We start from the raw sequence: 56,851 nt of genomic DNA on the forward strand, positions 1-56,851 counted from the left end.
AATCCGTAGTGGTAGCTGATCTCCACGACGGGGTCGGTCGAAAACAGAGCGCCGAGGGCAAAGCGGCCCCGCGCCACGTCGACGAGGACCGTGGCGTCGGCTGGTTGCCTGAAGGTCGACAGATCAGCGCAGCGGATCGAGGCAGCCGGCACCTCGATGCCATCGACCACCATGAATATGCTCTGATTTGGAGCGCCGGCTTGCTCTGGCGTCTTGTCGAACGGTCCGTAAAATTCGCTATGGCTGGGTGGCGAGGCTAATGCGGCACTATCGGCAAGATCCTTGTGAAAACGCGCCGGACGGATCGCCTGCGGCACGTCGAGTTCGGTCGCGAGTTCGGTTTCGACGGCCTCGCGGCGCCGTGCGGAAAACAATGGCGCCTGGTTGCCAAGCGGACTGAAGTGGTAGCGAAAATCTCCTGCACGCCGCGGCGTCACCTTGTTCAGCGGATAGGCGCCAAGGCGCCAGAGGAAAAAGCCGATATTGCGGATGTTGTACCAGCCTTCGCTGCGGGATGGCGGGCGTACATCGACGGTGTGACTCATGCCGTCGAACGCCGAATTCAGGCGTCGGCAGCTTTCAACCTTGCGCAAGTCAGGTGTGAGCGTTTCCATACGAAGCCGGTTGCGAACCGCCTGCGTCCAGAGAAGTCTCCCGAAGAACTCGACGGCGTGGGTCGGCCAGCCGGTGATGTCGCGGGCAAGCTCCTCGAGCATCGGCAACGTGCCCTTGCGCCGGCGATAGTAGATCGTTCTGGCGACATCTGCTCTTGTGCGAAGCGCAGGAAGGGGTTCGAGCCGCGGTCCGCGCAGGTCCGGAAAAATCTCACGAGCCGCGCTCGTGACAGGCTCGGGTTCGCTCGAGGAAAGCCTGATATTGCCGACAAGCTCGCCGATATAGGGGACGACCCAGGGTTCGCACGTCTCGATGAAGGCGTTGGCGTGGAGCTGGCGGATGTCGTCCTCGATGTCGTCGGCGGCCTTTTCGACGACGCCAAGAAGCGCCTTCAGCGCACCGCCGTTTCGAGCATCCTCGTCGCGCAGATAGGCCGGAAGCAGGTTGAAGAGCTTGGCGGTGGCGGCGTTGGAATATGCCATCACAGGGCCTCCACAGCACTGAGCGTCACGTCGCGCGGGTCCTCGATGAAGGCCAGTTCTGCTGGAAGCACCGGCGGCACGACGCCATTGTCGAAGCCCCGCCTGGCGAACCGGTCGATCAGCAGCGGATCCTTCGGCAGCGGACGGGCGAGAAACAGACGGATGTGTTTCTGCAATCTCTCGGAATTGACGGCGCGGATCTTCTGTTCTGCGGGCGTCATTGTCTCGTATCCCTTGAGATGAAAGAGGTCCACATCACAGGCAACGACGCCTTTTGTCTGTTGCAAAGCCGCGTAGACGTGGCTGAGATGAACAGGCATGCCGGGGATCATCCTGTCGTAGCGGAAGGCTGACATCAACGCGGCATGGGCATTCGCCATCACGCCGTCGCGCTCGAAGCGGGGATCGCAAACAATTCGGGCCGAGACGGTAAGCGGCACCTGGGTAAGGCTGGCAAGATAAAGCGGCCAGTTGAGATCGCGGGCTCTCGCAAGAGAAGAGGCGAGTTGCGCGAGTTGATCGGCCGGTACCCGTCCCCCTCCTTCACCGAGAACGCTGATGTGGACGGCCTTTCCAAGCCCGAGCCAGACCCATGAAACGGTTGCGCGGACAACGAGACGGGTCGATAGCGCCAACCATTCGAAATCCTGAAGGGAAACGGCTCTTCCGAACGTTCTGACCCCGTTCGGGGCGTTCTTGCGCGCATCGTCGCGATCTTCAGGATCCGCGCCGCCAATCGAGGCCATCGGGTTGGCAACGGCGCGAAGGCCGACTGGCCTTTCCAACGGCAAGGCGAGTTGCCCGGGACGCATGCGACCCACAAGGCCAAGACCCTTTCGGTACCGTGCAGTAACAGCAAGGACACCCGTCGGCAGCCTGCGACCCGTGCGCCCGTCACCGAAGCCGACGGTTGAAGCGCCGTCGTCACTTGTTTTCAAGGTATAAACCTCGTCAGATGGCTTGCGGCCAAAGAGGTTGGGCGTTGCCGACCAGAGCACCCCGTTGACCCTGACCTCAAGGCTCGCGCGACCGAAGAGATTGCCGGGCTCCGGAAGATAGGTCAGCGGTATCCGCTGCAGCCTGAACTCCGCGAAGCTCTTGGATGCATCTCCATGACCGAGCTGTTCCTCGGGCTGAGTCTCACCGTGGCTGGCATTGGCGATATTGGCCCTGACGATAACCGCCATCAGCGGTCGTGGCAGGGACGGTGCAAACGACAAGAGAACATGGTCAGGCGCCTCTCCGCCGATCGCCGAAACCAGCGATGCAGACGTAACGGTCGCGAAATGTTGAACCTCGCCGGCCTCGATCAGGATGCGTCTGCCTTTGCCGAGCTCGACGGTCCCGGGCTTTGCGCGAAGAACGAGCTGATTGCCCGCGAGTTCTTTCGGGTAGTCGAAGCCCCGCGGCTCGATTGCCCGCGCGCCGACCTGGAGAATCCGGCTTTGTCTTCGATCAAGCGCTATGGCCACCGGAGCCTCGCGTTTCGTCCAGCCCGCCCAACCGCTCACTTGGCGTGCGTTCTCGACAATGACGTCATCGCCGTTTCGCGCGGCGATCCGCAGCGTTCCCGAGGCGACCGTGAGCACCGGGTCCGAGGCAAGTTGGGCGTCGACCAGCTGCCATTCGGACCATGCGTTTCCACGTCGTGCGATGACCCCGAGTGTTTTGTCGACACGTCGGACCGCAATGGCGACCTCGTCTCCGGGAAGTGCAGCGATTGCGGGCTGCCCGGCGAGATTGCCGCCGAAATTGAGCCAGTCCGTCCACGCCGTTCCTGTCCACCGTCGATGGAGAAGTCCCCCATCGTCTCCACGGGCAACCACATCGATCCGGCCGGGGAGAGTGGAGACGGCAGCCGGCGCCGATGCAAGGGCGCCGGAAAGGGAAATCCAGGAAGACCACGTTGCCTCCCTTGTTCGCGTCCACAGCGCCCTGTCCGCGCCACGGACGAAGACATCGACCCGGCCACCGCCCCAGCTTGTTGCCGATGGCATCGACGTCAGGATGCCGCCGAGTGATGTCCACCCGGATGAAGGGGTCCCGGCACCGATGACCCAGAGGCGAGCGTCCGTTCCGCGGCCAAAGACGAGGAGTTCTCCGGTGGCAAGCACGATCGCCGCCGGATCGGTTGTCAGGATGCCGCCGTAGTCCACCAGGGCTTCAAAGCCCCCGGCCGCGCGCGTCAGTCCGATCAGCGCCCGCTCGGCATTCCTGACGAAAAGCCTGCTGGAGGATGAGGTCGCCACCAGGACCGGGTTGCCGGTCACTCTCACGGAATCTATCGACTGTGTTGCTGCGCTGAAGCCCGACATTGGGAGGAAAGCGACGAGCCTGTTTGCCCCGTCGCGACTGACGATCTCGGTCTGCGATCCAGCAGCAAGAGCAGGCCGGCCCGAAAATGTTCGCGCAAAGCGGGCATGGGTTACTGTCTGGGAAAGCTGCGCAACATCGAGACCATCGGTGGTGGAAACGGTAGCGATTCCCTCACGCGTCGCGTCGACAGTTGCGGTGAGCTGGCGGGGGGTGGCGCCGCCCGTGTTGATCAAGACACGCGTGCCCGGCGACAGACCGTGTATGCTGGTTTCCAGCGCATAGAACCCGTCCCCCGACGGCGTCAGTACGTCGCTGATGGCATGCGTTGACCAGCGCTTGTCCGGCTCGATCGAAGGACTGGTGGAATAAAGCTGTACTGTCGTCGGAGCATTGCATCCAAACAACGCCAGGCGCCGCTCGAATTTGCGTAGCTCTGTGCGGTCTGCCGCGAAACCACTGGCCTGTATCGGTGGAGTGAAACGCAGTGCAAGACCGCCCCATTCGCCTTCAATCGCCTCGACGCGTTTTTCCTCGAACAGTTCGCCATCGAAGAGGGCGAGCACATCACCGATCCTCAGATCGGCCGGTCGTTCAGCAAGCGCAAATCCCGCGCGGCCGGCAGCAAACGCTGAAAACGCCATAGGCACAGCGAAAGCGCGCGCCGCATTGAGATCGCCATGCGCAACCAGTTCCTCGATCGTCTCGTATGTCTGCGGAACCTCATCCTGTCCCGGGATCGACATGACAGGCAGACCCTTGCGGATGCGCACCCGCGCGCCTTCCTCAAGTTCGAAAGCAAGCATTGCGGTGGCGGCAAGCCCTGGAGAAAGCTCATGCCCGATCAGCCGGACGAGTTGTTCGACCGAGGCTCGCTCCCGCGCCGTGCCGAGGAAGTATTCGTTGGCGATCCGTTCGCTGTAGAAGGTCATGACGTCGGCCATCGCCGAAAACATCTCGATCAGCGAAACCGCATAGTCATCCGGTTCGCGTGATGTCAGCTGCGACAGGGCCGGGTTCTTCGCAATCTCCTCGAGCATCTTCAGGCGAAAGCTCGAAAAGGTTCCGATGCGATATGAGAGGGCATTGAGGCCCGGACGGTTGAAGACCGCGAGTGGGACAAGCGGAGCATCGCTCCCGCAGCCGCAGAAAGGATCAATACAGGCGCTGCCCATCATCGTGCTCCCGCCGTTTCGAGGACGAGCACGCCAAATTCGGGAGCGCTCAGGTTGTTGTCGAGCCGCGCTATCTCAAAGGCGCCGATATCGATGACGCCCCGGTCTAGCCAATCGCGCTGCGGCTCCCAGTAGCGCTTGAAACGCGTCACGTTCGCCGACTCCAGGCCCTCGATCGGTTCGATCGCCGCGTAGATTTCAGACAGGTACACCGGCTTGCCGAAGCGCGCGCCAAGCTGGCCGAAGAAGTCTTCCATGGTTTTCTGGACGGCGGCCGCGACGTCACCTGGAAAATAGCCACGGGCGATGCAAAGTGTCATGGCAATTTCGATCGGAACGTAGACCGCGCTCGTCACCGCGAGGTCATAACCTGCGAGCTTGAACCTCCGAAGATGGCCGTAAATCCGTCCGGCGAAGCGACTTTCCAGAGCAAAGCCGCCCCCAGCCATCGGCAGGAGATCGCGTTCGTCGCGAGGATGAATGGCGACGAAGATGGTGTGCCAGCTGCCTGTCCAGCCGAAGACGGCGCGCGCATCCAGAACGTCCATGTGCCTGAGTGCGGCGTCGCGCCAGTCATTCTCAGTGACGGCACGAAACTGTTCGGCCCGGAACGCGGCCGGAGCAAGCCGTTTCACCTCGGCCGTCGATTGTGGGTCTGTTCCGCCGGTTGCCGAAAGAGGCTGGTATACGCCATCGACCACGCCTGCAGCGGCGGCGATATGGAAAATCGAGCCGCTACCGATGTTGCCGGCACTGCCGTTTCCAATGCGCATGGTCAGCTGCGCGCGCTCCGTTGCGCGCGGCATGCGTCCATAAATGTCGTCGCCGAAGCGCAGTGTCGGTGCGCCATCATTGCTGACCTCGGCAACGAAGTCGCGGGCGTACGGCGTGCTGTCGAAAAGGTCAGGGACCGCTGACCAGGTCTGGTCTTCCTGTCCGGCAGCTGAGAGAAGCAGTTCGATGGCAGGCCCATGGGTGGTCTGCGTCAACGGCGATGCGGGCACGTCCAACGTTGCAAGCGGATAGCGGCTGCCCGCTTCCGCCGGCAGATCGAGTTCGCCGCGCGCCGAATCCAGAAAGATCGTGAGCCCGTGGTCGGCGACGACGATATTGCCCCGCGCGACCGTGACCGGATCAATCGGAAGAAGATCAGCCCCAATAGCGGAAATCTGCACGGCTTCGGGAAGGGCTTGTGAAGTGCTCCATCTCACTCGTAGCAGTGGCAGGGCTGCGTCCGCGGCACTGAGGCGTGGTGCGAGCAGGTCCGTCAGTGCCTCGTCCGTCGTCTCCGATACCTCGACGAGCTCAACGACCCACCGATGTGAAGCGTTTCTATCGACGGCCTCTCCGGTCCTGGCGCTCCTGACCTCTTCCAGAAGGAGAAGATCGCCAGCAACGAGCGACGGGCGTGTCGCGTGGCCATCGCCCGACAGGTGATAGAGATGCACGTCGGTGCAGCCAGCGCCAAGGCAGCACTCGCCATTGCCGAATGTGTGGATGCGCAGCTCGTTCAGCTCCGGCCGAACCGGAAGCTCCGCCTCCGTCTCAAAGATGACGACGTCTGACAAGGCCGGATCTTCAGCAAAACCCGCATCCTTCGGAATGACTGTTCCGGGCAGGTCGGTCGCGCCGGTAAGAGGACGGGCGATCCGGGTGCACAGCCTCGTGCCGGCATCGACGATGCCCGCCGAGACCGAATTCAAATGGACGTAGGTTCGCGCATTGGCGCCGTCGTGCATGGGGTAGTCGACCAGCCGGGTGTGTCGCTTGACCGAGACACGGTGCAAGGCGGTATCGAGGTAAGCCTCCGTTGCGGCCGCATCCTGGAAATAGCTGAGATAGTCACCGACATAGGCGAAGAGTTCGACCAGGGAGACGCCAAGATCGGAGGGCAGGCGCTCCGTCCAGGCGGTATTGCGTGCGCTGACAAAGTCGAGAAGCATCCGCCTGAAGCTCTGGTAATCGCGCGCAAGATAGTCGAGGGCAGGTTCTTCCACGGCGGCCTCAGTACAGTCGCAGTCGCTTCGGCAATCGAAGGGCGACGGGCAGGCTGCCTTGAAACCGAAGCTTACCTCGCTGAGTTCCATATCCACTGCCGGATGCTGCACGCCCACGGCGTAGGTCGAAAAATCGCCCTCGGCACTCAGCATCAGGATCACCGACTTTGGTGCCGCCGCCGGCAGGACGATCGACTCCACAGTTATCCCGGTGATGCGGATGCCACCCGTAATGCTGAAATGGCTCTTGTCGAGAACCGGCGAAGCTGGCCTCGCTTTTACAAAAGTGACAGTGAGCTGGCGCGTGCCCGGCGTGCGCGTGTATTCGACGAAATCAATGCCGTTCAGCGGATGGGCAGTGCTCGCAAGCATCCCGCGACGCTTGTCCTCCCCGCAGTCGATCAACCCCTGCCGCAAGCGTGTCATTGCCCCCTCCTCAGCCGGACTGTCGCACGAACAGGTCGAGACGGCGTTCGCCAGTGTCGATCCGCACATAGGAAATTTCGATCTCGAGGGTGGAGTCGTCTGCGCGAACCCCGACGGATTCGATCGTGATGACTGTATCGAGCCACCGGATCAGCGAGCCGTGAACGAGAGCCTCAACGGCTGCGACCAGCGCATCCGAAGAGGGCGCAAAAACGAGTTGCTTCAACCCGCAGCCAAAATCCGGTCTGTTGACCCGCTCGCCAGGTTCGGTGAAAAGGACGAGCTTGATCATGTCCTTGATGTGATCGTCGTCGTCGGTCGTTCGCGTCCGCCCTTGCGCGTCGATGCCGAATGGAACGTCGAGATGGCGGGAAAAAGCGTTCATTGGTCATATCACCTCGATGGTGTTGACGCGGATCGTTGTGCCGCCGATCGCAGGCATCAGCTTGAAGGATTCCGGATGGGCGGCGAGATGCAGCACAACGCCACGAGCGATCGCGACGAACATACGGCGCCGCGCGCGTACGTCCCGGTCCGTGTTCGACGTCGAAAGAGGCTCCAGATCGTCGAGCACCAGGAGCTTGTTCAGTTCCTTCTCCATTGCTTCGGCCATCGAGTTGACGAAGCTGGTGGCATCGGTTGGATCGGACGTGAAATTCCCTGGTTTGATCGCCATCGTGAACCCCTAATCCAGTGTGACCTTGGTTGAGAGAAGAGACGGCGGTGGGGGCATCATCTGGACCACAGACGGTGCCGGCGTCACGGGAAGGATCCCTGCCGCCATCTGCCCCACGTGCAAGTGCGTGTTGAAGATTGTCACCAGCGTGTTCAGATAGGTCATCAGCTGGTCGCCATGGACCGCCGGATGAAATGCCACCGGGCTGCCCTCGAAAATCTTGCTGCTTTCGAAGACAACCTTGGCGACACCGCGCACGGTCACGGTCGATTGTTTGACATCGAGCACGATCTGGTTGGCCCCGGCCGGATCCGAGAGAGTGATCGTCTGTTGCTTGTCATCAAGCGCGATGGTCAGCCCGAGATCGCTGCGCCAGACCTTGGTCATGGGATCGGGTGGAGAGGCGGGTGGTGCCATGGGGGCCTCGGCCACACCCCAATAGCAGCCGGCAAAAATTGGTCGCGAAATGTCCCCGCCTTCGAACTCGATCCATACACCGGCACCGACCGGCGGCAGCGAGAAGAAGCCTGATGTCGTTCCCGCGTAGGGCGCACAGGGGGTTGCCCAGCCCGTCTCGAAATCCTCGAGCAGCGACGGAATGCGCGCCTTGATGCGGCCAAGCCTGCTTGGATCATTCACATCAGTCGCAATCCCGCGATACTTGCCATAGAAGCGCTCGTAGTGGGCTTGGCTTTGATCGGCGGCGGCCTGGAAATCGTGCACGTCCTGCTCCTCTCATGCAATCGCGGCAAAGGGGTCGATGAAGATCTCGGCGCCTGTCAGACCGACAGCGTTGCGCCAACCGGTGAAGCTCTGGGCGTAATCGTCGCGCGATATCCTGTGGGTGACGGAATCGACGTAATAGAGGCCGCTGTTTTCCCGCCCCGCGCCGCGCACCAGCACGGTTTGCCCGCATCGCAAGGCTCTTGCGAATTTGATCCCGTCCACCTCGCCTTGGCAGCTGACGGAGCGGCTCGAGGCGGTTGCCCTGGCAAGCGCCGATGACTGCGCCTCCTGCGGGCTAGCCGCGTCTGTCGCAGATATCCGGTCGACCGGCGGAGGCAGGATGCGCAGGAGATTGGGTTCCATGCCCATTGGCATTTCGGTCGCAGCCGGAGCGATATAGGGCAGAGGCAGGCGTGTCTTCGGCTCTGAGGTAAAGCCCTGCATCGCGACCGGTCGCTGCATGTCGTTGAAGGCATTGAAGGAGCGAAGGTTGGTCTGGCGTCCGAAGTCGATCGAAAGCACGCCCTGTGGCACCGGCTGGCTCAGCGGCAGTCGAAAGTGTCCCATGTCAAGGCCACTGAACGGTTCGGGGGCGACGAACAGATCGAAGCCGTTTCGATGGGCGAGCTGGCTGAGGTAGACGGAATCCGAACTGCGCTGGGTGGTCGTCGTGTCGAGCGTCGTGCGTTGCGGTGGGGTCGGCAACACATCGGGAATTATGCCGTAGCTGGCCAAGATCGCGGTGGCGACGACGCTGTCCGGGCAGTTCGGCCATGTCTTGGGTGCGCGGCGCTGCCCCATGAGGGTCCCGAGCGCGTCGGCGGCAACAACTTCCAGAATAGACCTGCCGGGATCGTTGCCGGCAAGGAGCCGCGTCTCCGTGACATAGGCGTTGACGAGCGCGAAGGGAACAGGAAGGCCAAGGGCCAGCCGGATGGTGAGGGGCGTGTTTGGCCGGAAGATCGGAAGTGCCGCCGCATCGTAATCGCCCATCACATTGCGGCTGAGGTCGAAACTCAGCCTCACCATGGACGCGCGGCCGATCGCCGTTTCCACCTCGATCAGGCTCAGTGCTTCGATCAGCAGGCGCGGCAGCGGCGCCTTGGCAATCTGGACCAGGAAGAAGGACGGCAGGATCGTCATGCGAGATCTCCGGGCGAGGGAACGGCGATGATCGCACCGGGTTGATCCGTCAGGTCGACCGGGCGCATTACCCGGTTGATGTCGCAGAGTTGCCAGAACCGTTCGGGATCGCCGAGCGTCGAAGCGCTTGCCAGATCCGGCCTGTCCCCGCTGCCGACCACATAGCTTCGGCTCCCCGTCGTTGCGGGAATGAAGCGCATGCGCTTGTAGCGGATCACCCTTCCATCGGCGTCTGTATACTCCGCCTCGGGAATGGATTCATAACGGCTGCCTCTGAAGAACATCGTAACCCTCCTATGGAACCAAAGCCTGAAGGCCGGAGCGGGCGCCGAATGTCTCTTGTGCGGCCATCGCCTGCTTCTGCGTGAGTGCTGCGAGGTACACGAAATAACCGGGGTCCAGGACGCTGAGGTCGCGATAGGTGAGCACCTTCAGTGTCACGTCTGCCCGGGCCCTGATAGGATTGAGCGACTGGTCGAAGGCTTCCTCACGAACCGACAGGCTTTCAAGGCGAACAGGCAGGACGCGGTGCGCTCCCCAGACGAGGAAAGCCATGGGAGCGTTTTCCGCCAGGATGAAAGCACCGCCCGCAAGGGCGATCACCTCGTTGGCCAACACCATGGAATAGGCGGGGTAGACCAGCTTTTCGAGCGCTGCGAGCGCCGGATGGAGACCAGTGGCGACGGTGACGCCGTTCTGCGCCGGCTTTTCGAGCTGGTCGGCTGCATCGATGTCGACCGAAAAAGTCAACGTTTCGTCGGGCGGGCCGTTGAGGCGGCGGGCGTCGCCACGCCCTCCACCCGAGGCCGAACGCGCGGCAATCGAGCGTGTGACCTCGTCAGGATTGTACTGGAAGGCAACGACAATAGGCAGCGGATCGGGCGGCTGGAACGCGACGATTCCGCCTTTCTGCACCTTTGGCCATCGCGGCGATGCGGTCATTGTCCTGCTCCTATGGTGCGGCGGGTTGCTTCTTCAGGCCGAGCGATTTGATCAGCATCTTTGCAAGCCCGGGTACATTCTTTGGCCAGTAGACATTCTCGAAGTGGGCGATCGCTTCGAGTGCTGTCGACAGAGACGAGGTCGGTGCCTGCTCGGACGGTTTAACCGGCAATGACTTGTCCCAATGCATCGCTGCATAGGCGAGATAAATCCCGTCCGCGGCAAGCCGTCCGGCCTGGGCCTTGAAGACGGGGCTCGTCGTGTCGAGCGCAAATCCCTGTCGTCCAATTTCCGCAGCAAGTTCCGCCACTGCCCCCGCAAGGACTGGCTCGATTGCCAGGAACGATGCAACGAAGCCTCGTCCTGGCGACCCCTTACCGGCGGAACCGGTGAAGAAACGGAGCGACCAGTTTTCTGTCGGGTGCCCGGCACCGGTATGGCCCCATACGCTGACATTGCCGACCCCGGCGTCGACCAGTGTGTCGCGGACAACGGCGGCAAGGGAATCCGTTCCACCACGCTCGAACGAGCCCCTGCGGTAAACGTCTTCCTTGGTCGACCCCAGATTTTCCGTGACACCCTTCGCGGAGCTGCAGGTGTAAAGAATGATCCTCGCCGTCTTCGAAAGGAACGGCGCAATCGTCCTGAAGATGCCTGGCGCGTTGGACGACGTCACGTTGAGGCTGCACCAGCTGGGCGTGCCGTGCGCGAAGATAGCGAGCGACTTGATCCTGTCTGGCGTTGCAGTGGCGGCTGTTGCGCCTGTCGGAGGTACCTTCGCAAGCGCTCTCCCGATCACGCCCGCAAGGCGTGGAACGACGTCCTGGATGCGGCTCGTGCCGTCTGTCTTCGTGCCGCGAATGGACTTGCCGAACACTAGCGACGTGGCATCAAACCGGTCGTCCTTGATCCCTATCCCCTGTTCGCGCGCCGCAAATGCATCGGCAAGTGCCTGCGACATTGGCTGAGGCTTCTTGATGAGGTCGAAATCAGGATCGAAGAAGGCGAGGCTATAGCCGTCATTGAATTCCTCTGAGCGCAGTTTCTTACCGAGGTCGATGTCCGGGTCGCCTGCGACGGTGTCGCGGCGGACGATGCCGTCGGCCTGCTGCACAGTGTGGGCCAGTTCATGCGCGATCAGCTGGCGGCCCTCGAGGCTCGCAGGACGGTATTGGCCGGGAGCAAAGCCGATGTGCCGGCCGACGGTATAGGCCCGGGCTCCTATATGATCGGCGGCGCGCGCAGCAGGCCCGTCAGCATGGAGGCGCACCGCTGACAGGTCGCTGCCGAACCGCGGCTCGAAATAGGATCGCTCTGATGGGCTGAGCGGCATGCCCGGCCAGGAGGTAACCGCACTCTCGGCTGCCTCGGCTCCGGCGGTCGCAGCGTCGGGCGGGGCTGATCGATGGACTGTCGGAAGGGTCGCCGACGCTGTGACGCCTGCACTTCGACCCGAAATCACCCGCTTCGCGGCTGCCTCGGCCTCGTGTTCCAGGGCATCATTGGTCGCCCCGAGTTTCGCCTTGCGCTGAACGATCGGACGCTTGGCCGGGGTAGACCGGCAACGGCTGGCGCAAAGGGGGGCGTGCGTTGCCGTCATGGTTCCCTCCCTTCGCCTGTCCTGGACGTCATCCCCATGATCGCTACCTGCTGTAAACAAAGTTGAGCCCGATCCGGGCGAAGTGCAGCTTGTCAGCGTCGTCGCTGAAAGCCTTGCCGAGTGCCGCGTCGAGTTCGAGCCCGACCCGGCGGCCCTTTCGCATGTCGTCGAAAATCCCGATCCTCGCGCCAACCTCGCCGTAGGCTTCCTTGTCGGGCCAGACGATGCCACCGACGCCCGCAAAGACACCCACCTTGGCGCCCCAGCTGGACGGATGGGTCTGTGCGGAAAGGCCGAGCCGCGCTCCGAAGAGTAGCGCGTCACGATTTTTTTCGGGGGCCCTGAGATAGAGGGCGTGCAATCCCGCCTCGAGGTTGAACCGCCGGTTCGTATCGAACGGTAACGCGGCGTCCACGCCCGCCTCCAGGGTATAGCCCTGGCCAAGATTGCCTGAAAATCCGCCGACGCCCAGCGTGAAGCGCGCCTCGACCGGAAGCCCCCGGGCCCTGGCGAGGTCGACCTTGCAGCTCGCGCCAAGCGCTGCCTGGACAAAGACCTGCGCAAACTGGAAATGGCGTTCATGGAAGGCTGCAAGCCTGCCATAGGTGTATTGCGACCCCATGCGGGTAAAGTCAGTCCTGACCCGCTCATCGCGCGCCCATGCCGGAGTGCGGGCTCGGTAGGCAGCATTGGTCTCGCGATATTCGTCGCCGACGCCGAGACGCTGGTGGCCGCCTTCGTGCACCGTCGTCCCCGGGTTGAAGTCCGGGGCACAGATCGTTCCCGCATCGGCTCGTCCGCCGCGATTGACGACATTGATGGTAACGTCGGGATTGGTGGGGGTCTGGCTGACCTCTACCCGGATCGGGATGTCGCGGCCCGCACACGGGTTCTTGCAGCCGGAGACCCTCAGCTTGAACCAGCCGTTCAGGCCGTCCTGCGCTGTTTCAACCACCTCATTGGCGATCTCCGCAAGCCGGGCTGGACTGACGAGAGGGGCAGGTCCGGCACCTCCGCTCGAACATATGCCGGCGGTTCCCGACGACGGGGCTGCGACAAAATTAATGCGAAACGGCAGACGCACGACGCAGTTCTTGGGATCGTAGATAACATTGACGGTTTCATCGCTGATGGTCATCTGGGCCTGGGTGGCCGTGGCCGGAGCAATCTCCTGCCGCCTCACGCTTCCGGTGAAGGTCCCGTCAGGCTGCAAGGTCGGTGCGCCGGAAACGGTGTTCAAAAAGGCCGTGCTGCCGCCGCCGCTCGTATCGACAGGCACGAGGCCAGCTGGTTGCCGTCTGATCGTCCGGCCGGATTGCTGCACGACATGGGCAAGTTCATGGGCAAGCAGGGCATTGCCGCTCTCGCCCCTTCCAAACGCAATCGAGGAGCCAAGCGTGTAGGCTTTGGCGCCGATCCCGTCGGCGGCGCGCTCGGCTGCTTCTCCGCGGTGAAGTCGCACCTCAGAGAAATCATGGCCGAAACGGGGTTCGAAATAGGACCGCTGCTGAGGTGTGAGCGGCGTGCCGCCGCTTCTGACCGCAGTAGCTGCGTTATCAACGGATGACTGTCTGGCCGCGGAGCCGCCCTTGCGGCGGAGCATCGCGTCCTCGGCCTCGCAATGGGCGCATTTCCGGCGAATGGCGTGCCGTTCCTCATCCTCGCAGGCGCTGCATTTGCGTTGGGCGAGTGAAACCGAGCGTGAGAGTTTCGAAACGCTTGCACCCGAGACGACCTCGGCCGCGGCGCGATCGGCTTCGTGCTCGAGCGGATCGTTCGCAGAGCCGAGCTTGACTTTTCGCTGCAGCATCGGTTTTGCGCCGGGCTGGGGCGTTTTGTAAGCAGTCTGCGGGATGGCATGGGCCTGCATCATCACGTCATCCTCCGCAGTGCGCGGGCAATTTCGCGTCTGATTACATCGGTCAAATGCGGCATGCCCGTATCGCTCCCGATGCGCACGGTGAGCGCATCGATACGGATCCGGCGCCCGGGAGCGGTCCCCGGTCCAACACTGTCGCCTGCCTGAGAAATACCGTCGATCACGGCGCCGGTGATTCCTCGTGCGTAGGCACCGCCCCCCTTGATCGCTCCGACATGACGCTGCGGTTCTTTTGTCACGCCCACCCCCCAAAATCGCGGTCGAGCTTGTGGAATTCTGCCCGCGCCGCCCGTTCGATGTGTCTCATGCCGACCGCGCAATTTTCTGCGGCGGAGAGATAGGCAGCATTGATTGCCACAACGCTGATGTTGCCGCCGGAAAAGTCGAGCCTGGACAGTTTTGGATAGTCGAGGTCGTCCGTGAGCGTGCCTGCAGGAAAGGCGCGCCGCCACAGGGTTTCGCGCTCAGCGGCATCGGGAAAGGGAATGTCGACAACGTAGCGAAGCCGGCGAAGAAAGGCGGGATCGAGATTGTTCTTCAGGTTCGTGGCGAGGATCGCGAGGCCGGAGAACGCTTCCATTCGTTGCAGGAGGTAGCTGATCTCCAGATTGGCATAGCGGTCGTGGCTGTCCTTCACCTCGGTCCGCTTGCCGAACAGCGCGTCAGCCTCGTCGAAGAAAAGGACACAGCCACCGGCCTCGGCGGCGTCGAAGAGCTGCCGCAGATTGCGTTCGGTCTCGCCGATATATTTCGAGACGACGGAGGACAGGTCGATCCGAAAAAGGTCAAGCTTCAGGGAATGGGCCAGGACCTCGGCGGCCATTGTCTTGCCGACACCGCTTGGACCCGCAAAGAGCGCTGTCGTGCCGCGCCCGCGCACCAGTTGCTCTGCGAACCCGCCGGGGCCAAGGACGCGGCTCTTGAAGCGAACCTGCGCCTCGATGGCGTGCAACAAGGCGAGGACCTTCGGCGGCAGGACGATATCCTCCAGGCCGAACCGGGGTACGAGCCGCTCGCTGAGGCCAAGCAGATCCCGGCTGGCGACGGAGCGGCACGCGTCCCAAAGGGTTTCCTCATCGAGAAGGTCGCGGGCAATCCGGGCTATTTCCCTCGGTCCGAGCGCAAAGTGTTCGGCGATTTCAAGGAGATCGCCTTTAAGAGCGGTTGACCGCTCGCCGAGAACAGCCCTCCAGATAGCAAGCCGGTCAGCGGTCGCAAGCGGACGGCAGTGACCGGTCGGCACGTGACGCGCGGTTTCGAGAGGGCATTTGCCAACGACAATGGTGAAGCCGGAAAAGCCGCGCAGCAGGTCCTCGCCCGCGAGCCTCCCGTCGGCCTCGTCGATATCGACAAGAACAGCAAACCGGCCGATCGCGGCCTCTCGCTCAACGAGGGCAAAGAAGTCGCGCCGCTCGCCGGGATCCGAAGGAAGGAAGCGCAAAAGCAAGGTCCGAATGCCGAGCCCGAAGCGCCGGGCAAGGGCACTTCCGGTGGCCCGGCGCCCACTTCTTGCCGCGCCGACCAGTGCTGCTGCAGGGCGCTCCATGTCCATGCTCGCGCAAAGCCTGTCGACGATGTCGAGATTATGCTCGGGAAGAGGTCCGCAGTCCTCCGCCTCCAGGGCTTGGTCGATTGCGGCCACGCGTTGGTCGTCGCCTAGCAACAGGCGCATGATGCGCTCATCGATTGTAAACCGCGATTGAAGCTGGACGGCACTGTCGGACATCTCGATCAGCCGGAAGCGGCGCAGTGGCGCGTCCGGACTGAACCGGCCGAGCGCAAGGAAACGGGCTTCTGGAGGCTCGATGGCATCGCATACCGTGAAAGCCATCTCGAGGTCGGCACTGCCTATCCCATGCACCAGATGTGCCGCGCAACCAAGCAACAGAACGTCGAGATCGAAGGGCGCCAGCGAAAAGAGATCGCCAAGCCGGTCGATGCTGGCGGGGTCGTTGGCGTTGAGCTGCCGCGTCCGCGCTGAATCATAGGCCTTGCGGATTTCCTCGGCATCGTCGGCCAATGCAAGGCGCGCCGAGATCCAGGAAAGACCGAGCGCAACAGTTGCTGCGTTGGCGCTAAACCAGTCCGCTGGCCGATCGTCCGGTATGCTCTCTTGCGCATTGATGACCGTATTCAGCATGGTCGTCCTCATAGATGGTGATAGACAAGCTCCGGGCCGATGCTGTGCACGCCGTCGACAAGCACAGCCACCGCGTAGTCGCCTGCCGATGGCAGCTCGAAAGCGGCAACCGGAACCTCAATGCGTGTCGGCGTCGGCGGATCACCTGGCGCTGCATCCGCTGCCTTGACAATCCGGCGAGAACGATCGCCGAGCACCACCTCCACGATCCTCGCCTCACGATGCCAGAGCCGCGTACCCTCGAGCCTCAGGATCCGGTCGCCTGCGGGCGAAAGCACGGTCAGTCCCTCAAGGGACGGCACAAGCTGAAGAAGAACCGTATTGGAGCGAAGCCGCCGTGTGGTGCTGCCTGAAGTGCCACGGTCGAGCGCCCCGGTTACCGTGTCTGTTGCGATCTCGACGAGGATGTGAAGCTCGAGCGGGCCTGGCTGCAGCTTGACGTCATCAGGCACGGTCATTTCAAAGCGTCCGTTCTGCGAGGCGGGCAGCAAACCGGAATCTAGCGTTGCGAGGGCGGCAGATACCGGGATGCCCACCGCACCCTCCGTCTCGATAACAACAGTGGCGCCGATGCCGACACGGATGTCACCGATCGGTTCGCTCGGCGGTTTCAGGACATAGGCCGAAAGGATCACCGGTGCGCGACGCACGCTCGACGATATCGATCGTCGTTCCACCGGTGCCGGCCGCATGCGCGGAGACACTGTTTCGATCTGCACGACCGTTACTTCATAGACAACAGATCGGCGGAAATTTGCCTGCGGCATTGCAGACCAGACACGACTGAGGTCGTCGATCGACATCGGATGCAGCACCACTTTCAGGCGCTCGAATTCGTCCGCGAGTACCGGATCGATCACCGGGTCGCCAATGCGCTTGCTGCCGACATTCCGCGTCATGGCAAGCTCGTCGATGTGCACCCCGAACTCATGCAGGACCGCCATCGCATCACCGAGCAGGATCTGGGCATTGAGATCGGAGTCGGCGGCGTCTTCGGTTGCGCTGTAGCTGGAGAGCAGGAACCGAAGATCCAGCGACAGAGGCGGGCGACCCAGGCTGCCGGGATGCGCCCGGCCGGGAATGTCCTGGTTCTTGAGGACGCCGTTCTCGATGACCTGGTAGAGGTAAAGGTTCACACGTCGATCTGCGACCTGGGGCGTCACGTCCGGCGGCGACAATGTCACCTCGGCCGCCGTTGCCATCCGATCGAGAAGCAGGTGGCGTAAGGTCCGGCTAACGGCAGCGATCGCTTCGTGTGTTGCCATGTCTATCGCCTCGGTCCAAGGCGGCGCTGCTCATGCGTGGCAAAACCGTTAGTGCGATCAGGCCCTCGGTCGACCGGAGCCGCCGGAGACGGCGTGATCACGATGTCGATACGACCGATCTCGATCGTCGTGCCGCTGTCGGTCCGTGTCGCGATTGCTGCCCGCTCATGCCCTCTGGCCTGCTGTTCCGGACGGGTGGCCCGCCGCTGCCCGCCAGGATCCATCGCTTCAGGATCCCTTTCCTGTGGCACCCTCGCCAGATCGACTGCGGACTGACGATCGCCAGTCCCCCTTGCGTCCGTGACACCTCGATCGAGATTCATATCAGGTCTGACCTTCAGCACGTCAGGTCCGACAGCCTGTGCCGCAGCATGCATGATTGCAGGGGCCTCCTGCTGCCGGCTTGGCTCCACACCAGGCAAGGGCTCGCGTGCACGCGTTCGATCAAGATCCTCCCTCGCAGGCGTCGACGTCGGCTTGGCAGATGCTGTAGTCGGCAGGGGCTGCTCTTCCGGCGGCAGTTTGGCAGAGCGTTTGACGGTCATTTGCGGTGGTTGTCCGTGATCCGGTGAAGGTGTGACGGCCATGCCCGGGTAAGCCGCGTCGGGCAGCGCTGCGGTCTCGCGCGGGACAAAAAGCGATCGGGCCGGGACGGTCGCGAATTGCGCCTGGCCGGCTGCGGAAGCTCCGATACCCCTGATCAGCACCGATCGAAGAAAGCCTGTCATGCCTCAAGCCCCTCCTCGATCATCGCCAGGTAGTCGGCGCGACGTTCACGGGAAAGGGCAAGGATGTCAGGCTCCGTCCAATGGTAGACAGAGGCAAGCCGATGCACGTCGCGTAGAACAAGTCGACCGTCCATCAATGTGCCTCTAAGCAGGGTCGTTGCATCGATGACGACCTCCACGCTCTTTCCGCAGCCCGGGCAAATGAATTCGACCTCACTCTCTGCCGCCGGATCGGCGCGGCCCATGGCGTCTTCGACTGCAGCAAGGATCTCTCCATCAGGATCGACGATCGATACCGGCCACCCGTTCCGTGTCGCCTCGACCACGCAGTCGCGCAGGAGGCGCACGTCCGCGTCACCGCTAGGCGCCCCGGCGCTCAGGGCAAGTCTTGCCTGGTCGCCACCGGTCGGGAGACGAAACGAGATCCGCCATAGAGCTCCATCGCATTCGCACTCAACGTGATGGACCGCCGAGGGTCTAAAGGGGGGCGGCTCTGCGGCACCGGCAGGGATGTCAAGTTCGACGATCTCCTCGCAATCAGGGCATTGCGCGATGACGTCGATGCTGGCTCCGAAGTTTGATCGGTAAATCGCAAGCAGCAGTCGCTCCCGGTCTCCGACCGTCAGTTCGGCGAGGTCGGCAGGGCCAAGGCCAGATAGAGTTCCGATGCTGGCGACCGTGGATGCGAGAAGCCTTGAGACAAGATCCGCGTTGACTGACCGGAGCCTGACACCCTCGCGCAAGTCCACTTCCACGCGGCCCGTCAATGGCGCCAACGTTGCCGACCGATGGACGACACCGTCGCGAAACAGGCCCTGTGCGAGTTCGATCGCGATGGTGTCCATCGAAACTCTCCCTGGAACGCGATGGTTATTAGCCCGGCGGGAACGTGAAGGACGGCTCGGTTGGCTCGGTCACGGCGAGATCGCGTTCCCAGCCCTCATTTTCGAGTTTGAGAGTCTGGATCGCGACCGCATTGGCATTGGCGTCGAGATCCGGAAGTGCCTGGTATTCGGAAACCCAGCAGCGGAACACGTTGTAGGAGATGACCTTCTGTCCGGCCTCGTTAAACAGGTCGATGATGATGTCCTTGCGAAAGTCTGCGAGCGAGAGCTCCGCGCCGGGACCTGCCCCGAAATTCCAGAGCTTGTTTGCCCATTGTTCGAATTCAAGGTCATGGGTGACGCCCCGTTCGAGGGTGACCGCCTCGTACTTCGTTCGACCGGGCGACTTTCTGCTGGTGGAGGGGTCTCCTCCCTCCCGGTGTTCCACAACTTCGGTCGAGCGCTTCAGCGCGCCGACCTTGCTGACCCCGGCAACATAGCGACCGTCCCATTTCACCCGGAACTTGAAATTCTTGTAGGGGTCGAACCTGCGGGGGTTGACTGTGAACTGTGCCATCTCGGGTATCCTCAGGCTTCAGGTCGCCGCACGATCTGGTGGATCTTGATGATGACGAATTCCGCGGGTTTCAGGGGAGCAAAACCCACCTCTATGTTGACGATGCCGTTGTCGATGTCGGATTGCGTCGTCGTCTCCTTGTCGCACTTGACAAAGAAGGCATCACGGGCCGTCGACCCCTGAAACGCGCCCTGCCGGAACAGGTCATACATGAAAGACCCTACATTCATCCGGATCTGCGCCCAAAGAGGCTCGTCGTTCGGCTCGAACACCACCCATTTGGTGCCCCGGTAGAGACTTTCCTCGATGTAGAGGGTTATGCGGCGGACCGGGATGTACTTGAAGTCCGACGCAATGAGGTCTGCCCCGTCGAGGGTGCGTGCACCCCAGCAAATGTTCGAATAGATCGGGAAGGAACGAAGCGCGTTGACGCCGAGCGGGTTCAGGGTGCCGTTCTCGAGATCCGTCATCTGATAGGCAAGGCTGTCGACGTTGCGAAGCCTCGCATCCGTGCCTGCCGGCGCCTTCCAGACGCCACGCGCTGCGTCGGTGCGGGCCCATAGTCCGGCGATCGTGCCGGAAGAGGCAACAGAACGGGCGCGACCCTGGTTCAGCGCATCAGCAAGGATGGTCCGTGGATAGTAGACCGCGCCATTCGGATGACGTAGCGGCTCGTTGTCGGCAAGCCAGGCATGCATCTGATCGACCAGCCTGACATTTTCAGGAATGTCGACGATGATCATGGCGCGCCGATCACCGACATAGGCCTCTGCCGCGGCATAGAGGGACCGGGCATTGGCCGCTGCCAGCCTCGGAGCGTCGGGAAGGCAAAGGATATTGAAAAGATCGACGTCCTCGAGTGCCCATAGGCCGGTACGATCAGCAGCGTTTCCCTGGTAGACCGCAAGCGGAACCGCATAGGTCTCCCCGTCGAGAACCGTTCCGTCATCACCGCCATCGAGTGCATAGGCAGCGCCTGGTGTCGGAAGGTGCTCAGTGGCATTGGCAGCACCGGTTGCCGGCTGCAATGCATAGTTCGCGACATCGGCACCGGAAAAAACAAACAGCGCGTCGGCGGCGAACGTACGCGGTCCAAATCCCGGCGTGACGACAAATCGGCGCGGCCGTCCGGTCGTCCCGTCTCCAATGATGGCAACGGTTGCGGCTGAAAAATAAGTCTGCAGTTCGGGAGCAAAACGAGGCGCAACAGCACGAATTGCGGCCTGCAGGTGCTGCGCCCAGCTGTTGAAGCTTGCCTGTGTCTGTCTGATCGCGGAGGAAGGGTTGGCGGGAACGTCGGCTGCAATCGTGAGCGGCTGCGCTGCCGCGCCAGAGCCGGAAAGCGTGATCGAGAGGGTATCGATGTCGGCGAAGACAGGCCGCGTGCCGGCAAGTTCACCGCTCACCATTCCAGTCGCGCGCGGGCGGGGGAAGGGGGCTGTGAGGGCAACGCCAGTGGCAAGCGCAATCTGAATCAGCCTCGATCCCTGATTGACGACGTCAATGACGTTGTTTGCCGTGTTGGGTTCGGTGGTCAGGTTGTTGAAGGCTTCGGAGGAGGCGATGCTTGCCGTTATCCCGCTGGTTCTGAGCTCGCTGACCACCAGATTGAAGGTCGCGTCATCGCCGCTGCCATTGTTCGTGATGGAAATGCGCAGGTTGTCGCCCCACCCACCGGGATTGACGGCCGACTGGCCGCGAATGCGCCGCCCTGCGGTCACGACCAGAAGGTTCGAACCATCGAGGGCGGGCAGGGTTACAGTTGACGCTGCGATCGCCGTCGCACCGTCGCTTCCGTCGTGCCCGACCCTGACGACGTAAGCTTCGGTTCCGCCATTCAGGAAAAATTGCTGGATGGCGTAGGATGTCTCGCTGTTGCGCTCTAAACCGCCATATTCGCGTTCGAAGTCGGACTGGCTGAGTAACTGCACGGCCTCGTCGAGAAGTCCGCGGCTGAACGTGCCGATGAATGCGGTCGTCGAAGTGGCGACGCCCGTTACAGGGCGCAGGCCACTCGGAATCTCTTCAATATACACGCCTGGGTAAGTGGGACGTATGGGCATCGTCAGACTCCGAATCGTTCGTTGAACACGCGATACGTGTCATTGCGACGGAACATTCCGGCATTCGGGAGTATAAACGGGGAGCTGCTGATTACGGGTACAATATGCGTGCAAATCAACCGATGGTCAACACTGTAGTAGGGCTATGAAACCTGTCGAAGAGAAAGAAAAGAGGATTCAATAAGATGAGCTAAGATGCCTAGCTCGATATCGTTGGAGGATGGTTCATGTAACGCGAACGCCGCTGTTAGCAATGCCGGCACCGAAACGTTGAGATCGCGCTAACAGGGCAATAATTCGACAATCTTGGCGGGCGATTTTGACGGACGGTTCTCATCCGGAAAATCTTCCTGAAGTTGTGAAATTCGCGTGGGCGAAATCTCTGCCTGTGATCTCGATCGACAAGTCGGCCCGGCGGTGTGGGACAGAAAGGTGCCTTTCTCTACTGGCGTAGGCACATCGGGGCGACGCGCTCGGGCGCACTCAGTGCGGGCACGCGCCAGCGACAGGCAAGACCTGCAGCGGGACGGTGGCGCGTAAACCAAAGTCAGACCGGATGCCCGCATCCGGCGCCTCTGCCCGAATGGTGAAGCTCACATGGCTGAACTCAATCGATGTAATCGCGGCGCGCGTTGTACTCATCTATGGTGCTGATGCGAGTTTGGCGGACAATTCAAAACTTTTGGTTGGGCTGTTTAGTGCCGCCTCCACTGGCGAATGCAATTTCAATCCTCGCTGGCGAGCAGGCGTGACGGATCCGCGCTAAGGGCATGGCAGACGGCGGCGAGATTGCCGCTCGCATTTCAACGCGACTGAGCTACCGTCGACGAGTGCTAGGATCCGATGGCGAATGGCGACCTGTTCGGGATCCGGCAGGCAAGCTTCTCCGGCCAGAACCACGGGGAAAATCTGAAAGTCTTTCGCGTTTTTACGGGGAAATCCACCCCTAGCGCCTTGCCCGTCGACAACGCACAATCCCTATCTGCAAGGAAGTTGCTACATGGCCGCGTTCCTTGCGCCTGGATCTGGAGGAGATTCTGGCAGGTCCACGACATCAGGCAGAGCCGGATGCTTGCCTTGGGAGGAACCATGTTTCAACGGCTTTTCAAATTGAGTGAATACGGCACCAGCGTGCGCACCGAACTCATCGCGGGCGTGACGACGTTCCTGACGATGTCCTACATCATCTTCGTTAACCCGGACATCCTGTCGACCACGGGTATGGATCGTGACGCAGTGTTCGTCGCAACCTGTCTTGCCGCGGCATTGGGATCAATCGTGATGGCGCTTGTCGCCAACTGGCCGATCGGCATGGCACCAGGCATGGGCCTGAATGCATTCTTTGCCTTCACCGTTGTTGCGGCACTCGGGTTTACCTGGCAGCAGGCGCTTGGCGCGGTCTTCATCTCTGGCATGATCTTTGTCCTGCTTACGGTAACAGGCGTCCGCAGATGGCTGATTGACGGCATCCCACATTCGTTGAGAAGCGCGATCGCGACCGGTATCGGACTTTTCCTTGCCATCATCGCACTCAAGAACGCCGGCATTGTTGTCGACAATCCGGCAACACTCGTCGGCCTCGGAAACCTCAAGGAGACCGGGCCGCTTCTTGCGATCTTCGGCTTCTTCGTCATCGCCGTGCTCGATGCGTTGAAGGTAAGAGGTTCAATCCTGATCGGCATTCTTGCCGTTACCGTCCTTTCCTGGATCTTTGGTGTCAGCGAGTTTAAGGGCATCGTCTCCATGCCTCCTTCGATCCTGCCAACGTTCATGCAGCTCGACATTTTCGGTGCTCTCCACGGAGGCCTCATCCAGGTGATCCTCGTCTTCGTTCTTGTCGAAGTCTTCGACGCGACCGGTACGTTGATCGGCGTTGCCAAGCGCGCAAGGCTCGTCGAGGAAGGACGCCCGAACAATCTGAGCCGGGCACTGCTTGCCGATAGTGCGGCAATCGTGGCGGGCTCCCTCATGGGTACCAGCAGTACGACGGCCTATGTCGAAAGTGCCTCTGGGGTGCAGGCAGGGGGTCGGACCGGTCTGACAGCGCTTGCGATCGCTGTCCTCTTCCTGGCAGCTCTCTTCATCTCGCCACTCGCTGCCTCGGTTCCGACCTATGCGACGGCCCCGGCACTCCTCTATGTCGCAGGCCTGATGATGCGCGAAATGACCGAGATCGACTGGGATGATTTGACTGAGGCCGCACCTGCAGCGCTCACTGCACTAGCAATGCCGTTCACCTACTCGATTGCCAACGGTCTTGCCTTCGGTTTCGTAAGCTATGTCGTCATGAAGATCTTCACAGGCCGCTGGTCGATCCTGCATCCGGCGACGCAGATCGTTGCAGCTCTGTTTGTGGTGCGCTTCGCCTTTTTTGCACCGTAAGGCACTGCACCGAAACAGGCCGGGTCATCCGACACGCCGCTAACCTCTAGAGGAACCGCGAAATTTGTCACGGTTCCTCTTGAGGTCCTCGAGGACGACTTCGCGTAGTTCAAACAACTGTTTCGCCACCATCAACGACCAGGACTTGGCCAGTCATGTACGAAGACCGATCGGATACGAGAAAGAGTATGGGTTCGGCAATTTCGGACACGTCTGCCCACCGACCTAGTGGCACTTTCGCGCTGATATAGGATTCGATAGCATCTCGCCCGCCCATCTGAGCGATAAACGGTTGGTTGAAGGGCGTGTCGACCCAGCCGGGGCAGAGGGCGTTGACGCGGATTCCGAACCTCGCGTAATCGCCCGCCATTTGCCGCGTCATGGCGATGACGGCGTGCTTCGTCGTCGTATAGGCGATCATTTCGCGGTCGTAGAGCACGCCGGATGACGACGATGTGTTGAGGATGACCCCCTTGCCGGCCTTCTTCATAAGCGGCATCACGAAGCGCGAGGCCATGAAATGCGCCCGCACATTCAGGCTCCACGACCTGTCGAAACCGTCGACGGCGACCTGCTCCAGATCGCCAGCCACCTGCGCACCCGCGTGATTGTGGAGGATGTCGATGCGGCCGTGGCGTGCCGCAATCGCGGCAAGTCCAGTCTCGAGTGCCTTGTCGTCGGTTACATCGACCACGAGGTTTTCGGCACTACCGCCCGCCGCTGTGATCTGGCCGACGGTCTCGTTGGCATTCGTAAAATCGACATCGACGACGATCACATGGGCGCCTTCCCGTGCCATAATGAGCGCCCCGGCGCGTCCGATGCCGGAGCCCGATCCGGTGACGATTGCAATGCGGTCCTTGAGTATCATGGTATTTCCCGGTCAGTTCTACGTTGTCTTCTTGCGCATGAGGAACCGCGCGATGAGAATGAGGGCCAGCGAGGCAACGAGCACCATTGTTGCGATCGCATTGATCTCAGGCGTCACGCCGCGGCGGATCGAGGCGAAGACATAGATCGGCAGCGTCGTGTTCGACCCAGCGACGAAGAAGGCGATGATGAAATCATCGAACGAGAAGGTGAAGGCAAGCAGAAAGCCTGCCAGGATCGACGGCATAATCTGCGGCAGCACGATCTGCCGGAATGTGGTCAGGGGCGTCGCGTAGAGATCACTCGAAGCTTCGACGATATCGCGCCCCAAACTGGCGATCCGTGCCTTCACGATCATTGTCACCAGCGCCATGGTGAACAGGCCGTGCGCGGCAATGATCGAGCCATATCCGAGCGAAAGCTTCGGCGGCTGATCACCCGGCCAAACGACTGCTATTAGCGGATTGATGAAGCCGAAGACCTCGACCAGCGCCACCAGCGTCGCGATGCCGATGACGACGCCGGGCACGACGATCGCCGCGGCAAAGAGGCCGTCGAAAACAGCGCGCATGCCCGTGCCTAGCCGCTCCATGCCGATCGCCGCCATCGTCCCGAAGATCGCTGCAAGTACGGCACTCGTCAACGCCACGATCAGACTATTCCGCAGCGCTTCCATCAGGAAGACGTTGGAAAGGGCTCGGCCATACCACTGCGTCGAGAAGCCGACGAACTCGCTCGCGTTGCGCCCAGAATTGAAGGAGAACAAGACGACCAGGGCGATCGGCGTGTAGAGAAACAGATAGACGGAGCTGACGAGGACGCGCATCAAACGAGATCCACTTGGCGGGTTCCCGCAACACGCCAGGCGATGCGCATGGCAACGAGAAGCACAACGACGACGACCGCGACCAGAGTAACGGCAATCGCCGACCCGAACGGCCAGTTGCGCGACTGCAGGAAAAGATCGACCAATGCATTGCCAATGAAGAATACCTTGCCGCCGCCGAGCAACTGCGGAATCAGATATTCGCCGAGCAGGAGGATTGTCACCAGCGCCACGCCCGTCATGACACCCGGCAGGGAAAGCGGCAGCGTTATGCCAAGGAACGTCGAAAGGGGTTTTGCTCCCAGGTCGGCGGAGGCCTCCAGGAGACGGTGATCAAGCTTTTCGAGGCTGACATAGATCGGCATGATCATCAAAGGCAGGTAGCCGTAAATAATGCCGAGCAGAACCGCACCCGGCGTGTTGATGAGCCGGATGTTCTCGATACCGAAAAGTTCGAGAAGATGCGGAATTCCGCGTGCACCAAGCAGATACATCCAGGCGTAGGTGCGGACGAGAAGGCTGGTCCAGAACGGCACCACGACCAGCGACACCAGGAGCAGCCGCCGCTGTGGGCTCGTCTTGACTGCGAGATAGTAGGCAACTGGATAGGCGACGAAGAGGCAGGCCGCGGCCCCAATGGGCGCCAGGATCAGCGTATTGACGAAAGCCGCCGCCCGCGAACCGAGATTGGCAAACTGTGCGAAGGTGAACGCCGCCTGATATCCGCCTTCGGGCGCGCGCTCGCCGAACGAAAAGACGATGATGGCGATAAAAGGCAGCACCAGGAAGAAGAATAGCCAGATGCTCGCTGGCCCGACGAGGGCAGCAGTTACAAGGCGTCGTTTGGTGGCAACTGTTAGAGGCATTGCGTCTTCTTGTCCGCAGATTGGGGGAGGCAATCCGGCCCCTGATCGGGGCAGAGACCGGAACTGCCTGGTCGGATCAAGCTGACTTAAAGCGCGCCATGAGCTCGGCTCGGCTCGGATCGGTCAGCGTGACGGCGGCACCAAATTCCAGCGGCGTCAGCGCGGCTTCGTCCGGATAGACGATCTTGTTTGACGTGACGTCCTTCGGCAGCAGCGTGATGACCCGACTATCGGTCGCCGGCGCGCCGTTTGCGATGTGCTCCTTCACCGCGATCTGCGGGTCCATCAGGTAGTTGAGCAGAGCGTAGCCAGCGGCTTTGTTGGGCGCATCCTTTGGGATCGCGTAGTAATCCGTCCAGATCTCGCCTCCGTCAGCGCCTAGGACATAGGCCAGTTCAGGCATGTCACGGTTAAGCTGTGCGCCGTCGTTCGTCCAGCACATCGTCAGCCATGCATCGGTCGACCGCATCGAGGGCTGATAGTCCGAGTTGATTGCGAACAGATGTGGCTTGACCTTGATCAGCAGTTCCTCGGCCTTGGCAAGCTCTTCCGGCTTGATCGAATTGAAGTCGTAACCGAGCGAAACCAGCGCGCTGCCAATCGTCGTCAACTGATAATCATGCACCATCGCGCGGCCATCGGCTTCTGTCTGGGCGATCTCGAAGAACTCTTTCCAGCTCGAGAGCTTCGTCTTGATCTTCGACGTGTTGACGGAGAAGCCGGTTGTGCCCCAGTTTTTCGGCACGGCGTAGGTCTTGCCGTCGATTTGGCCTTCTTTGGTAAAGCGAGGGCTCTCGTCTTTCTGGCTGAAATTCGGAATCTTCGAAAGATCGAGTTCGTCGATCAGGCCGAGCTTATGGTAGGTCGAGATCGTGTAGTTGGTCGGCACGAACAGCGACCAGCCGGAAGCGCCGGCCTGCAGCTTCGCGAGCATTTCTTCGTTCGAGCCAAAGACGTTCACCGCGACCGCAACACCTGTTGCTGCCTTGAAGTTCTCGAAGGTCGCGGGATCGTGATAGTTGGGCCAAGTCGCGATCGACATCTGCGTGCCAAGGTCTCCTGCGGCATAGGCGGGCGTCGAAAGTGCGCCGGGGAACCGCGACAGAACGGCGGTCGCAAGACCGAGGCCGGTGACGCCGAGGAAATGGCGGCGGCTGACCGAGCCACGCTTCAGGCGCAGGAACTCGTCCATGAAGCCCTCGGCGGAAATGGGAAGATTGTCTTTGTAATCCTTGCTCATGCTGCTGCTCCCGTGTTTTGGTTTATGCATTCGATGCCGGAAAAACATGTACGGCAGTGGGGTCGAAGCTGAGGAAAACCTCTTCGCCCGGCTTCACGAGATCGCTCTCATTCATGCTGCGCCGGTCGGCAGTGATCAGGAAGTCACCGAGCCCCGGCACGCTCACCGCATATTCGACTGATGAGCCGAGAAAGATGCGGTGCGTCACCATGCCCTTGAACGAAGTCCCAGCGACCGCTTTTCCGCGCGTCAGATGGATAGCCTCCGGGCGAAGTGCTGCAATCGCCTTCCCAGGAAGAAGGCGTATACCGGGCATGATTGCCGTGCCATTCGCCAGGCGGAGCGTGGTGCCGTCGGCTTCCATCGTTGCGGAAATACGGTTTGTCTTGCCGACGAAATCGGCAACGAAAAGATCGGCTGGGCGGTCGTAGACTTCCTGCGGCGTGCCGAGTTGACGAATCTGCCCCGCGCTCATCACGCACACGATGTCGGCCATCGATAGCGCCTCCTCCTGGTCATGCGTGACGAGAACGAACGTGATGCCAAGCTCGCGCTGCAGCGTCTGCAACTCGATTTGCATGGCAGAGCGTAGCTTCTTGTCGAGCGCTGCAAGCGGCTCGTCGAGCAACAGTACGGATGGGCGGTTGACGATGGCGCGGGCAAGCGCCACGCGCTGCTGTTGGCCGCCCGACATCTCATGGATGCGCCGCTTGGCAAAGCCGCCCAGCCGCACCATTTCCAACGCCTCGGCGACGCGGCGGCTGATTTCGGCGGCGGCCATTCTCGGGCGCATCTGCTTCAGGCCGTAAGCGACGTTTTGTTCGACATTGAAATGCGGAAACAGCGCGTAGTGCTGGAACACCATATTGACTGGACGGCGATAGGCAGGGATGCCATTCATCTCGCGTCCGTCGATATGCACCGTGCCCTCGCTCGGCTGCTCAAATCCGCCGATCATGCGCAAGCATGTGGTTTTACCGCAGCCGGAAGGGCCGAGCAGCGCGAGAAACGCTCCCTTCGGTACGTTGAGGGTGATGTCCGTCACGGCGGTCACGGCGCCATAGTTCTTTGTGACCGAACGGAATTCGATATCGTTCGTCGAAGCGGATGCCACGTCAGTTCCCTGCGGTTGGTTTGAATTTGGCAGTCTGCGCCGCCTTAATGCCACCGTCGTTCAGGAAAGAGTAAGCCCGAGCCTCTCGCAAGGTATATACCCCGAAAGGGGTATTTAAGAGCGAATTGCTTCGTGGAAGGTGTATATAGCAGCGCGCAATTCCGCGTGGGCGGCAAAGGGAACCCGTCGATGAGCACCGACCTGGAAGCGCTGTTCGGCGCATTCAGCAGAGCGATTGGAAAGCCGGCGATGGCGGATGTCGAGTTCGGCGAGACACTCCGCCAGATGATGGGCGCCCTCGTACGCTTCGACTATGTGGTTGTCTTCGCTTATCGCGGTAAGGAGCGACCCATCGATCTCTACAGTACGTTCGACTCACAGGAGCATGTCGTCTTCGTAACGCTCTATCAAGCGGGTCCCTACCTGCTCGATCCCTTTTACCACACCGCGCGCGAGCGCCGCGAAGGGGTGCTACGGATGCGCGAGCTCGCGCCCGACCGCTTTTACTCGAGCGAATACTACCGCACCTACTACGTTCAGACCGGACTTGCCGAGGAAATTGGCTTTTTTGTCAACTCCGGCGACGACATCACGATCGTCTTGTCGCTGATGCGTCGCGAAGAGACCGGTGTCTTTCCGCCAGGAGAATTCGAGACGCTGAAAAAAGCCGGGCCACTCGTAGGGAGCATGGTGAGGCACTATTGGGCAGGGCTGGCACCACGCTTCGACGCTCAATTGGCAATGCGCGGCAAACGCCAGCGCAAGCGGGGCCAAAGCGACAATATTCCGCCAGCCGACGCCGTATGGCGAGACCTGAACCTGACGAGTCGCGAGGCATCCATCGTTGAACTCGTCTTGCAGGGCCATTCCTCGGAGTCGATCGGCCTGAAGCTAAATATCTCGACTGGCACGGTGAAAGTTCACCGACGCAATGTTTATCGCAAGCTTGGAATTTCCTCACAAACTCAACTGCTTTCCTTGTATCTCAGCAGCTTTGGATAAGAGCTGCACCAACGATTGGTCAGCTCATCGTCGTTGGGGAGACGGCACCAGTGTCAGCGGAAGCGATCTAACATCGAGGCCATGATCAACGTACCAGGAAGGGTTTGTCGTAAACATGCACTTCTAGATTGACGCCGTCGCCGCCCCGGTCCACCACCGCGAAATCCGAGCGAGCATCAAGGGGTGTGAGGACGCCGTGCCAGACGTTGCGGGCGATATTGATCCCCTGTCCAGGCCTCGTTTGAAACGCTAGCGGTTCAGCGGGGCCATTTTCCGTTTCCCCGGCGACGATCACCAGAAACGGCCTGTCGCTCAGCGGGATGAAAGCCTGGCTTCCCAATGGATGGCGCTCCACCATGTCAAGCGTCAGGGGCAATCGGCAGGGTTCGGCTCGGAAAAGACTGATCATCGGACGCGCATGCTCGCCCGCAGTCTCGATCGTGGCAAGATCGTGAAAGCGGATGCATCGTCCCGCATTGATCGGAAAGTTGTCGGCGCCCTCCATTTCGATGACCTCGCCGAACGGGGCAAATGCCGCGCGGCTCAACGGCCTAACCTCGATCTCTTTCATTGCTGTTCTCCTCTCGTTCATCCTGCTGCCGGTTCGGGCCGCGGCCTGGGCCCCGTACGACGCGGTTGTTCCCGGCGTGTATCATCCGTCCCGAGGTCTGATGAATGCTGGTTTGTAAACTCAAATCATGCATGCCATTCCCCTTGGAAAATTTGAAAGTCTTCAAGAATCTCCCTGCTTTTCAGGGAAATCGACCTGACGGATAGTGGAAGAGGAGTGTTCTGTTCGGGGAGATAACATGCAGTCAAATTCTCAAGGCGCCGGGAGGCTCACGACCCACGTGCTGGACACCGCTAACGGCAAGCCCGCTAATCGGCTGCGGATCGACCTCTACAGGATCGAGGGCGATGCGCTGCATCACCTCAAAACCACCGAGACGAATGACGACGGCCGTTGTCAGGAGCCGCTCCTTACGGGCGAAACACTGAAAAACGGCACCTATGAGATGCGTTTTCATGCAGGGGACTATTTCCGCAGCATCGCCGGCGAATCCGGCTTTCTCGACCTCATCCCGATCCGCTTCGGCGTGACCGACCAGGACGAGCACTACCACGTGCCATTGCTTGTCTCGCCCTACAGCTATTCCACCTATCGCGGGAGCTAAACAATGATGGGAGCAACGATCCGCCGCGAACTGCGCTTCATTCTCAACGGACAGGACATCGCACTGACCGGCATCGCGCCGGACCAGACGCTCCTTGACTGGCTGCGGCTGTCTCGGCAGCTCAAAGGCACCAAGGAAGGCTGTGCTGAGGGCGACTGTGGGGCCTGCACTGTGCTGGTCGGTCGCCTGACACCCCGGGGTAGCCTTGTCTATGAGAGCGTCAATGCGTGCATCCGGTTTCTCGGGTCGCTGGATGGCTGCCACGTTGTGACCGTCGAACACCTGTCCGCCAGCGAGGGCCACCTGCACCCTGTGCAGCAGGCAATGGTCGACTTCCACGGATCACAGTGCGGCTTCTGCACGCCCGGTTTCATCATGTCGCTCTATGGGCTCTGGATGCAAACGCCATCCCCGACCGATCAACAGATCGAGACGGCATTGCAGGGGAACCTCTGTCGCTGCACAGGCTACGAACCGATCCTGCGCGCGGCGAGGGCGATTTCCACTTATGGCGGGACGGATGGTGATCCGCTCCTTCGCGAACGTGAAACGATGATCAAGCGGCTGAACGGGTTGCGTGACGGTGCTCGCGTCGAGATTGGCGAGGGTAAGGATCTTCTGGTAGTCCCGGCGGACCTAGACGACTTCGCGTCCATCCTTGAGGCGTCACCCAACGCCACTGTCGTCGCCGGATCCACGGATGTCGGCTTGTGGGTGACGAAGCAGATGCGCGACATCACCCCGGTCGTCTTTATCACCGGGCTCGATGAGATGAAGTCCATGACCATGACGGACGGTCTGGTCACAATCGGTGCCGGTGTAACCTATAGCGACGCGGTCTCGGTGCTGTCGCAGCATATTCCCTCGCTTGCTGAGCTCATTGCCAGGATCGGCGGGCAACAGGTACGCAATATGGGCACGATCGGGGGCAATATTGCCAACGGATCGCCGATCGGCGACATGCCGCCACCGCTCATTGCACTCGGTGCCACGCTTACCTTGCGCAGGGGCGCAAAGCGACGGACCCTCGCACTTCAGGACTTCTTTGTCGCCTACGGGAAGCAGGATCGTCAGCCCGGTGAGTTCATCGAGGCAGTTCACGTGCCAGTACCGCAAGGCTCTGAAAAATTTGCCATCCACAAGGTAACCAAACGCCGTGACGAGGACATCACCGCCACGCTGGGCGCGTTCCGCCTGACGCTTGCGGAAGATGGTACCGTCGCATCGGCCTGCATCGCCTATGGCGGCATGGCAGCGACGCCGAAGCGCGCTTTTGCCGTCGAGGCGGCGCTCATCGGCCGACCCTGGACCGAGGCGACCGTGGAGGCTGCGATGGAGAAATACGCAGACGACTACCAGCCACTGTCAGACATGCGCGCCACCGCCGAATACCGTGCGCTCGTGGCAAAAAATCTCCTGCTCCGTTTCTACATGGAAACGACGTCGCGCCCGGCACCGGTCAAGGTGTCCAGATACGAGGCCGCCTAAGCCGATGAACAAACACACTACCGAGCTCAATTTTCAAACGATCACAGGCGGGGTTCATTCCAGCCCCAGGCACGATTCCGCCCACAAGCATGTTTCGGGCACCGCCGTCTATATTGATGACATCGCCGAGCCCTTCGGTACCTTGCATGCCGGGCTTGGCCTTTCGAGCGTCGCGCACGGCATCCTGAAGTCGGTCGATCTTTCCGCCGTGCGCGCTGCCGCAGGCGTGGTCGCCGTCCTGACCCATGACGATGTGCCCGGGGTCAACGATATCTCGCCCTCCTACATGAACGACGATCCGGTGCTGGCATCAGGCAAGGTCGAGTTTCATGGCCAACCGATCTTCTGCGTGATTGCCGAAACCCGCGAACAGGCCCGGCGCGCTGCCCGTCTGGCAAAGATCGAGTATGAGGAATTGCCTGCCGAGATCGATATCTGGGATCTTGACGTGTCGACCCACCGCCAGGTCGTGACGCCGCTGACCCTTGAACGCGGTGATGCAGCGGTTGCGCTGGCTGACGCCCCGCGACGCCTGAACGGTCGCATGCGCCTTGGCGGGCAGGACCATTTCTACCTCGAAGGCCAGGTATCGCTGGCCGTTCCCGGTGAAGATGATGACGTCATCGTCTATTGCTCTACGCAAGGACCGAGCGAGACGCAGCATATGATTGCCCATGCACTTGGCGTGCCGAGCAACGCCGTGACTGTCGAGGTGCGGCGCATGGGTGGTGGCTTCGGAGGCAAGGAAACCCAAGCCAACCAGTGTGCTGCGATCGCTGCCATTGCTGCCAAGAAGCTGAAGCGCGCCATCAAGATCCGCCTTGATCGGGACGAAGACATGGTTGCCACCGGCAAGCGGCATGACTTTGCCATCGACTATGATGTTGGTTTCGATGACGAGGGACGCATCCTCGCTATCGATTATACCTTTGCCCTCCGGGCAGGGTTTTCCGCGGATCTTTCCGGGCCCGTCGGTGACCGCGCCCTGTTCCACTGCGACAACGCCTACTTCCTGCCGCACGTTCGCGCAAAGTCGGCGCCCCTCTATACCAACACTGTCTCCAACACCGCTTTCCGGGGCTTCGGCGGCCCGCAGGGCATGGTAGGCGCAGAGCGGGTCATCGACGAGATTGCGTTTGCGGTTGGTAAGGACCCGCTTGAGATCCGCAAGCTGAATTTTTATGACGCGATGGGCGTCGATGGCGAACGCAACCTCACCCCCTATCACCAGAAGGTGGAAGATTGCATCATCCAGCGAATCGTCGCGGAACTGGAGGAAAGCGCCGACTATGCAGGACGCCGACACGCAATCCAGGAGTTCAATGACAAGAGCCGCTTCGTCAAACGCGGCATGGCTCTTACTCCTGTCAAATTCGGGATTTCCTTTACCAAGACGGAGTCCAACCAGGCAGGTGCGCTGGTGCATGTCTATACGGATGGCTCGGTGCACATGAACCATGGCGGCACGGAAATGGGGCAAGGCCTCCATTTGAAAGTGGCGCAGGTCGTGGCGGAGGAATTCCAGATCGACCTCGACCGGGTGAAGATCACGGCAACGACGACCGCAAAGGTGCCGAACACGTCTCCGACCGCCGCTTCGTCAGGCGCGGATCTCAACGGTATGGCGGCGCAAGACGCCGCGCGCCAGATCAAGGAGCGGCTGATCGCGTTCGCATCGGATAGTTACAAGGTATCTCGCGACGAGATACTCTTCCTGCCCAATCGCGTGCGCATCGGCAGTGTCGAGATTTCCTTCGCGGAGCTTGTCAAAAAGGCCTATATGGCGCGCGTCCAGCTCTCTGCGGCCGGGTTCTACAAGACACCCAAAATCCATTGGGATCGCTCCAAGGGTCGTGGTCACGCGTTCTATTATTATGCCTACGGTGCTGCCTGCTCGGAAGTTTCCGTCGACATGCTCACCGGCGAGTACATCGTCGAGCGCACCGACATCCTTCACGATACCGGCCGTTCGCTGAACCGCGTCATCGACATCGGGCAGGTCGAGGGCGGGTTCATTCAGGGCATGGGCTGGCTTACAACAGAGGAACTTTGGTGGGACGGGAAGGGACGCCTGAGAACCCATGCGCCGTCGACGTACAAGATTCCACTTGCATCCGATCGGCCCAAGGTCTTCAACGTAGCACTGACAGATTGGTCACAGGCCTACGAACCGACCATTCATCGTTCGAAGGCGGTCGGTGAGCCGCCGCTACCGCTTGGCCTTTCTGTGCTGCATGCGCTTTCGGATGCGGTCGCAAGTGTTGCCGACCACAGGATTTGCCCGCGGCTCGACGCGCCTGCGACACCTGAGCGGGTGTTGATGGCGATCGAGCGCCTCAAGGCAGAAAAGGGATAAGAGCGATGCCTGGAGGGCGCGAAAATATCCGCGATTTCATCCGACGCGAACCGGCATCCATTCTGATCGAGGTGGCAGGAGCCGCAGGCTCCACGCCGCGCGACACCGATGCCTGGATGCTCGTTTCGGAACGGGCGATCTTTGCCACCATCGGGGGCGGTCAGCTCGAACACATGGCCATCGATCAGGCACGCCGGGCATTGCGCCTTGGTGCGCCAGCCGAGGCGATGAATGTGCCGCTTGGACCTGAGATCGGCCAATGCTGCGGTGGTCGCGTCACCCTTGCCTTCACGGCGCTCGATCCCGACGTTGCCAGGGAACTCATCCAACGCAGCGACCGCGAAATGGCTGCCCGTCCGCATGTATATGTTTTCGGTGCCGGACACGTTGGGGACGCACTCGCCCTTGCGCTTTCGCTGGCACCGCTTCGCGTCGTGCTTGTGGATACGCGGGAAGACGAGCTAGGTGCTTCAACCGCCCCGCACATCGAAACCTGCCTGACCGCCATGCCCGAAGCCGTGGTGCGTGACGCCCCTGCCGGCAGCAGTTTCGTGATACTGACACATGACCATGCCCTCGATTTCCTGATTGTTGCCGAAGCGCTTCGGCGCCCTGACGCTGCCTATGTCGGAATGATTGGTTCCAGGACGAAGAAGGCAACATTTCGCAACTGGCTGTTACGCGAGGTCGGCGACCCTGAACTCTTCGCCAACCTTGTCTGCCCAATTGGCGGAACGGCTGTGAGGGACAAACGTCCGGCCGTCATCGCGACCCTCGCCGCCGCAGAGATCATTACTGCGGCGCTCACTTGGACTTCGGGGCGTAATCAGCCGTCAACCGTCTCGCCAGCCGGTTCTTCCTCGAGCAGCTTTCCAATCAACCGCTGACAACGATCAGCCATGAAATCGATCATCAGGCGGACCTTCGGGTCCTGAAAGCGCTTGTGCGGGTAGATTGCCGCGAGCTGAACAGAGGCTGGCGGGGTATCCTTGAGGATCTCCACCAATCGGCCAGCGTTGAGATCGGCCTTCACCTCGAAGAGCGGCTTGTTGATGATGCCGCGACCCTCCAGCGCCCAATGTGTCAGGACATCACCGTCATCGCTGTCATAGGGGCCGGCGACATCGAACTTGCGGGGACCGTCAGCAGTCACCAGCATCCAGTAATATTCCTTCGAACCGGGATAGCGCAGCAATAAACAGTCGTGCTTGTCGGCGATCAGCGCATTTGCATTTTCGGGCACGCCGCGCCGCGCGATATAGGCGGGGGAGGCACACAGCACGCGCTGACAGTTGAGGATGCCTCGCATATGCAGGTTCGAATCCTCGAGAACGCCCAGCTTGAAGGCAACATCGACGCCTTCGGCAAGGATGTCGACATTATGGTCCGACAGCCTGACCCGCACTTCAATATCCGGGTACTTGTCATGGAACTCCGGGATGCCAGATGCGATCAGTCTGCGCCCGATGCCGAGCGGCGCGGTAATTCTCAGCGATCCTTTTGGATTGCGCGACAGATCCGCGATCGCTGCCTCCGCCTCGTTCACCGCTTCGATAATCTTGACCGCTCCCTCGTAGAAAACGCGGCCGTGCTCGGTCGGCGACAGCTTTCGGGTCGTACGGTTGAAAAGCCGGACGCCGAGGTGGATCTCTAGTTCCTTGATACGATTGCTGGCGACCGCGGGGGTCACGCGTTGATCGCGTCCCGCGGCTGAAAGTGTACCGAGTTCGATCACTCGGACGAAGACGCGCACATTATCGAGATAGGACATAGTGAACTTCTACCACACCGTTTCGCGCGGGGCACCGGCGCGATCTTATAGATTTTTTTGAAAGTGTTCGAGCATTTCCCGGGATTTTCGGGGAAGTCGCGCAATGGCAGAACCCTCCGTAAGAATTGGGAGGCCCCTATGTATGAATATGCCATCGCGTGGGATTGGCTTACGTTTGCCGTCCGCTGGCTGCATGTGATCACGGCGATCGCCTGGATAGGATCGTCCTTCTATTTCGTCGCGCTGGATCTTGGCCTGAAGAAGCGGGCCGATCTTCCACCTGGCGCGTTTGGGGAAGAATGGCAGGTTCACGGCGGCGGTTTTTACCAGATCCAGAAGTATCTCGTCGCGCCCGCCAACATGCCGGACCACCTCGTCTGGTTCAAATGGGAAAGCTATGTCACCTGGCTTTCCGGCTTCGGCATGCTCTGTCTCGTCTATTATGCCGGGGCCGACCTCTACATGATCGACCCGAATGTGCTTGATATATCAAAGCCTGTCGCGATTGCGATATCGCTCGGATCGATCGTGCTTGGCTGGATCACCTACAATGTTATTTGCAAGACGCCCTTCGGCAACGACAACACACGGCTGATGGTGGCGCTGTATTTCATTTTGGTCGCCGTCGCCTGGGGTTACTCACATCTCTTTACGGGCCGCGCTGCCTTCCTGCATCTTGGCGCCTTCACCGCGACGATCATGTCGGCCAACGTCTTCTTCATCATTATTCCCAACCAGAAGATTGTCGTCGCCGACCTCCTTGCCGGCCGCAAGGCCGACCCGAAATACGGGAAGATCGCCAAGCAGCGCTCCACCCATAACAATTACCTGACCCTGCCGGTTTTGTTCCTGATGCTGTCCAACCATTATCCGCTGGCATTCGGCACTCAGTTCAACTGGATCATCGCCTCTCTTGTCTTCCTAATGGGCGTTACGATCCGTCACTACTTCAATACCCGCCACGCCAATGCCGGAAATCCAACATGGACGTGGCTTGTCACTGTGCTTCTGTTCATTGCCATCATGTGGCTCTCAACGGTCCCGAAAGTGCTAACAGGTCAGTCGGACGATGCCAGGATCTCCGCGATCCAGCAGCCCTTCATCTCTGCGCAAGCCTTTTCTCGCGTTCGTGACACCGTCATGGGACGCTGTTCTATGTGCCACGCAAAGGAACCTGGATGGGAGGGCATCATCGCGCCGCCAAAGGGCGTCGTGCTTGATACGGACAGGGACATCGCTGCTCATGCGCGCGAGATCTACCTGCAGGCCGGTCGCTCGCATGCCATGCCGCCGGCCAACGTCACGCAAATCTCCGCCGAGGAGCGTCGCCTGCTTGTCTCCTGGTACGAAAGCGCCATCACCAGGGAGGAAATTCAATGAATGACGTTCTGATCCGCGGCCGCGTGCTGACCTTCGTCGCCGAACCCAATGGCATCGATGATACCTCTTCCTGCCACTATGTCGAGGATGGCGCGGTTCTTGTGCGAGAGGGAAAGATAGCCGCCGTCGGCTCCTATGGCGAGGTTAGCAAGGCGGCAGGGGCCGGTCATTCCGTTGCGGATCACCGACCGAACCTCGTCCTGCCGGGCTTCATTGATACGCACCTGCATTTCCCGCAGACGCAGGCAATCGCCTCCTATGGTGCACAATTGCTCGAATGGCTGAACACGTACATCTTCGTCGAGGAGCAAAAGTTCGCGCGCACTGCTCACGCAGCCGAGGTCGCTGACCGCTTCATGGATGAACTGCTTTCGAACGGCACAACGACTGCTGTCGCCTACTGCTCCGTTCATTCGCAAAGCGTCGACGCGTATTTTGCAGCAGCCGAAGCGCGCGGCATGTGCGTGATTGGCGGCAAGGTGATGATGGACAGGAACGCGCCGGAGCAGCTACGTGATACACCGCAGCGTAGTTATGACGAGACAAAGCGCCTTATCGCGAAATGGCATGGCCGCGGCCGCGCCCGCTACGCAATCAGTCCGCGCTTTGCGATCACCTCTAGCCCCGAACAGTTGGAAATGAGCAGGGCACTCGTCGCCGAGCATCCCGATTGCTACGTTCAGACGCATCTCTCCGAGAATCGTGATGAAATCGCGTTTGCCACGTCCCTTTATCCCCGGGCGAAGGACTATACGGATATCTATGCGCGGTACGGCCTGCTGAATGATCGGACGTTTCTTGGCCATTGCATCCATATGAGTGACCGGGAGGTCGGCGCACTTGCCGAAACAGGTGCGGTCGCCGTCTTCTGCCCTACATCCAACCTCTTCCTCGGATCGGGGCTGTTTGACGCTGCTCGTTTCGACAAGCTTGGTGCGCGGTGGTCGGTCGCAACCGATGTCGGGGCTGGGACGAGCTTCTCCATGCTGGAGACGATGGATGAAGCATACAAGGTGCTGCACCTCCAGGGTCAGCGGCTGACGCCGCTCAACTCATTCTATCGCATGACGCGAGGCAATGCACTGGCGCTCGGGCTTGAGCGGTCAATCGGTTCTCTCGAGGCAGGCTCAGATGCCGATATCGTCATCCTTGATGCCAGGGCGAAGTCAGCGATGGAATATCGCATGCATACGGCGACATCGCTGGCCGAGGAGCTCTTCATCCTTCAGACTATGGGCGACGACCGCTGCATCGATGAAGTTTATGTCAGCGGCAAGCCGATGAAGACAAAGGTCCGAAGGAAAAGCGCGTTGGCATCCCGGACACTGGAGACAGCCTGATGGTCTGGTTTAGGTCAGGCTCGGCTGGCTCCATCGATTAATAGGGGTCCCGAACGGCCCCCCATTGCTTTGGTCAGGCCCTTAGCGGCTGCTAGAACGAGCGGACCTACGGCCTCGATCTTGTTATCCGGCAGACGGACGGCCGGTCCCGAAACGGAAATTCCTGCGACAGCTTCGCCATATTCGTCGAAAATCGGCGCCGCCACACAGCGCATGCCAAGCGTATGCTCCTCGTCATCGATCGACCAACCACGCATTCGAATTTCGGAAATATCTGCTAGCAGTAAGGACAAGCTGTCGCGGGTCTTGTCGGTGAAGCGTTCCAGCGAGCGGCCGGAAAGCAGGGCCTCGATACGATTGTCCGGCCATGTCGAAAGGATCGCCTTGCCGATTCCGGATGCGTGGATCGGCCCACGCCGACCGGGACGAAAAAAGGCACGCATTGGTGCGTGACTTTCCACCTGCGAAATGAAAACGACGTCGCCGTCCTCTTCGATGGCGATATTTGCGGTCTCACCGCACGCGCCCATCAATTGCTTCAGAAACGGCCGGCTGATCGTGCCGAGCTTGCGAAAGCGCATGTAGGCCGTTCCTATCTCGAAGGCTTTCACGCCTACCGTCCAGGCGCCGGTTTCGCCGTCATGGGCGACCATGCCATGTTTTGCGAGTGAATTGAGAAGCCTGTGCACAGTGGAGGTTGCCATCCCGGACCGCTCGGCGAGTTCACTTAGGACCGCACCATCTCCCTCAGCCACGAGTTCCAGAAGTCTCAGGCTGCGGTCGAGTACCTGGACCGATGACGAGGTTGCGTCCTTCAAAGGCTTCCGGCCGGGCCTTCCTCTCGTCTTTTCCCTGTCCTCAACCATGCCGCAATCCTCCTGCAACCGCCGATGTCGGACGTTCAATAAATCATTCTCGATCTTTTGGAATACAGTGAAGACGTCGAACTGAGAATTGCCCCGCAGCTATCGAAATCCTGCCCTTTGTTGATGAAGAGCCAATGTCGAGGACGAGCGCAAGTCCGAGCGGACCTTTAACAGCCATCTATCGGGAGGGCTGAACCTCCTGGGCCTGAGGCCATCGGCCTTGGCCGGTCTCATATGGACGGGTAGATTCCCTTGCAATAGCTCACCGTTCGCATAATTTTGAGTTATAGAGGAGGTGCTTATAACTCATGTCCTGAAATTGGCGACCGCGCCGCCTGGACGAGCTTGCAAACAGTTCTAAAGGCAGTAGTGTTCATCAGAGATGCACTGGTTATCAATGATTGCGAGGTCGAATGTTTCCCCTCGTATCCGTACTATATTTCTAGCCAATCGTTGTGTAGCGCAAACTGACTGGCGAAAATACTCTTGCAAACGCGCGGGCCAATGCGTTTTCTGATGACCGTTGGCGAGATCTTCGGTCTCGACAGTCTAGCTGCTGCGTCGCCATCGGCCGGAGGCCCGGCGTTTTAAAGGTGCTAACTGGAACGATTAGGCCGTTTGACGATTTCTCCCCTGCACTTAATTTGCCAAGAAGGAGAAAAATCATGAAATCGCTGGCTGAAATCTTCGAGCATACGCTGCAGGATGTCTATTTCGCTGAAAACGCCATCACAAAGGCGCTACCAAAGGTCGCCAAGGCAGCGAAAAGCCCGGAGCTGAAAAAGGCGGCTGAGGACCACCTGTCGGAAACTAAAGACCAAATTAAAAAGCTGGAGCAGGTCTTCAAGTCGATCGGCAAAACGGCATCTGGCGAAAAATGCGACGCCATTGAAGGGCTTATCAAGGAGGCAGATGGTTTGATGAAAGAGGCTGAAGGGACTGCGTTGGACGTAGGCCTGCTTGCCGCTTGCCAAGCTGTCGAGCACTATGAGATCGCCCGCTATGGCTCGTTGCGGGAGTGGGCCAAGGACCTCGGCCATGATGAGGCGCACAAGCTCCTGAGCGAGATCCTCGACCAGGAGAAAGCGACAAACAACAAACTCACCAACCTGGCTGTAACGTCGGTTAATAAAACCATGGCCCGTTCAAAGGCGGCATGACGAAACGAGGGCGGCCCTGACCGCCCTTGTTCATTTTACATCTCGTCTTACTGGCACCGGGTAACTTGCCCCCGTGCCTGTGACTGGCGTCGGGTTATTCCCCCTGATTGACTTGAATATTGCTCGATGACGCTTATATCTAGCTTATCGAAATTTGCTTTTTGAGCTTTGCTTTGCGTTTTACCGCAGCTGGCGAACCTTTTCTTTCAGACATCGATCATTGACTGCCGACGGCTCGCGTTGGGCAGCGACTAATCGCGCGATTGAAAGGTAATCGTCATGGCCACTGGTATTGTAAAATTCTTCAATGCGACAAAAGGCTTCGGATTCATCCAGCCAACGGATGGCTCGAAAGACGTCTTCGTTCACATAACAGCGATTGAACGCTCGGGGATGAGCTTCCTGTCGGAAGGTCAGAAACTGAGCTTCGACGTTGTAGAAGATGGACGTTCGGGCAAGAGCTCGGCTGAAAATCTCCAGGTTGCGTAATCGGACCTCGGTCTTTGACCACGGATGTACTGGCATTGACCGAATTGTCTCAGAGGTCCGGGGCGAACCCAGACCTTTTATTTTCAGGAGCAATTTAAATGAAGAAGACGAATGCTGAACAGCAAATCCAGCGGGCAATACGCCAGGTGAAGAACACCAGCGGCGGCGGCCATCTTGGCGGCACAAACTTTGGACAGGCGTACGATGCCAAGACATCGTCTGCGAAAGGTAAAGCAGATAGCAGTCGCCGAAGCACCCGAAAGTCTTGATCCTCAGCTTGACCTCTTCAGTCATCTCTTGTCCGGAGCAATGGTGGGGACCGATAGTCCTTACCAAAGGCTCGTGAGGAGGCGCGGCGTTTTTTTACACTGTGCCAGTAAGGCCTTTGTCGGAGACACGGTGTGGCGTTGTCTATTCCGCCCGCCGGTCCTGACTAACGCTTTGCGATCAAATGCAAATACCCCACGGAGGAAGAAAATGACGGCCACCAGACCAGACTTCCTCAAGCCCGCTAAACGGTCGGCCGATGCAAAGGTCGCTCAGACGAACGCAACTGCCAGGACTATTCTGGATGCCGAAGCTACTGCGCGGCACAAGAAAACCCGAGACCCGAGGGCACTCCGACTAGCCCAACCATCCTTGGCCCAGCCACCCGTCGAGACTCCAAGGAAGAAGAGCATTCGCAAGTAAAGTTTCATGGACGCAAGTCGACGGCAATGTGGTTACCGGATAAATTTAGACGGGGTGTGGAGCAAAACACTTAGACTTACGCCGTTAGCGTGCCTTGAGTCCCCGGGTTCGGCCCGCCGCGCCTCCTTAAATAGGGCCAGCCACGCCGCACCAACGCGCTGCTTTGTTCGTCGTCGTCGACCTCGTCTCCCGGACTTCGTTGATCTGGAGGGTGGGTTCGAGGTATTTTAAGTACCGACCGCAGGTGAGCGATCGAGCGCTTCCACGATTCATGCGGATTTCGCGAACCGCCCATCTGAGGACGATGTCGAGCTATCAGCGATCAGCAACCCATCGATCTAAGTCAGTAGCATTCCCCCATCGACATGAAGCTCGATCCCATTGACAAAGCTTCCTGCATCGGAGGCGAGGAAGAGTGCGGCGCGCGCCAACTCTTCTGGCTGGCCGAGGCGCCCTGCAGGAATCAGCGAGGCCATGTGGTCTTCAAATGCCGGCCGCTGGGAATCCAAGGTCCCCAGCCAAGCATCTTTGAGCGATTTTTCAATCCAAATTGGCGACTATCTCCCGCACGGAAAAGTGGCGTCTTCTCAATAACTTGGACGATCTCGGCCGCAGATCCTTGGGCCATCTGTCCTGTTCGAAGGCGGCTCGGCAAATTGGCTGGGGACCCGCAAGCAACCCGCTACAATACGTCCCACCGTAGCCAATGTCTCCTCTTGGCGCGAGGCGGAAGGCCGCATTCGGCCCGAAGCGGCCGTTGGAGGAAAGCGTCCCGTCACACGGCCTCGCCCCGAAGCCGGACGACATCCTTCGAGGGTGGTAGCCCGAACTGCCTTGCGTATTCCCGGCTGAACTGGTTCGGGCTTTCATAGCCAACGCCGAAGGCGACCGACGTCGCCGTTCCTTCTCCGGCCATCAAAAGCCTGCGCGCGTGCAGCAGGCGGACCTGTTTCTGGTATTGGATCGGGCTGAGCGCCGTGATTGCCTTGAAGTGTCGATGGAACGCTGAGACGCTCAGAGCCGCCATCTCCGCGAGAGCCTCGACCCTCAGGGGCTTGGCAAAGTTTTCTCGAATCCATTGGATCGCAATGCCGATCCGCGACAGCGCTGCATCTGGCGCGGCAATGTCCCGCAGCATCCAGCCCAGCGGGCCCTGCAGCACCCTGAAGAGGATCTCACGTTCGTAAGCAGGTGCAAGCACGGCGACTTCGTCCGGGCGCTCCATCAGCCGGAGTATCCGCACCCAGGCGTCGAGGAATTCCTCGTTGACCGGCGCAACCGAGAAGCCCGAGCCGAACAGCTTGCTGCAGACCTGCACGGGCAGATCGCTGATGAGGGCGGCGACAGTTGGCGGGTGGAGCGTCAGGCTTACCGCCAGGTAGGGTTCTCCCGACACCGAAGGGTGCACCGACCCCACCGCCGGAAGGTCGACCGACATGACGAAATACGTCGCCGGGTCGTAGGCGAATGTCCGTTCGCCGACCGTCATCGTCTTCGAGCCAGTCAGGATCAGGTTGATCATCGGCTCGTAGACGGCCGAAAGCCGATGCGCCGGGATCTCGCCCTGGACTATCGCAACGCGTGGAATTCCCGTTTCCGTGCGGCGGTTTTCCGCCGAAGAGGCCAGGTCACGCAGTTCCTGAAGTTGCTTTTCCATGGAGATGACCGTGACAGGTCAGGACCGCCTCCGCAACAGGGCAGCAGAAATAGGCAAGTTTCAGAGAGGAATAGGTGAGCGGGCGAGACGGCGCAGACCTAGCTTCAGGGCACAGCAAACAGGCAAGGAAACAGCCATGAAGATCGTCATCGTCACCGGAGGAAGCCGGGGTCTTGGAGCCAGCACAGCCATCGAATGCGCCCGCAGAGGAATGGGCGTCGTCGTGACCTACAACAGCAACCCTGCCAAAGCGGACGATGTCGTGAAGACGATCATGGAGATCGGCGGTCAGGCCGTTGCCCTAAAACTCGACGTCGGCGACATCGGCGCGTTTCCGGCGTTTCGTGACGCTGTTGCCTTGGGCCTGCAGTCCGTCTTCGGCCGGGGCGACTTCGACTATCTCGTCAACAATGCCGGATACGGCCTTTTCAATCCGATCGCGACCGTTACGGAAGAACAGTTCGATGGGCTGTTCAACGTCCATCTCAAGGGGCCGTTCTTCCTTACCCAGATCCTGCTGCCGCTGATGGGCGACGGCGGCCAGATCATCAACATTACCAGCGCGACCACGCGCGTGGCGACTGCAGGCGTCGCGCCCTATGCCTCCTTCAAGGGTGGTCTGGAAAGTCCTGACCCGCTACATGGCCAAGGAGTTCGGCGAGCGGGGCATCCGGGCGAACTCGATCGCGCCCGGCGCAATCCGCACCGAACTCGGCGGCGGCCTGAATGACGAGTTCGAGGCCATGCTTGCAGGCCCGACCGCGCTCGGCCGCGTTGGCGAGCCTGAAGAGATCGGCGGCGTCGTCGCTAGCCTTCTGTCCTGCGAGCACCGCTGGATCAACGCCCAGAACATTGAGGTCGCGGGCGGCTACATCATCTGAACGAAGGAGAGCGATATGCTCGATCATGTCTTCATTTCCGTCAGCGACATCGATCGCTCGATCGCCTTCTACGAGGCGGCGCTGGCCCGACTCGGCATCGTTCACGCCCACGACTACGAAGGCAAGAACGGCCCTCCCGGTCATCCGGATCTGAAGGGGTTCGGCGCGAACGGCCGGGTATTCTTCTGGCTCCGCGACGGCGTGGCCGAAGGCCGCGCGGCCCATGTCGGCTTCGTCGCCGATGGCACCTCCCAGGTCGACGCCGCTTTCGCCGCCGCCATGATGGCAGGCGCCTCGGAAATTCATCCGCCGGGAGCACAGCTCCACTACGACCCTCGTTATTACGCCGCCCAGGTTCGCGACCCGGACGGCTACAGCCTCGAATTCGTCTACAAGGAATGGCAGCACTGACATGACCAAACTGATGGTCTACGGCGCGACCGGCAATACCGGCCGCATGGCAGCGGAGCATGCGAAAGCGGCCGGTACGCCCTTCGTTCTCGCCGGCCGGAACGAAGCGACCCTTTCGACGCTTTCTGCGGAACTCGGCGTCGAATACCGCGTCTTTGGTCTCGACGATGCTGCAGCGATCGATACCTCCCTAGTCAGCATCTCCGTCCTCCTGAACTGCGCCGGTCCGTTTATGCGCACGGCCGATGCCCTGATGACGGCGTCGATCCGCAACGGTGTGCACTATCTCGACACCGCCGCCGAACTCGACAGCTATCGTCTGGCCGAGACTTTGGACGACAGAGCGAAGGCTGCAGGTGTCATGCTCATGCCGGGCGGTGGTGGCAGCGTCGCCATGCTCGGTAGCCTCGCGGGACATGCGCTGTCGCGTGTGAACGACCCTCGCAAGATCAGGATCGCGCTGCATGTGGCGGGCGGGCTGTCACGCGGATCGGCGATCAGCGCCATGGAGAACGTCACCGTCGAGACCCTGGCGCGGGTGGACGGCGAGCTTGTCGCCATTGCCGCCGATGGCATTCTCAAGTTCGATTTCGGCGAGGGCGCGGTCGACTGCTTCCCGGTGACGCTGCCCGATCTCATCACTATCTGGCGGGCGACGGGCGTTCCCGATGTCGAGACCTTCGTGCATGTCACCGGCAATGGCTTCCCGCAGGGCGATCTTTCGACGCTCCCGGACGGGCCGAGTGAAGAGGAGAGGCTGGCGAACCGCTACCAGGCGTCCGTCGAAGTCACCGCCGCGGACGGCAAGGTCACCCGTTCCATCCTCGATACGGTCAACGGCTACACGTTCACGGCGATGGCGGCAGCCGCGGCTGGCCGGCGCGTCCTGGAGGGCGAAGTCCGTCCCGGTTTCCAGACGCCGTCGGCGCTGTTCGGAAACGGCTTCGCACAAACCGTCGCCGACACGACTATCATCGACGCCTGACGAAGCCGGCACTATGCAGAAGCTCGTTGAATCCTTCATCGCGACCGCCAATGCCTTCGACGTGGAAGGGGCACTGTCCCTCTTCGCAACCGACGCCGTCATCGAAGACGTCTCGGTCGGCGACGCCTTCATTGGCCACACTGGTGTCCGCCAATACCTCGAGCGGTTCTTTGTCGGCTACAGCACCAGCAGCAAGCTGCTGTCTGTCGTGGAGGTGGACGACCTTCATTCTGACGTCCGGCTCGATTTCACCGGCGATTTCGGACACGAGATCGGCATCCTGAAGATCACAATCAATTCCATCGGCCTGATCGAGCGCATCGACGCCGATCTCGAATAACAGACCCCAACAGTCCTATCGAACCAGAAATATCGGCGGCCAGCGCGCCGATGCCGGGGACGGTCTGCATTCCGCAGGCCTCCGGAACGACAAGGAGCACGTTCATGACCACATCGGAATCGCTTGCACAGGACGCCGTGGACCGGCTCGCCGTCGTCGAGGCTCTCTATCGCTTCGCGGCCGGCATCGATCTTCGCGACAACAATCTCCTCACCTCATCGTTGGCGGAGAATGCTGTCTCTGACTTCCGACCGGCTGCTGCCAAGGCCGGCTTCGAGTATCCAGTCATCGAGGGCCGAGATGTCATAGTCTCGGCGCTGACAGCATCACTCTCCACCTTGGACACCACGCATTCCGTCAGCAATCCGCGGGTAACGATCGATGGCGACACTGCACGTATGGATGTTCTGGTCGAGGCGCAGCACGTTCCCCGCAGCGATCCCTCGCGTTACTACCTGATGAAGAACCGCTACGACGTCGAGCTGAAGAGGAGCGGCGACATCTGGGTCATTACCCGCAACACGGTCGACAATATCTGGCGCTCCGGTGACATCGTAGTTCTTTCCGGAATCTAGCCTCTATTTTGTGTACTCAAGGAGGGCGGCGACGAGACATTGTCTCCGCCTTAGTAGCTTATGGCGGCGGGTAGCGCGATGTCTGCTTTGGCGCAAAGCGGCCATCCCCGGCGATGCAACCTTCTTCGCGAAAGCGGAAATTATTGCCGCTCTCGCGCCCCGTTGACTGATGCCCAAAGCCAGGGCACAAAGGTGGCATCCACGGTCGCTCGCGGCAGGAAAAAATAAGGAAATCAAGGCATATTTCGCTAAGTCGTTGAAATTATGTGAGAAACCAGGTTCTCCAGGCAAGCCGTTTTAATCCTACTTTTCGCTGCAAATTGGCAACCTCCTCCCCCACGAAAAAGCGACGTCTTCCCAAAGGCTTGCACGATCTATGTTCCAAATTTTTCGGCAATCGGCCGGGCCCGAAGACGGCTAGGGGAATTAGCTGGGGACCCGCGGGCAATGACCGCAACGGGGCCGAGACCGAAATGGCAATTTTCAGGCGTCGACGACGCATAAGCGGACGAGAGCTCGAAAACCATCCTTTTGCGCTCGTCACACACGCATATTGTCTGTCACCGTCTGAGGTAATGGAAAGGTTCTGCGGTTGGTGGACAATTTCCGATATCGTGAGGGTGTTAAGTTGTGGTGGCGGAGAAAGACGCGGTTGAAATTTGACAGATTGCGATAGCCGACCTCGAAGCAGATGTCCGTGATCGGCATAGAGGTATCGGTCAATAGCTGGCCCGCCTTCCAGATACGAAGCTTGTTGACGTGGTCGGTGAAGCTGTGACCGCTGTTTTTCTTGAAGAATCGCGAGAAAGCACTGTCGCTCATGCCGACCATGCGAGCCATGTCCGGCAACCTTATGTCCTCCGACAGATTGGCAAAGATATAAGCGAAGACCTGTTGCAGGGCCTCGAGCGACCCATAGCTCAGGTCCGGCACATAAGCCTCTGAAGACAGCGTATCGTACTCGTCCGTATCGCGCAGCAGCGAGAGCAATGACAGGAAGGTCGAAAGCCGCACCGAGCCGGTCTGGAACTCCATGCCGAGTATCAGCGCCTCCGCCTGTTCCCGCGCCCGGCCCTTGAAGGAGAGCCCCCGTTGCGCCCGGGCGAGAAAGTCTCGCAGCCCCGCGAGTTCCGGCAGGAAAGCCGAAGCTTGCTCCAACTTGGCAGGTAAAAACTGGATAACAATGTCGCGTCCCGGGATGCGCTCGTCCGGTCCGAGCGGTGTCACCCAGTCGTGCGGCAGGTTGCTGCCGATGACGGAAATATGGCCTGGCGTAAACGCACCGACATGATCGCCTGCGAGCAGGACGCCACTGGCATTGGGAATGTAATGGATCTCTACTTCCGGGTGGAAATTCCAGACGTTGCGTTCCCAGGGGTAGTCGTCGCGGCGCCACAGGAAGGACTCGTCGGCACCGGTCAACACATATTCAAATCTCGCGACCGTCGGCGAAATAACTGACATTTGCAGAAACCCTTCCGTTCTTCCCAAGCATGTTCGTTGCGTGGCAATCAATATTAGATTGTGCAACGCACACAAGATTTCATGGATATTTTCGGCATTTCGCGCATGAGAGTATCAGTATCGCGCAACGACCGCGCTTGTGTCCACCCCTTCTTTCCTCAACTATTGAGGTCTGTTGAGCGTGTCGGAGGAGAGTTTAACACGCACAACCGGACCGATTTTGCGATCCAAATGGAGGAGAACCATGAACAGTTTCGTCAAAGCCGTAGGCGTCGGCTTCATCTCGCTTGGGCTTTGGAGCTCAACCGCTCTTGCGCAGGATTCCTGGTGGAAGACTGCAGCTCAGCCCTATCAGGGCGCGACCATCCGGGGCATCTCTGAATCGACCCCCGCATCCAAATATGTCGAGCAGGTGCTTGGCCCGAAATTTACGGAAGAGACCGGTATCAAGGTCGAATTCGAGGCAACATCCTGGGACCAGATGTACGACAAGGCGATCAAGGACATGGAAGCCAATACCGGCATCTATGACTTCGTCTATATCGAGCAGGATATCGTCTATACGTATCTGGCCCGCAACTTCCTGGTCGATATTACCAAGTCGCTCGCGGATAACACTAAGATCGCTTCGCCGGACTTCAAGCCGGAGAATTTCACCACATTCTTGAACTACTTCAAGGATCCGAAGTCGGGTGATGTCATGGGCGTGCCCATGGAAGCCTTCATCAAGCCCTACCTCTACCGCAAGGACCTTTTCGACGATCCGGCGATCCAGAAAGCCTACAAGGATTCCACGGGTGCGGATCTGAAGCCTGCGACGACGCATGAAGAGTATACCCAGATCGCCAAGTTCTTCGCCGAATACGGCGCGGACAAGGAGCTCTGGGGAACCACCGTACAGGCCGCGTCGAGCCATCCCGCCTCCTTCTATGAATTCTTCGAGTCGGTCGCGCCGACCTTCGGCGTCTACAACTGGGGCATCGACGGCACGACCTTCGCGGCCACCGAAGCCAACGGCGGCCAGATGAACTCGGCCGCTGCGAAGAAGGCGCTTAACTACTGGGTCGACCTGCTGAAATACGCACCGCCGGAATCGACGTCGTCGACCTGGGACGAAGTTGCCGGGACATTTGCCGCCGGCCGCGCAGTCCAGGGTCTCGTCTACGGTGAAAACGCTGCCTGGATCGCGACCGACGCACACAAATCGACCGTTGTCGGCAAGGTGGGCGTGGCATTGCCTCCGGTCGAGCCGGGCGTCATGGAAGCAGCCAAATCCGGCAAGGGATATATCGGCTACTACGATGGCGGCGCGTTCGGCATCCCGCATTCGTCCAAGAACAAGGACGCGGCGCTGCTCTTCCTGCAGTATATCGGGCAGCCTTCCGTGCAGACCGACTGGGCGCTGGCCGGCTCCCGCATCGTCATGAACTCGACCTACGACGATCCCAAGATCGTCGATCAGGACAAGAAGATGAACGGCTACTACACGCTGATGCGTGAAGACGGAAAGCTGTTCGCCGGAGCGCCGCCCTTCCCGTTCCACTCGCAGGTTCTGCAGGTCGTCGCGCCGTTCATCTACAAGGCGATCGTTGGCGAGATCAAACCGGACGATGCGCTGGACCAGGCCGCTACAGCAGCCGAAGCCGAGCTCGTGAAACTCGGCTACCGCAAGTAAAAAACCGTACCTCCCGGCGGTTGGCGGTCACCTTTCAAACAAGGTGGCCGCCCCGTTTCCCGACTGCGTTTTGCGGGGTCTGCCCGCGACGTTGAAGTCGGGCGAACAAGACTCAATCACGATCTGACGGAGCGCAGGATGAGACAATCCAACATCGGATGGCTGTTTTTAGCACCAGCCACGCTAATCCTGTTCGTTGTCGGGTTCATACCCTTCATCTACATTCTCTATGTCGGCTTCTTCGACTGGAACACCAACGCAGTCGATCCCACGCTGCGCTGGGCCGGCCTCCAGAATTACCGAAGCCTCGTTTTCGACGCGACATTCCTGAACTCGCTGGCGCGCACGCTGGTCTTCGCCTTCTTCGTGGTTGTGAGCGAACTGCTGCTTGGCTATGTCCTGGCCCGCGCGCTGATGGCAGACCGTTTGTGGGGCCGGCAGTTCTTTCGCACAATCCACACCCTGCCGATCGTTGTCGCGCCCATCGCGGTCGGCGCCACCTGGCGGCTGCTGTGCGTTCCCGGCTTCGGCATCGTGCCCTATTACCTGAAACTGTGGTTCGGCATCGATTACAACATCTCGACCAACGCCTATCACGCCTTCGCCACCGCGATCATCATGGACCTGTGGCACTGGACGCCGTTCGTCACGCTGTCGCTCATGGCGGGGCTGACCGCCTTGCCGAAAGAACCGCTCGAACAGGCACAGATCGATGGCGGCAACAAGCTGCAGATATTCTGGTACGTGATCGTGCCGATGTTGAAGCCCGTGCTGCTGACAACCGTCTTCATCCGGCTGATGGATGCGTTGCGCTCGGTCGACGAAATCTGGATGCTGACCAAGGGCGGCCCGGCCGAGGCGACCCGGTTCATCGGCCTTCATATCTGGATCAACGTCTTTCCGAAGACGGACTACGGCTACGGCGCGGCCATGTCCCTTCTCACGCTTTACGTCACAATCGTTTTGAGCTGGCTGCTGTTCGTCGCCATGACCGGCCGCAAGGGAGGCGCACAATGAGACGCTCCGGTATAACCTCGTTCGTCCTTTGGGTATGTCTGACCATTCTGACGCTGCTTCCGGTCTGGTGGATGCTGGTCGTTTCGATGCGCCCCCGCGTGAAGCTCTATTCGAAGTCGTTCCTCATCGACGATCTCTACTGGGACAATTTCCTGGCCGTGCTGAACAGCTCGACCTTCCTGCAATATCTCTGGAATTCGCTGGTCGTGGCGACATCGAACGCAGCGCTTGTGTGCGCGCTCGGCCTGCTCGCGGCGTTCGGGCTGTCGCGCTACAAGATCAGCGGTGGTGACAACGTGTTTTTCTGGCTGATCACCAACCGCATGGCGCCGCCGGCCGTGTTTCTGCTGCCGCTCTTCCTGCTATTCACCAAGTGGTTCGTCTTCGGCGATTTCATGCTGTTCGACACGAAGATCGGCCTGATCCTGCTCTATTGCGTCTTCAACCTTCCCTTCGCCATCTGGCTCCTGAAGGGCATGCTGGACGGGATTCCGCTGGAGCTCGATGAAGCGGCGCGGGTGGATGGTGCGACGACGGGGCAGGTGCTGTCCCATGTCGTCCTGCCGCTGGCGCGGCCGGGATTGGCCGTCACCTTCATCCTGACCTGGATTTTCGCCTGGAACGAGTACCTGTTCGCAGCGACCCTCACGTCTTCGGCTGGCGCCAGGACCGTGACGACAGCGCTCGCCGAATATGTCTCCGTCACCGGAACGAACTGGGGCGAGATGGCGGCAATGGCGTTCCTCACCACGCTTCCGGCCCTGGTCGTGCTCGGCTTCGTCCAGAAGCACATCGTGACCGGCCTCACCTTCGGTGCATTGAAAGGGTAAGATGATGGCTGGCTTTCAACCTCAGAAAACCGAACGCGACGGGTTCCTGCCGATCCGGACCAACGGCTTCGACAGGGGGTTCATCTCGGTCGTAATCCTGATCCTGGTGCATCTTCTCTGGATGCGCTTCCTGGAGGGCGTCTTGCCCCTGTGGGTGGCAACGGTGCTCTGCCTGGCACTGGCCGTATTCATTATCCGAAAGGGCTGAAAGACATGAGATCACTCGTTCTCGAACGAAAAGACGAACTGCGCATTCGCGACCTGGACCCCAAAGAGGTGCTCGGCCCCACCGACGTGCGCATCGCCATCAAGACCGTGGGTGTGTGTGGCTCGGACGTTCACTATTATACGCACGGCGCCATCGGCCCCTTCGTGGTGCGCGAGCCCATGATCCTCGGCCATGAAGCCGCCGGCATTGTCGAGGAGGTCGGCAGCGCCGTTCAGAACCTGAAGGTGGGTGACCGCGTTTGCATGGAACCCGGCATTCCCGACCCTCAAAGCCGCGCGTCGCGGCTGGGGCTCTACAATCTCGATCCCGCAGTGCGCTTCTGGGCAACGCCGCCGGTGCATGGCGTGCTGAGGCCGAGAGTGGTTCACCCGGCTGCCTTCACCTTCAAGCTTCCGGACAATGTGTCCTACGCCGCCGGCGCCATGGTCGAGCCGCTGGCAGTCGGCTTTCAGGCAGTATCCAAGGCGAAACTCACACCCGGCGCGGTGGCGTTGGTGACAGGCGCCGGACCGATCGGCATGGTGACAGCAATCGCGGCGCTGTCGGCGGGCTGCGCCAAGGTGATCGTCACCGATGTTGTCGATGAGAAGCTTGCCGTGGCGCGCAAGCTCGGCCCCGCCATCATGACCGTCAACGTCCGCTCGCAGGACCTGAAGAGTGTCATCGCCCGCGAAACCGACGGCTGGGGCGTGGATGTCGTCTTTGAATGTTCCGGCGCGGCCGGAGTGATCGCAGATACGGTGCATCACGGCTGCCCCGGCGGCGCCATCGTCTTTGTCGGTATGCCGCTGCAGCCGGTGCCGCTCGATATCGTCATCGCCCAGACGAAGGAACTGCGCATCGAGCACGTCTTCCGCTACGCCCATGTCTATCCGCGCATTGTCGCGCTGTTGGGCTCGAACCAGATCAACGTCGATGCGCTGATCACCGATACTTACGCCTTCGAGGATTCTGTCGAAGCGTTCGATTACGCCGTGCGGCCGAAGCCGTCTTCGGTGAAGATCCAGATCGAGCTCGGCAAGTAGCATGTACCTGCAGAAGTTGGATCTGAGCGGAAGGGTCGCGGTCATCACCGGTGCAGGACGCAACATCGGTTATGCCTGCGCTGATGCGCTGTCTGAAGCCGGCGCGCATGTCGTGCTGACCGATCTCGATGAAGAACACGGCCAGTCGGCCGTCTCGAAACTCGCCGCGATGGGCCGAAAGGCCGAATTCGTACGCCTCGACGTGACCGATTCCGGCGAAACCGACCGCGTCGCGGCGGCGATCGCTTCCAAGCATGGACGCGTGGACATTCTGGTGGCCAATGCCGGCGTTGCCGCCCACAGCCCGGCGGAGGCAATGTCCGATGCAGACTGGCTGAGGGTCGCAAACGTAAACCTCAACGGCGTGTTCTGGAGCAATCGTGCCTTCGGAAACCTGATGCTGAAGGCGGGAAGGGGCTCGATCGTCAATATCGGTTCTATGTCCGGCATCATCGCCAACCGCCCGCAGCCGCAAGCCGGTTACAACGCCTCGAAGGGGGCCGTTCATATGCTGACGAAATCGCTTGCGGCCGAATGGGCAGAGCGTGGCGTCCGCGTCAACGCCGTCGCACCGACTTATATCGCAACCGACATGACGAAGGCTGCGATCGAGAAGACCGGGTGGGACAAGGACTGGATGGACATGACGCCGATGAAGCGCATGGGCGACGTCGAGGAAATTGCGTCCGTCGTCCTGTTCCTGGCTTCCGATGCCGCCAGCCTGATGACCGGCAGCATTGTGGTTGCGGATGCGGGGTACACCTCATGGTGAAACTGCCCCCGCACCCGTCCCGAATGATCCGCGGCCTTGCCGCCACACTGACTGAGGATTGAGATATGGCGACGATCGAGCTCGACCAGGTTGACAAGCATTACGGCTCCTATCACGCACTGCGTAACATCTCGTTCGATATAGCCAACGGCGAGTTCGTCGTCCTTGTCGGACCCTCCGGTTGCGGCAAATCCACGCTGCTGCGATCGCTTGCGGGCCTTGAGGAGATCACCGGCGGTTCTATCAAGCTTGGCGGACATCGCGTCGATAACATCCCCGCCAAGGACCGTGACGTGGCGATGGTGTTCCAGAACTACGCGCTCTATCCGCACATGACCGTCCGGGAGAACATGGCCTTCGCACTGAAGTTGCGCGGCGAAAATCTTGCAGATCGCAACGCCAAGGTCGATAAGGCTGCCGAGATGTTGCGGCTCACGCCCTATCTCGACCGATATCCGAAGGCACTCTCGGGAGGCCAGCGACAGCGTGTCGCGATGGGGCGCGCGATGGTTCGTAACCCAAAGGCGTTCTTCTTCGACGAGCCCCTATCGAACCTGGACGCCGCCTTGCGCGTTGATATGCGTTCGGAGATCAAGGCTCTTCACCAGCGCCTCGGGGCGACATCTGTTTATGTCACGCATGACCAGATTGAAGCCATGACCATGGCAGACCGCATCGTCGTGCTTCGCGACGGCAAGGTGGAGCAGATCGGTGCGCCACTGGAGCTTTATGACAGACCGGCCAATACCTTCGTCGCCGGTTTCATCGGATCGCCGGCGATGAACATGCTGCCGGCCACGATTGATCTCTCTGCGAACTCCGCGCGGCTCGCCGATGGATCGGCCCTTCCCCTTCCGCAAGGTATCAGGGCAAGCAATGGCAAGGAGGTGATATACGGGGTCCGTCCTGATCAGTGGATACTGTCGCATGGCGATACGGGCGTGCCGGCGACCGTCGAGTTGATCGAGCCGACGGGTGCCGAAATTCTGTTGGCAGCCCAGTTGGCCGGCCAGCGTGTGTTATGCGCCTTTCGGGAGCGCCATGCGCTGAAGACGGGCGACAGAATACGGCTTAACGTCGATCCGGCCGCGGCTCATGTGTTCGACAAGCAAACCGACCAGAGACTGGCGTTCTGAGCAACAGGCATCGGGAGGTAGACCGTGTCGGACTTTACAGGAAAAACAGTCATCATCACCGGTGCTGGCAAGGGCATTGGTCGCGCCTGCGTTGAACTGCTCACGCAGCGCGGCGCGCGGATCGTCGCCCTGTCGCGCTCGCAGGCCGATCTGGATGATCTGTCGGCAAAATTCGGCGCGACCGTTATATCGGTCGATCTCGCGGACAATGCCGCGGCACGCACCGCCATGAAGACCGCGGGGCTGGCAGACGCGCTGATCAACTGCGCGGGAACCAACGTGCTCGAAAGCGTGCTCGATATGACCGAGGAAGGCTACGAGCAGGTGCTTGGCATCAACCTGCGGGCCGCGCTGATTTGTGCGCAGGAGTTCGCCCGGGCTCGCATCTCAAACGGTGGCGGCGGCGGGACGATCGTGAATGTCACCTCGATCGCCGGACATCGTGGTTTCGTTGATCATGTGGCTTATGCCGCCTCAAAGGCGGGACTGGAAGGCGCGACACGCGTCATGGCAAAGGAACTCGGCGTCCATGGAATCCGCGTCAACGCAGTGGCGCCGACGGTTACCATGACGGAGCTTGCCGCAAAGGCGTGGTCCGAACCGTCCAAACGTGATCCGATGATCGTTCGCCACCCGATGGCGCGTTTTGCAGAGGTCGACGACATCGCGCGTTCGATCGCACTGCTGATTTCAGAGGACGCGGCCATGATCAGTGGCGCAGTCCTGCCAGTCGACGGCGGGTTCCTTGCTGTCTGAAACCAAGAGCGAGACAAGAAGATGACAAAACCACTTGAAGGAAAGATCGCTGCGGTGACCGGGGCAGCGTCCGGTATCGGGCTGGCCACGACCCGTGCCCTGATCGATGCCGGCGCCAGGGTTGTGATGGTCGATTACAACAGACAGGCGCTCGAAACCTACGCCGCCGAGTTCGGCGACGCCGTCGTGATCCAGGTTACCGATCTTCTGGACGCCGCAAGCTGTGCGGCTATGGTTCCGGAAATCCTGGCAAAGGTCGATCACCTCGACATCCTGCACTGCAATGCAGGCTCGTACATTGGCGGGGACCTGATCGATACCGATACCGCGACAATGGATCGGATGCTCAACCTCAACATAAACGCCGTCATGAAAAACGTCCGCGACATCGCTCCGCACATGATTGAGCGCGGGACCGGGGACATTCTGGTCACTTGCTCCGTGGCCGGTCATGCGCCGATCCAATGGGAGCCGGTCTATTCCAGCTCCAAATGGGCGATTACCAGTTTCGT

General features: G+C 60.4%; 52 protein-coding genes and 2 pseudogenes (2 of these 54 only partly in view). 25 read left to right on the forward strand and 29 right to left on the reverse strand.

The window, feature by feature from the left end; all coding sequences use genetic code 11:
* The 18 genes in view from RGCCGE502_RS18735 to RGCCGE502_RS18820 are tightly spaced (at most 43 nt apart) and all read right to left on the reverse strand, a layout consistent with a single transcriptional unit that may run on beyond the window.
* Positions 1-1,097, reverse strand: partial view of a hypothetical protein gene (locus tag RGCCGE502_RS18735; RefSeq protein ID WP_016555756.1) — the 5' end (the start) only. It extends 1,144 nt beyond the left edge of the window; 1,097 of the gene's 2,241 nt are visible here — the first part of the coding sequence; the start codon lies at positions 1,095-1,097; its stop codon lies off the left edge, out of view.
* Positions 1,097-4,585 carry a DUF8189 domain-containing protein gene (locus RGCCGE502_RS18740; RefSeq protein ID WP_016555757.1) on the reverse strand — a complete coding sequence of 1,163 codons (3,489 nt, stop codon included), beginning with the start codon at positions 4,583-4,585 and terminating at the stop codon, positions 1,097-1,099. Before RGCCGE502_RS18740 ends, RGCCGE502_RS18735 begins: the two co-directional genes overlap by 1 nt.
* The gene (locus RGCCGE502_RS18745) at positions 4,585-7,008 is read right to left on the reverse strand and encodes a baseplate J/gp47 family protein (protein ID WP_016555758.1); all 2,424 of its coding nucleotides are present in this window, start codon (positions 7,006-7,008) and stop codon (positions 4,585-4,587) included. Before RGCCGE502_RS18745 ends, RGCCGE502_RS18740 begins: the two co-directional genes overlap by 1 nt.
* Positions 7,009-7,018: 10 nt before the next feature.
* Entirely contained in the window at positions 7,019-7,393 is a 375-nt protein-coding gene (locus RGCCGE502_RS18750; RefSeq protein ID WP_016555759.1) for a GPW/gp25 family protein, read from the reverse strand.
* 3 nt (positions 7,394-7,396) lie between these two features.
* On the reverse strand, positions 7,397-7,684 hold the full coding sequence (locus RGCCGE502_RS18755) for a hypothetical protein (protein ID WP_016555760.1): 288 nt from the start codon (positions 7,682-7,684) through the stop codon (positions 7,397-7,399).
* A 9-nt stretch (positions 7,685-7,693) separates the two neighbouring features.
* The gene (locus RGCCGE502_RS18760) at positions 7,694-8,407 is read right to left on the reverse strand and encodes a phage baseplate assembly protein V (protein ID WP_016555761.1); all 714 of its coding nucleotides are present in this window, start codon (positions 8,405-8,407) and stop codon (positions 7,694-7,696) included.
* Positions 8,408-8,419: 12 nt separating this feature from the next.
* On the reverse strand, positions 8,420-9,553 hold the full coding sequence (locus RGCCGE502_RS18765) for a hypothetical protein (RefSeq protein WP_016555762.1): 1,134 nt from the start codon (positions 9,551-9,553) through the stop codon (positions 8,420-8,422).
* A complete protein-coding gene (locus tag RGCCGE502_RS18770) occupies positions 9,550-9,837 on the reverse strand; it encodes a hypothetical protein (RefSeq protein WP_016555763.1) in 288 nt (95 codons plus the stop codon). The genes RGCCGE502_RS18765 and RGCCGE502_RS18770 overlap by 4 nt, the downstream gene beginning before the upstream one ends.
* Positions 9,838-9,847: 10 nt before the next feature.
* Positions 9,848-10,495 (reverse strand): hypothetical protein, encoded by a 648-nt coding sequence (locus RGCCGE502_RS18775; RefSeq protein WP_016555764.1) that lies wholly within the window; start codon positions 10,493-10,495, stop codon positions 9,848-9,850.
* A 10-nt stretch (positions 10,496-10,505) separates the two neighbouring features.
* The gene (locus RGCCGE502_RS37380) at positions 10,506-12,095 is read right to left on the reverse strand and encodes an eCIS core domain-containing protein (protein WP_016555765.1); all 1,590 of its coding nucleotides are present in this window, start codon (positions 12,093-12,095) and stop codon (positions 10,506-10,508) included.
* A gap of 43 nt (positions 12,096-12,138) precedes the next feature.
* Complete coding sequence (locus tag RGCCGE502_RS34615; RefSeq protein ID WP_016555766.1) at positions 12,139-13,968, reverse strand: eCIS core domain-containing protein; 1,830 nt, start codon at positions 13,966-13,968, stop codon at positions 12,139-12,141.
* Complete coding sequence (locus tag RGCCGE502_RS18790) at positions 13,968-14,213, reverse strand: hypothetical protein (protein WP_016555767.1); 246 nt, start codon at positions 14,211-14,213, stop codon at positions 13,968-13,970. Before RGCCGE502_RS18790 ends, RGCCGE502_RS34615 begins: the two co-directional genes overlap by 1 nt.
* The gene (locus RGCCGE502_RS18795; protein WP_016555768.1) at positions 14,210-16,114 is read right to left on the reverse strand and encodes an ATP-binding protein; all 1,905 of its coding nucleotides are present in this window, start codon (positions 16,112-16,114) and stop codon (positions 14,210-14,212) included. The genes RGCCGE502_RS18790 and RGCCGE502_RS18795 overlap by 4 nt, the downstream gene beginning before the upstream one ends.
* An 8-nt stretch (positions 16,115-16,122) precedes the next feature.
* Positions 16,123-17,379 carry a Pvc16 family protein gene (locus RGCCGE502_RS18800; RefSeq protein WP_016555769.1) on the reverse strand — a complete coding sequence of 419 codons (1,257 nt, stop codon included), beginning with the start codon at positions 17,377-17,379 and terminating at the stop codon, positions 16,123-16,125.
* 2 nt (positions 17,380-17,381) lie between these two features.
* A complete protein-coding gene (locus tag RGCCGE502_RS18805) occupies positions 17,382-18,107 on the reverse strand; it encodes a hypothetical protein (protein WP_016555770.1) in 726 nt (241 codons plus the stop codon).
* Positions 18,104-18,952, reverse strand: a complete 849-nt coding sequence (locus RGCCGE502_RS18810) for a T4 family baseplate hub assembly chaperone (RefSeq protein ID WP_016555771.1) — start codon at positions 18,950-18,952, stop codon at positions 18,104-18,106. Before RGCCGE502_RS18810 ends, RGCCGE502_RS18805 begins: the two co-directional genes overlap by 4 nt.
* A 28-nt stretch (positions 18,953-18,980) precedes the next feature.
* Positions 18,981-19,508, reverse strand: coding sequence for a phage tail protein (locus RGCCGE502_RS18815; RefSeq protein ID WP_016555772.1), 528 nt, complete (start codon positions 19,506-19,508; stop codon positions 18,981-18,983).
* Between the two features lie 11 nt (positions 19,509-19,519).
* Positions 19,520-21,571, reverse strand: coding sequence for a phage tail sheath family protein (locus RGCCGE502_RS18820; protein WP_016555773.1), 2,052 nt, complete (start codon positions 21,569-21,571; stop codon positions 19,520-19,522).
* A 1,089-nt stretch (positions 21,572-22,660) separates the two neighbouring features.
* Here RGCCGE502_RS18820 and RGCCGE502_RS18835 point away from each other — a divergent pair.
* A complete protein-coding gene (locus RGCCGE502_RS18835) occupies positions 22,661-23,953 on the forward strand; it encodes an NCS2 family permease (RefSeq protein WP_016555775.1) in 1,293 nt (430 codons plus the stop codon).
* 109 nt (positions 23,954-24,062) lie between these two features.
* Here RGCCGE502_RS18835 and RGCCGE502_RS18840 read toward each other — a convergent pair whose 3' ends face one another.
* The 5 genes from RGCCGE502_RS18840 to RGCCGE502_RS18860 all read right to left on the reverse strand — a co-directional run bounded on the left by RGCCGE502_RS18840 (position 24,063) and on the right by RGCCGE502_RS18860 (position 28,869).
* A complete protein-coding gene (locus tag RGCCGE502_RS18840; protein ID WP_016555776.1) occupies positions 24,063-24,824 on the reverse strand; it encodes an SDR family NAD(P)-dependent oxidoreductase in 762 nt (253 codons plus the stop codon).
* A gap of 18 nt (positions 24,825-24,842) precedes the next feature.
* Positions 24,843-25,649, reverse strand: a complete 807-nt coding sequence (locus RGCCGE502_RS18845; RefSeq protein WP_016555777.1) for an ABC transporter permease — start codon at positions 25,647-25,649, stop codon at positions 24,843-24,845.
* Positions 25,649-26,515, reverse strand: a complete 867-nt coding sequence (locus tag RGCCGE502_RS18850; protein ID WP_016555778.1) for an ABC transporter permease — start codon at positions 26,513-26,515, stop codon at positions 25,649-25,651. Before RGCCGE502_RS18850 ends, RGCCGE502_RS18845 begins: the two co-directional genes overlap by 1 nt.
* Before the next feature lie 76 nt (positions 26,516-26,591).
* The gene (locus RGCCGE502_RS18855; protein ID WP_016555779.1) at positions 26,592-27,755 is read right to left on the reverse strand and encodes a polyamine ABC transporter substrate-binding protein; all 1,164 of its coding nucleotides are present in this window, start codon (positions 27,753-27,755) and stop codon (positions 26,592-26,594) included.
* A gap of 22 nt (positions 27,756-27,777) precedes the next feature.
* Entirely contained in the window at positions 27,778-28,869 is a 1,092-nt protein-coding gene (locus RGCCGE502_RS18860) for an ABC transporter ATP-binding protein (RefSeq protein WP_016555780.1), read from the reverse strand.
* 189 nt (positions 28,870-29,058) lie between these two features.
* Here RGCCGE502_RS18860 and RGCCGE502_RS18865 point away from each other — a divergent pair, with 189 nt between their 5' ends.
* A complete protein-coding gene (locus RGCCGE502_RS18865; protein ID WP_016555781.1) occupies positions 29,059-29,871 on the forward strand; it encodes a LuxR C-terminal-related transcriptional regulator in 813 nt (270 codons plus the stop codon).
* A gap of 85 nt (positions 29,872-29,956) precedes the next feature.
* Here RGCCGE502_RS18865 and RGCCGE502_RS18870 read toward each other — a convergent pair whose 3' ends face one another.
* Positions 29,957-30,442 (reverse strand): ureidoglycolate lyase, encoded by a 486-nt coding sequence (locus RGCCGE502_RS18870; RefSeq protein ID WP_016555782.1) that lies wholly within the window; start codon positions 30,440-30,442, stop codon positions 29,957-29,959.
* Positions 30,443-30,680: 238 nt separating this feature from the next.
* On the opposite strand from RGCCGE502_RS18870, the gene uraH reads away from it, so the two are divergent.
* From uraH to xdhC, 4 genes are read left to right on the forward strand one after another with little or no spacing between them, the layout of a single operon-like run.
* Complete coding sequence (gene uraH / locus RGCCGE502_RS18875; protein WP_016555783.1) at positions 30,681-31,046, forward strand: hydroxyisourate hydrolase; 366 nt, start codon at positions 30,681-30,683, stop codon at positions 31,044-31,046.
* 3 nt (positions 31,047-31,049) lie between these two features.
* On the forward strand, positions 31,050-32,534 hold the full coding sequence (gene xdhA / locus RGCCGE502_RS18880) for a xanthine dehydrogenase small subunit (RefSeq protein ID WP_019280144.1): 1,485 nt from the start codon (positions 31,050-31,052) through the stop codon (positions 32,532-32,534).
* A 4-nt stretch (positions 32,535-32,538) separates the two neighbouring features.
* Positions 32,539-34,890 (forward strand): xanthine dehydrogenase molybdopterin binding subunit, encoded by a 2,352-nt coding sequence (xdhB, locus tag RGCCGE502_RS18885; protein ID WP_016555785.1) that lies wholly within the window; start codon positions 32,539-32,541, stop codon positions 34,888-34,890.
* A gap of 5 nt (positions 34,891-34,895) precedes the next feature.
* Positions 34,896-35,777, forward strand: coding sequence for a xanthine dehydrogenase accessory protein XdhC (gene xdhC, locus RGCCGE502_RS18890; protein WP_019280145.1), 882 nt, complete (start codon positions 34,896-34,898; stop codon positions 35,775-35,777).
* Here the strand turns inward: xdhC and RGCCGE502_RS18895 are convergent.
* Positions 35,717-36,661 carry a LysR family transcriptional regulator gene (locus RGCCGE502_RS18895; RefSeq protein ID WP_016555787.1) on the reverse strand — a complete coding sequence of 315 codons (945 nt, stop codon included), beginning with the start codon at positions 36,659-36,661 and terminating at the stop codon, positions 35,717-35,719. The two genes, xdhC and RGCCGE502_RS18895, sit on opposite strands and share 61 nt — an antisense overlap.
* A 138-nt stretch (positions 36,662-36,799) precedes the next feature.
* Between RGCCGE502_RS18895 and RGCCGE502_RS18900 the strand changes: the two genes are divergently transcribed.
* Together RGCCGE502_RS18900 and guaD are read left to right on the forward strand one after the other, a co-directional pair.
* Positions 36,800-38,041 (forward strand): urate hydroxylase PuuD, encoded by a 1,242-nt coding sequence (locus RGCCGE502_RS18900; protein WP_016555788.1) that lies wholly within the window; start codon positions 36,800-36,802, stop codon positions 38,039-38,041.
* Entirely contained in the window at positions 38,038-39,381 is a 1,344-nt protein-coding gene (gene guaD, locus RGCCGE502_RS18905) for a guanine deaminase (RefSeq protein WP_016555789.1), read from the forward strand. The genes RGCCGE502_RS18900 and guaD overlap by 4 nt, the downstream gene beginning before the upstream one ends.
* A 14-nt stretch (positions 39,382-39,395) precedes the next feature.
* On the opposite strand, the gene bhcR is transcribed toward guaD, so the two are convergent.
* Positions 39,396-40,247 carry an HTH-type transcriptional regulator BhcR gene (bhcR, locus tag RGCCGE502_RS18910; RefSeq protein ID WP_016555790.1) on the reverse strand — a complete coding sequence of 284 codons (852 nt, stop codon included), beginning with the start codon at positions 40,245-40,247 and terminating at the stop codon, positions 39,396-39,398.
* A 665-nt stretch (positions 40,248-40,912) separates the two neighbouring features.
* On the opposite strand from bhcR, the gene RGCCGE502_RS18915 reads away from it, so the two are divergent.
* The 3 genes from RGCCGE502_RS18915 to RGCCGE502_RS37385 all read left to right on the forward strand — a co-directional run bounded on the left by RGCCGE502_RS18915 (position 40,913) and on the right by RGCCGE502_RS37385 (position 42,165).
* Complete coding sequence (locus RGCCGE502_RS18915; RefSeq protein WP_016555791.1) at positions 40,913-41,407, forward strand: YciE/YciF ferroxidase family protein; 495 nt, start codon at positions 40,913-40,915, stop codon at positions 41,405-41,407.
* A 279-nt stretch (positions 41,408-41,686) separates the two neighbouring features.
* Positions 41,687-41,896 carry a cold-shock protein gene (locus RGCCGE502_RS18920; protein WP_016555792.1) on the forward strand — a complete coding sequence of 70 codons (210 nt, stop codon included), beginning with the start codon at positions 41,687-41,689 and terminating at the stop codon, positions 41,894-41,896.
* A 98-nt stretch (positions 41,897-41,994) separates the two neighbouring features.
* A complete protein-coding gene (locus tag RGCCGE502_RS37385) occupies positions 41,995-42,165 on the forward strand; it encodes a hypothetical protein (RefSeq protein ID WP_016555793.1) in 171 nt (56 codons plus the stop codon).
* Between the two features lie 759 nt (positions 42,166-42,924).
* Here RGCCGE502_RS37385 and RGCCGE502_RS35490 read toward each other — a convergent pair.
* Together RGCCGE502_RS35490 and RGCCGE502_RS18930 are read right to left on the reverse strand one after the other, a co-directional pair.
* A pseudogene (locus RGCCGE502_RS35490) lies at positions 42,925-43,086 on the reverse strand (SDR family oxidoreductase); the annotation flags it as partial.
* Between the two features lie 275 nt (positions 43,087-43,361).
* Positions 43,362-44,243, reverse strand: coding sequence for an AraC family transcriptional regulator (locus tag RGCCGE502_RS18930; protein WP_016555796.1), 882 nt, complete (start codon positions 44,241-44,243; stop codon positions 43,362-43,364).
* A gap of 136 nt (positions 44,244-44,379) precedes the next feature.
* Between RGCCGE502_RS18930 and RGCCGE502_RS18935 the strand changes: the two are divergent.
* The 5 genes and pseudogenes from RGCCGE502_RS18935 (at position 44,380) to RGCCGE502_RS18955 (ending at position 47,435) form a co-directional block, all read left to right on the forward strand.
* Positions 44,380-45,124 (forward strand): annotated as a pseudogene (locus RGCCGE502_RS18935) (SDR family NAD(P)-dependent oxidoreductase).
* A 15-nt stretch (positions 45,125-45,139) separates the two neighbouring features.
* Complete coding sequence (locus RGCCGE502_RS18940; protein ID WP_016555797.1) at positions 45,140-45,535, forward strand: VOC family protein; 396 nt, start codon at positions 45,140-45,142, stop codon at positions 45,533-45,535.
* A gap of 1 nt (position 45,536) precedes the next feature.
* Positions 45,537-46,520 (forward strand): saccharopine dehydrogenase family protein, encoded by a 984-nt coding sequence (locus tag RGCCGE502_RS18945; protein WP_016555798.1) that lies wholly within the window; start codon positions 45,537-45,539, stop codon positions 46,518-46,520.
* A 13-nt stretch (positions 46,521-46,533) separates the two neighbouring features.
* On the forward strand, positions 46,534-46,860 hold the full coding sequence (locus RGCCGE502_RS18950) for a nuclear transport factor 2 family protein (RefSeq protein WP_016555799.1): 327 nt from the start codon (positions 46,534-46,536) through the stop codon (positions 46,858-46,860).
* Between the two features lie 104 nt (positions 46,861-46,964).
* Positions 46,965-47,435, forward strand: a complete 471-nt coding sequence (locus tag RGCCGE502_RS18955) for a nuclear transport factor 2 family protein (RefSeq protein WP_016555800.1) — start codon at positions 46,965-46,967, stop codon at positions 47,433-47,435.
* Between the two features lie 540 nt (positions 47,436-47,975).
* Here the strand turns inward: RGCCGE502_RS18955 and RGCCGE502_RS18960 are convergent.
* Positions 47,976-48,899 (reverse strand): helix-turn-helix domain-containing protein, encoded by a 924-nt coding sequence (locus RGCCGE502_RS18960; RefSeq protein ID WP_016555801.1) that lies wholly within the window; start codon positions 48,897-48,899, stop codon positions 47,976-47,978.
* Positions 48,900-49,143: 244 nt separating this feature from the next.
* Here RGCCGE502_RS18960 and RGCCGE502_RS18965 point away from each other — a divergent pair, with 244 nt between their 5' ends.
* From RGCCGE502_RS18965 to RGCCGE502_RS19005, 9 genes are all read left to right on the forward strand, one after another.
* Positions 49,144-50,574: an extracellular solute-binding protein gene (locus RGCCGE502_RS18965; protein ID WP_016555802.1), complete on the forward strand. Its 1,431-nt coding sequence runs from the start codon at positions 49,144-49,146 to the stop codon at positions 50,572-50,574.
* Positions 50,575-50,712: 138 nt separating this feature from the next.
* A complete protein-coding gene (locus RGCCGE502_RS18970) occupies positions 50,713-51,591 on the forward strand; it encodes a carbohydrate ABC transporter permease (protein WP_016555803.1) in 879 nt (292 codons plus the stop codon).
* Positions 51,588-52,421, forward strand: coding sequence for a carbohydrate ABC transporter permease (locus RGCCGE502_RS18975; RefSeq protein WP_016555804.1), 834 nt, complete (start codon positions 51,588-51,590; stop codon positions 52,419-52,421). The genes RGCCGE502_RS18970 and RGCCGE502_RS18975 overlap by 4 nt, the downstream gene beginning before the upstream one ends.
* Positions 52,422-52,425: 4 nt before the next feature.
* Positions 52,426-52,629 carry a DUF2160 family membrane protein gene (locus RGCCGE502_RS18980; RefSeq protein ID WP_425327257.1) on the forward strand — a complete coding sequence of 68 codons (204 nt, stop codon included), beginning with the start codon at positions 52,426-52,428 and terminating at the stop codon, positions 52,627-52,629.
* Positions 52,630-52,634: 5 nt separating this feature from the next.
* Complete coding sequence (locus RGCCGE502_RS18985; RefSeq protein ID WP_016555806.1) at positions 52,635-53,675, forward strand: NAD(P)-dependent alcohol dehydrogenase; 1,041 nt, start codon at positions 52,635-52,637, stop codon at positions 53,673-53,675.
* 1 nt (position 53,676) lies between these two features.
* Positions 53,677-54,447 (forward strand): SDR family NAD(P)-dependent oxidoreductase, encoded by a 771-nt coding sequence (locus tag RGCCGE502_RS18990; protein ID WP_016555807.1) that lies wholly within the window; start codon positions 53,677-53,679, stop codon positions 54,445-54,447.
* 65 nt (positions 54,448-54,512) lie between these two features.
* A complete protein-coding gene (locus tag RGCCGE502_RS18995; RefSeq protein ID WP_016555808.1) occupies positions 54,513-55,583 on the forward strand; it encodes an ABC transporter ATP-binding protein in 1,071 nt (356 codons plus the stop codon).
* A 24-nt stretch (positions 55,584-55,607) separates the two neighbouring features.
* A complete protein-coding gene (locus RGCCGE502_RS19000; RefSeq protein ID WP_016555809.1) occupies positions 55,608-56,339 on the forward strand; it encodes an SDR family oxidoreductase in 732 nt (243 codons plus the stop codon).
* Between the two features lie 21 nt (positions 56,340-56,360).
* A protein-coding gene (locus RGCCGE502_RS19005; protein WP_016555810.1) for an SDR family oxidoreductase crosses the window boundary here: on the forward strand, positions 56,361-56,851 show its 5' portion. It continues 238 nt past the right edge of the window; the window shows 491 of its 729 coding nt (coding positions 1-491); the start codon lies at positions 56,361-56,363; its stop codon lies beyond the right edge, outside the window.

The organism is Rhizobium grahamii CCGE 502, from assembly GCF_000298315.2.
Lineage (GTDB): Bacteria > Pseudomonadota > Alphaproteobacteria > Rhizobiales > Rhizobiaceae > Rhizobium > Rhizobium grahamii.

Coding starts and splice junctions, on each gene's coding strand:
- RGCCGE502_RS18740 (WP_016555757.1), bottom strand. CDS start 4,585: ATGGGCAGCGCCTGTATTGATCCTTTCTGCGGCTGCGGGAGCGATGCT.
- RGCCGE502_RS18745 (WP_016555758.1), bottom strand. CDS start 7,008: ATGACACGCTTGCGGCAGGGGTTGATCGACTGCGGGGAGGACAAGCGT.
- RGCCGE502_RS18750 (WP_016555759.1), bottom strand. CDS start 7,393: ATGAACGCTTTTTCCCGCCATCTCGACGTTCCATTCGGCATCGACGCG.
- RGCCGE502_RS18755 (WP_016555760.1), bottom strand. CDS start 7,684: ATGGCGATCAAACCAGGGAATTTCACGTCCGATCCAACCGATGCCACC.
- RGCCGE502_RS18765 (WP_016555762.1), bottom strand. CDS start 9,553: ATGACGATCCTGCCGTCCTTCTTCCTGGTCCAGATTGCCAAGGCGCCG.
- RGCCGE502_RS18770 (WP_016555763.1), bottom strand. CDS start 9,837: ATGTTCTTCAGAGGCAGCCGTTATGAATCCATTCCCGAGGCGGAGTAT.
- RGCCGE502_RS18775 (WP_016555764.1), bottom strand. CDS start 10,495: ATGACCGCATCGCCGCGATGGCCAAAGGTGCAGAAAGGCGGAATCGTC.
- RGCCGE502_RS37380 (WP_016555765.1), bottom strand. CDS start 12,095: ATGACGGCAACGCACGCCCCCCTTTGCGCCAGCCGTTGCCGGTCTACC.
- RGCCGE502_RS34615 (WP_016555766.1), bottom strand. CDS start 13,968: ATGATGCAGGCCCATGCCATCCCGCAGACTGCTTACAAAACGCCCCAG.
- RGCCGE502_RS18795 (WP_016555768.1), bottom strand. CDS start 16,114: ATGCTGAATACGGTCATCAATGCGCAAGAGAGCATACCGGACGATCGG.
- RGCCGE502_RS18800 (WP_016555769.1), bottom strand. CDS start 17,379: ATGGCAACACACGAAGCGATCGCTGCCGTTAGCCGGACCTTACGCCAC.
- RGCCGE502_RS18805 (WP_016555770.1), bottom strand. CDS start 18,107: ATGACAGGCTTTCTTCGATCGGTGCTGATCAGGGGTATCGGAGCTTCC.
- RGCCGE502_RS18810 (WP_016555771.1), bottom strand. CDS start 18,952: ATGGACACCATCGCGATCGAACTCGCACAGGGCCTGTTTCGCGACGGT.
- RGCCGE502_RS18815 (WP_016555772.1), bottom strand. CDS start 19,508: ATGGCACAGTTCACAGTCAACCCCCGCAGGTTCGACCCCTACAAGAAT.
- RGCCGE502_RS18820 (WP_016555773.1), bottom strand. CDS start 21,571: ATGCCCATACGTCCCACTTACCCAGGCGTGTATATTGAAGAGATTCCG.
- RGCCGE502_RS18835 (WP_016555775.1), top strand. CDS start 22,661: ATGTTTCAACGGCTTTTCAAATTGAGTGAATACGGCACCAGCGTGCGC.
- RGCCGE502_RS18840 (WP_016555776.1), bottom strand. CDS start 24,824: ATGATACTCAAGGACCGCATTGCAATCGTCACCGGATCGGGCTCCGGC.
- RGCCGE502_RS18845 (WP_016555777.1), bottom strand. CDS start 25,649: ATGCGCGTCCTCGTCAGCTCCGTCTATCTGTTTCTCTACACGCCGATC.
- RGCCGE502_RS18850 (WP_016555778.1), bottom strand. CDS start 26,515: ATGCCTCTAACAGTTGCCACCAAACGACGCCTTGTAACTGCTGCCCTC.
- RGCCGE502_RS18855 (WP_016555779.1), bottom strand. CDS start 27,755: ATGAGCAAGGATTACAAAGACAATCTTCCCATTTCCGCCGAGGGCTTC.
- RGCCGE502_RS18865 (WP_016555781.1), top strand. CDS start 29,059: ATGAGCACCGACCTGGAAGCGCTGTTCGGCGCATTCAGCAGAGCGATT.
- RGCCGE502_RS18870 (WP_016555782.1), bottom strand. CDS start 30,442: ATGAAAGAGATCGAGGTTAGGCCGTTGAGCCGCGCGGCATTTGCCCCG.
- uraH (WP_016555783.1), top strand. CDS start 30,681: ATGCAGTCAAATTCTCAAGGCGCCGGGAGGCTCACGACCCACGTGCTG.
- xdhA (WP_019280144.1), top strand. CDS start 31,050: ATGATGGGAGCAACGATCCGCCGCGAACTGCGCTTCATTCTCAACGGA.
- xdhB (WP_016555785.1), top strand. CDS start 32,539: ATGAACAAACACACTACCGAGCTCAATTTTCAAACGATCACAGGCGGG.
- xdhC (WP_019280145.1), top strand. CDS start 34,896: ATGCCTGGAGGGCGCGAAAATATCCGCGATTTCATCCGACGCGAACCG.
- RGCCGE502_RS18895 (WP_016555787.1), bottom strand. CDS start 36,661: ATGTCCTATCTCGATAATGTGCGCGTCTTCGTCCGAGTGATCGAACTC.
- RGCCGE502_RS18900 (WP_016555788.1), top strand. CDS start 36,800: ATGTATGAATATGCCATCGCGTGGGATTGGCTTACGTTTGCCGTCCGC.
- guaD (WP_016555789.1), top strand. CDS start 38,038: ATGAATGACGTTCTGATCCGCGGCCGCGTGCTGACCTTCGTCGCCGAA.
- bhcR (WP_016555790.1), bottom strand. CDS start 40,247: ATGGTTGAGGACAGGGAAAAGACGAGAGGAAGGCCCGGCCGGAAGCCT.
- RGCCGE502_RS18915 (WP_016555791.1), top strand. CDS start 40,913: ATGAAATCGCTGGCTGAAATCTTCGAGCATACGCTGCAGGATGTCTAT.
- RGCCGE502_RS18920 (WP_016555792.1), top strand. CDS start 41,687: ATGGCCACTGGTATTGTAAAATTCTTCAATGCGACAAAAGGCTTCGGA.
- RGCCGE502_RS37385 (WP_016555793.1), top strand. CDS start 41,995: ATGAAGAAGACGAATGCTGAACAGCAAATCCAGCGGGCAATACGCCAG.
- RGCCGE502_RS18930 (WP_016555796.1), bottom strand. CDS start 44,243: ATGGAAAAGCAACTTCAGGAACTGCGTGACCTGGCCTCTTCGGCGGAA.
- RGCCGE502_RS18940 (WP_016555797.1), top strand. CDS start 45,140: ATGCTCGATCATGTCTTCATTTCCGTCAGCGACATCGATCGCTCGATC.
- RGCCGE502_RS18945 (WP_016555798.1), top strand. CDS start 45,537: ATGACCAAACTGATGGTCTACGGCGCGACCGGCAATACCGGCCGCATG.
- RGCCGE502_RS18950 (WP_016555799.1), top strand. CDS start 46,534: ATGCAGAAGCTCGTTGAATCCTTCATCGCGACCGCCAATGCCTTCGAC.
- RGCCGE502_RS18955 (WP_016555800.1), top strand. CDS start 46,965: ATGACCACATCGGAATCGCTTGCACAGGACGCCGTGGACCGGCTCGCC.
- RGCCGE502_RS18960 (WP_016555801.1), bottom strand. CDS start 48,899: ATGTCAGTTATTTCGCCGACGGTCGCGAGATTTGAATATGTGTTGACC.
- RGCCGE502_RS18965 (WP_016555802.1), top strand. CDS start 49,144: ATGAACAGTTTCGTCAAAGCCGTAGGCGTCGGCTTCATCTCGCTTGGG.
- RGCCGE502_RS18970 (WP_016555803.1), top strand. CDS start 50,713: ATGAGACAATCCAACATCGGATGGCTGTTTTTAGCACCAGCCACGCTA.
- RGCCGE502_RS18975 (WP_016555804.1), top strand. CDS start 51,588: ATGAGACGCTCCGGTATAACCTCGTTCGTCCTTTGGGTATGTCTGACC.
- RGCCGE502_RS18980 (WP_425327257.1), top strand. CDS start 52,426: ATGGCTGGCTTTCAACCTCAGAAAACCGAACGCGACGGGTTCCTGCCG.
- RGCCGE502_RS18985 (WP_016555806.1), top strand. CDS start 52,635: ATGAGATCACTCGTTCTCGAACGAAAAGACGAACTGCGCATTCGCGAC.
- RGCCGE502_RS18990 (WP_016555807.1), top strand. CDS start 53,677: ATGTACCTGCAGAAGTTGGATCTGAGCGGAAGGGTCGCGGTCATCACC.
- RGCCGE502_RS18995 (WP_016555808.1), top strand. CDS start 54,513: ATGGCGACGATCGAGCTCGACCAGGTTGACAAGCATTACGGCTCCTAT.